This window comes from Nocardioides thalensis (assembly GCF_013410655.1).
GTDB lineage: Bacteria > Actinomycetota > Actinomycetes > Propionibacteriales > Nocardioidaceae > Nocardioides > Nocardioides thalensis.
The window spans coordinates 3,949,429-4,004,905 of sequence record NZ_JACCFP010000001.1 but is presented as its reverse complement, the minus strand read 5'-3'; the positions used below and the strand labels follow the sequence as shown (position 1 = coordinate 4,004,905).

The 55,477-nt window shown below is 72.4% G+C and carries 54 protein-coding genes (2 of these 54 running past the window's edge); 33 read left to right on the top strand and 21 right to left on the bottom strand.

Features of this window, described 5'->3' with window-relative positions; translation table 11 throughout:
* On the bottom strand, positions 1 to 662 hold the beginning of the coding sequence (locus HNR19_RS19510; RefSeq protein ID WP_179669457.1) for an APC family permease. 844 nt of this gene lie to the left of the window's left edge; the window shows 662 of its 1,506 coding nt (coding positions 1-662); its start codon is at positions 660 to 662; its stop codon lies off the left edge, out of view.
* A 187-nt stretch (positions 663 to 849) separates the two neighbouring features.
* On the opposite strand from HNR19_RS19510, the gene HNR19_RS19505 reads away from it, so the two are divergent.
* The 16 genes from HNR19_RS19505 (at position 850) to HNR19_RS19430 (ending at position 18,155) form a co-directional block, all read left to right on the top strand.
* On the top strand, positions 850 to 1,569 hold the full coding sequence (locus HNR19_RS19505) for a FadR/GntR family transcriptional regulator (protein ID WP_218910324.1): 720 nt from the start codon (positions 850 to 852) through the stop codon (positions 1,567 to 1,569).
* Positions 1,566 to 2,300, top strand: coding sequence for a cache domain-containing protein (locus HNR19_RS19500; RefSeq protein WP_179669456.1), 735 nt, complete (start codon positions 1,566 to 1,568; stop codon positions 2,298 to 2,300). The genes HNR19_RS19505 and HNR19_RS19500 overlap by 4 nt, the downstream gene beginning before the upstream one ends.
* Positions 2,301 to 2,393: 93 nt before the next feature.
* On the top strand, positions 2,394 to 3,596 hold the full coding sequence (locus HNR19_RS19495; protein ID WP_179669455.1) for a cytochrome P450: 1,203 nt from the start codon (positions 2,394 to 2,396) through the stop codon (positions 3,594 to 3,596).
* 26 nt (positions 3,597 to 3,622) lie between these two features.
* Complete coding sequence (locus tag HNR19_RS19490; protein ID WP_179669454.1) at positions 3,623 to 3,811, top strand: ferredoxin; 189 nt, start codon at positions 3,623 to 3,625, stop codon at positions 3,809 to 3,811.
* On the top strand, positions 3,811 to 5,043 hold the full coding sequence (locus HNR19_RS19485) for an NAD(P)/FAD-dependent oxidoreductase (protein WP_179669453.1): 1,233 nt from the start codon (positions 3,811 to 3,813) through the stop codon (positions 5,041 to 5,043). The genes HNR19_RS19490 and HNR19_RS19485 overlap by 1 nt, the downstream gene beginning before the upstream one ends.
* A 29-nt stretch (positions 5,044 to 5,072) precedes the next feature.
* Positions 5,073 to 6,455 (top strand): glutamine synthetase family protein, encoded by a 1,383-nt coding sequence (locus HNR19_RS19480; protein WP_179669452.1) that lies wholly within the window; start codon positions 5,073 to 5,075, stop codon positions 6,453 to 6,455.
* Positions 6,452 to 7,174 (top strand): transporter substrate-binding domain-containing protein, encoded by a 723-nt coding sequence (locus HNR19_RS19475; protein WP_179669451.1) that lies wholly within the window; start codon positions 6,452 to 6,454, stop codon positions 7,172 to 7,174. Before HNR19_RS19480 ends, HNR19_RS19475 begins: the two co-directional genes overlap by 4 nt.
* Positions 7,174 to 7,875: a gamma-glutamyl-gamma-aminobutyrate hydrolase family protein gene (locus HNR19_RS19470; protein ID WP_179669450.1), complete on the top strand. Its 702-nt coding sequence runs from the start codon at positions 7,174 to 7,176 to the stop codon at positions 7,873 to 7,875. The genes HNR19_RS19475 and HNR19_RS19470 overlap by 1 nt, the downstream gene beginning before the upstream one ends.
* 20 nt (positions 7,876 to 7,895) lie before the next feature.
* A complete protein-coding gene (locus HNR19_RS19465) occupies positions 7,896 to 9,260 on the top strand; it encodes an NAD-dependent succinate-semialdehyde dehydrogenase (RefSeq protein WP_179669449.1) in 1,365 nt (454 codons plus the stop codon).
* On the top strand, positions 9,257 to 10,084 hold the full coding sequence (locus HNR19_RS19460) for a gamma-glutamyl-gamma-aminobutyrate hydrolase family protein (protein WP_218910323.1): 828 nt from the start codon (positions 9,257 to 9,259) through the stop codon (positions 10,082 to 10,084). Before HNR19_RS19465 ends, HNR19_RS19460 begins: the two co-directional genes overlap by 4 nt.
* A gap of 48 nt (positions 10,085 to 10,132) precedes the next feature.
* Positions 10,133 to 11,587: a PucR family transcriptional regulator gene (locus HNR19_RS19455; protein WP_179669448.1), complete on the top strand. Its 1,455-nt coding sequence runs from the start codon at positions 10,133 to 10,135 to the stop codon at positions 11,585 to 11,587.
* A 110-nt stretch (positions 11,588 to 11,697) separates the two neighbouring features.
* Positions 11,698 to 13,032 carry a 4-aminobutyrate--2-oxoglutarate transaminase gene (gene gabT, locus HNR19_RS19450; RefSeq protein ID WP_179669447.1) on the top strand — a complete coding sequence of 445 codons (1,335 nt, stop codon included), beginning with the start codon at positions 11,698 to 11,700 and terminating at the stop codon, positions 13,030 to 13,032.
* Positions 13,029 to 14,534: an aldehyde dehydrogenase family protein gene (locus HNR19_RS19445; protein ID WP_179669446.1), complete on the top strand. Its 1,506-nt coding sequence runs from the start codon at positions 13,029 to 13,031 to the stop codon at positions 14,532 to 14,534. Before gabT ends, HNR19_RS19445 begins: the two co-directional genes overlap by 4 nt.
* The gene (locus HNR19_RS19440; protein WP_179669445.1) at positions 14,531 to 15,670 is read left to right on the top strand and encodes a CaiB/BaiF CoA transferase family protein; all 1,140 of its coding nucleotides are present in this window, start codon (positions 14,531 to 14,533) and stop codon (positions 15,668 to 15,670) included. The genes HNR19_RS19445 and HNR19_RS19440 overlap by 4 nt, the downstream gene beginning before the upstream one ends.
* Positions 15,667 to 16,857, top strand: coding sequence for an acyl-CoA dehydrogenase family protein (locus tag HNR19_RS19435; protein WP_179669444.1), 1,191 nt, complete (start codon positions 15,667 to 15,669; stop codon positions 16,855 to 16,857). The genes HNR19_RS19440 and HNR19_RS19435 overlap by 4 nt, the downstream gene beginning before the upstream one ends.
* Positions 16,854 to 18,155, top strand: coding sequence for a Glu/Leu/Phe/Val dehydrogenase dimerization domain-containing protein (locus HNR19_RS19430; RefSeq protein WP_218910322.1), 1,302 nt, complete (start codon positions 16,854 to 16,856; stop codon positions 18,153 to 18,155). The genes HNR19_RS19435 and HNR19_RS19430 overlap by 4 nt, the downstream gene beginning before the upstream one ends.
* Positions 18,156 to 18,159: 4 nt before the next feature.
* Here HNR19_RS19430 and HNR19_RS19425 read toward each other — a convergent pair whose 3' ends face one another.
* Positions 18,160 to 19,455, bottom strand: coding sequence for a cation:proton antiporter (locus HNR19_RS19425; RefSeq protein ID WP_179669443.1), 1,296 nt, complete (start codon positions 19,453 to 19,455; stop codon positions 18,160 to 18,162).
* A gap of 118 nt (positions 19,456 to 19,573) precedes the next feature.
* On the opposite strand from HNR19_RS19425, the gene HNR19_RS19420 reads away from it, so the two are divergent.
* The gene (locus HNR19_RS19420; RefSeq protein WP_218910321.1) at positions 19,574 to 21,049 is read left to right on the top strand and encodes an NAD(P)-binding protein; all 1,476 of its coding nucleotides are present in this window, start codon (positions 19,574 to 19,576) and stop codon (positions 21,047 to 21,049) included.
* Positions 21,050 to 21,174: 125 nt separating this feature from the next.
* On the opposite strand, the gene HNR19_RS19415 is transcribed toward HNR19_RS19420, so the two are convergent.
* From HNR19_RS19415 to HNR19_RS19405, 3 genes are all read right to left on the bottom strand, one after another.
* Entirely contained in the window at positions 21,175 to 21,639 is a 465-nt protein-coding gene (locus tag HNR19_RS19415) for a calcium-binding protein (protein ID WP_179669441.1), read from the bottom strand.
* Between the two features lie 158 nt (positions 21,640 to 21,797).
* Entirely contained in the window at positions 21,798 to 24,143 is a 2,346-nt protein-coding gene (locus tag HNR19_RS19410) for an ATP-binding cassette domain-containing protein (RefSeq protein ID WP_179669440.1), read from the bottom strand.
* A gap of 81 nt (positions 24,144 to 24,224) precedes the next feature.
* The gene (locus HNR19_RS19405; protein WP_179669439.1) at positions 24,225 to 24,554 is read right to left on the bottom strand and encodes a hypothetical protein; all 330 of its coding nucleotides are present in this window, start codon (positions 24,552 to 24,554) and stop codon (positions 24,225 to 24,227) included.
* A gap of 169 nt (positions 24,555 to 24,723) precedes the next feature.
* On the opposite strand from HNR19_RS19405, the gene HNR19_RS19400 reads away from it, so the two are divergent.
* Positions 24,724 to 25,599 (top strand): AAA family ATPase, encoded by an 876-nt coding sequence (locus tag HNR19_RS19400; RefSeq protein WP_179669438.1) that lies wholly within the window; start codon positions 24,724 to 24,726, stop codon positions 25,597 to 25,599.
* A 2-nt stretch (positions 25,600 to 25,601) separates the two neighbouring features.
* Positions 25,602 to 27,014 (top strand): VWA domain-containing protein, encoded by a 1,413-nt coding sequence (locus tag HNR19_RS19395; RefSeq protein ID WP_179669437.1) that lies wholly within the window; start codon positions 25,602 to 25,604, stop codon positions 27,012 to 27,014.
* A 31-nt stretch (positions 27,015 to 27,045) separates the two neighbouring features.
* Here HNR19_RS19395 and HNR19_RS19390 read toward each other — a convergent pair whose 3' ends face one another.
* Positions 27,046 to 27,516 carry a carboxymuconolactone decarboxylase family protein gene (locus HNR19_RS19390; protein ID WP_246303551.1) on the bottom strand — a complete coding sequence of 157 codons (471 nt, stop codon included), beginning with the start codon at positions 27,514 to 27,516 and terminating at the stop codon, positions 27,046 to 27,048.
* Between the two features lie 164 nt (positions 27,517 to 27,680).
* On the opposite strand from HNR19_RS19390, the gene HNR19_RS19385 reads away from it, so the two are divergent.
* Positions 27,681 to 28,571, top strand: coding sequence for a sigma-70 family RNA polymerase sigma factor (locus HNR19_RS19385; protein WP_179669436.1), 891 nt, complete (start codon positions 27,681 to 27,683; stop codon positions 28,569 to 28,571).
* 24 nt (positions 28,572 to 28,595) lie between these two features.
* Here the strand turns inward: HNR19_RS19385 and HNR19_RS19380 are convergent, their stop codons facing one another.
* Genes HNR19_RS19380 through HNR19_RS19365 form a run of 4 tightly spaced genes read right to left on the bottom strand, consistent with a single transcriptional unit; the run spans position 28,596 to position 32,512 of the window.
* On the bottom strand, positions 28,596 to 29,927 hold the full coding sequence (locus HNR19_RS19380) for a hypothetical protein (protein ID WP_179669435.1): 1,332 nt from the start codon (positions 29,925 to 29,927) through the stop codon (positions 28,596 to 28,598).
* The gene (locus tag HNR19_RS19375) at positions 29,924 to 30,847 is read right to left on the bottom strand and encodes a hypothetical protein (protein ID WP_179669434.1); all 924 of its coding nucleotides are present in this window, start codon (positions 30,845 to 30,847) and stop codon (positions 29,924 to 29,926) included. Before HNR19_RS19375 ends, HNR19_RS19380 begins: the two co-directional genes overlap by 4 nt.
* 40 nt (positions 30,848 to 30,887) lie before the next feature.
* Entirely contained in the window at positions 30,888 to 31,253 is a 366-nt protein-coding gene (locus HNR19_RS19370) for a hypothetical protein (RefSeq protein ID WP_179669433.1), read from the bottom strand.
* A gap of 50 nt (positions 31,254 to 31,303) precedes the next feature.
* Positions 31,304 to 32,512: a pyridoxal phosphate-dependent aminotransferase gene (locus tag HNR19_RS19365; protein WP_179669432.1), complete on the bottom strand. Its 1,209-nt coding sequence runs from the start codon at positions 32,510 to 32,512 to the stop codon at positions 31,304 to 31,306.
* A 119-nt stretch (positions 32,513 to 32,631) separates the two neighbouring features.
* Between HNR19_RS19365 and HNR19_RS19360 the strand changes: the two genes are divergently transcribed.
* Positions 32,632 to 33,045, top strand: coding sequence for a YciI family protein (locus tag HNR19_RS19360; protein WP_218910320.1), 414 nt, complete (start codon positions 32,632 to 32,634; stop codon positions 33,043 to 33,045).
* Positions 33,042 to 34,193, top strand: a complete 1,152-nt coding sequence (locus tag HNR19_RS19355; RefSeq protein ID WP_343047280.1) for an RNA polymerase sigma factor — start codon at positions 33,042 to 33,044, stop codon at positions 34,191 to 34,193. The genes HNR19_RS19360 and HNR19_RS19355 overlap by 4 nt, the downstream gene beginning before the upstream one ends.
* A 9-nt stretch (positions 34,194 to 34,202) precedes the next feature.
* Here HNR19_RS19355 and HNR19_RS19350 read toward each other — a convergent pair whose 3' ends face one another.
* Positions 34,203 to 35,696, bottom strand: coding sequence for an FAD-binding protein (locus HNR19_RS19350; protein ID WP_179669430.1), 1,494 nt, complete (start codon positions 35,694 to 35,696; stop codon positions 34,203 to 34,205).
* Positions 35,697 to 35,798: 102 nt separating this feature from the next.
* On the opposite strand from HNR19_RS19350, the gene HNR19_RS19345 reads away from it, so the two are divergent.
* Positions 35,799 to 37,307 (top strand): potassium/proton antiporter, encoded by a 1,509-nt coding sequence (locus HNR19_RS19345; RefSeq protein ID WP_179669429.1) that lies wholly within the window; start codon positions 35,799 to 35,801, stop codon positions 37,305 to 37,307.
* A gap of 2 nt (positions 37,308 to 37,309) precedes the next feature.
* On the opposite strand, the gene HNR19_RS22990 is transcribed toward HNR19_RS19345, so the two are convergent.
* Both HNR19_RS22990 and HNR19_RS19335 read right to left on the bottom strand, forming a co-directional pair.
* The gene (locus HNR19_RS22990) at positions 37,310 to 37,834 is read right to left on the bottom strand and encodes a LytR C-terminal domain-containing protein (RefSeq protein ID WP_179669428.1); all 525 of its coding nucleotides are present in this window, start codon (positions 37,832 to 37,834) and stop codon (positions 37,310 to 37,312) included.
* A gap of 6 nt (positions 37,835 to 37,840) precedes the next feature.
* Positions 37,841 to 38,137 (bottom strand): type II toxin-antitoxin system VapB family antitoxin, encoded by a 297-nt coding sequence (locus HNR19_RS19335; protein ID WP_179669427.1) that lies wholly within the window; start codon positions 38,135 to 38,137, stop codon positions 37,841 to 37,843.
* Between the two features lie 70 nt (positions 38,138 to 38,207).
* Here HNR19_RS19335 and HNR19_RS19330 point away from each other — a divergent pair, with 70 nt between their 5' ends.
* Positions 38,208 to 39,806 carry a helicase HerA-like domain-containing protein gene (locus HNR19_RS19330; RefSeq protein ID WP_179669426.1) on the top strand — a complete coding sequence of 533 codons (1,599 nt, stop codon included), beginning with the start codon at positions 38,208 to 38,210 and terminating at the stop codon, positions 39,804 to 39,806.
* Between the two features lie 4 nt (positions 39,807 to 39,810).
* Here HNR19_RS19330 and HNR19_RS19325 read toward each other — a convergent pair whose 3' ends face one another.
* Complete coding sequence (locus HNR19_RS19325) at positions 39,811 to 40,023, bottom strand: hypothetical protein (RefSeq protein ID WP_179665966.1); 213 nt, start codon at positions 40,021 to 40,023, stop codon at positions 39,811 to 39,813.
* A gap of 229 nt (positions 40,024 to 40,252) precedes the next feature.
* Between HNR19_RS19325 and HNR19_RS19320 the strand changes: the two genes are divergently transcribed.
* The 5 genes from HNR19_RS19320 to HNR19_RS19300 are packed head-to-tail and all read left to right on the top strand — an operon-like array spanning position 40,253 to position 45,924.
* Complete coding sequence (locus tag HNR19_RS19320; RefSeq protein ID WP_179669425.1) at positions 40,253 to 41,059, top strand: esterase/lipase family protein; 807 nt, start codon at positions 40,253 to 40,255, stop codon at positions 41,057 to 41,059.
* Positions 41,056 to 41,856 carry a lysophospholipid acyltransferase family protein gene (locus HNR19_RS19315; protein ID WP_179669424.1) on the top strand — a complete coding sequence of 267 codons (801 nt, stop codon included), beginning with the start codon at positions 41,056 to 41,058 and terminating at the stop codon, positions 41,854 to 41,856. Before HNR19_RS19320 ends, HNR19_RS19315 begins: the two co-directional genes overlap by 4 nt.
* On the top strand, positions 41,853 to 43,493 hold the full coding sequence (locus HNR19_RS19310; protein ID WP_179669423.1) for an AMP-binding protein: 1,641 nt from the start codon (positions 41,853 to 41,855) through the stop codon (positions 43,491 to 43,493). Before HNR19_RS19315 ends, HNR19_RS19310 begins: the two co-directional genes overlap by 4 nt.
* A complete protein-coding gene (locus HNR19_RS19305) occupies positions 43,490 to 44,956 on the top strand; it encodes a wax ester/triacylglycerol synthase family O-acyltransferase (RefSeq protein ID WP_179669422.1) in 1,467 nt (488 codons plus the stop codon). The genes HNR19_RS19310 and HNR19_RS19305 overlap by 4 nt, the downstream gene beginning before the upstream one ends.
* A complete protein-coding gene (locus HNR19_RS19300) occupies positions 44,953 to 45,924 on the top strand; it encodes an alpha/beta fold hydrolase (RefSeq protein ID WP_179669421.1) in 972 nt (323 codons plus the stop codon). The genes HNR19_RS19305 and HNR19_RS19300 overlap by 4 nt, the downstream gene beginning before the upstream one ends.
* A 67-nt stretch (positions 45,925 to 45,991) precedes the next feature.
* On the opposite strand, the gene HNR19_RS19295 is transcribed toward HNR19_RS19300, so the two are convergent.
* The 5 genes from HNR19_RS19295 to HNR19_RS19275 form a co-directional block, all read right to left on the bottom strand.
* Positions 45,992 to 46,159 carry a hypothetical protein gene (locus tag HNR19_RS19295; protein WP_179669420.1) on the bottom strand — a complete coding sequence of 56 codons (168 nt, stop codon included), beginning with the start codon at positions 46,157 to 46,159 and terminating at the stop codon, positions 45,992 to 45,994.
* Between the two features lie 333 nt (positions 46,160 to 46,492).
* Complete coding sequence (locus tag HNR19_RS19290; RefSeq protein ID WP_179669419.1) at positions 46,493 to 46,828, bottom strand: GIY-YIG nuclease family protein; 336 nt, start codon at positions 46,826 to 46,828, stop codon at positions 46,493 to 46,495.
* Positions 46,829 to 46,840: 12 nt separating this feature from the next.
* A complete protein-coding gene (locus tag HNR19_RS19285) occupies positions 46,841 to 47,272 on the bottom strand; it encodes a hypothetical protein (RefSeq protein WP_179669418.1) in 432 nt (143 codons plus the stop codon).
* Positions 47,273 to 47,680: 408 nt separating this feature from the next.
* The gene (locus HNR19_RS19280; RefSeq protein ID WP_179669417.1) at positions 47,681 to 47,962 is read right to left on the bottom strand and encodes a hypothetical protein; all 282 of its coding nucleotides are present in this window, start codon (positions 47,960 to 47,962) and stop codon (positions 47,681 to 47,683) included.
* Positions 47,963 to 47,966: 4 nt separating this feature from the next.
* Positions 47,967 to 49,181 (bottom strand): flavin monoamine oxidase family protein, encoded by a 1,215-nt coding sequence (locus HNR19_RS19275; RefSeq protein WP_281366484.1) that lies wholly within the window; start codon positions 49,179 to 49,181, stop codon positions 47,967 to 47,969.
* Between the two features lie 76 nt (positions 49,182 to 49,257).
* On the opposite strand from HNR19_RS19275, the gene HNR19_RS19270 reads away from it, so the two are divergent.
* Genes HNR19_RS19270 through HNR19_RS19255 form a run of 4 tightly spaced genes read left to right on the top strand, consistent with a single transcriptional unit; the run spans position 49,258 to position 52,142 of the window.
* A complete protein-coding gene (locus HNR19_RS19270; protein WP_179669415.1) occupies positions 49,258 to 50,052 on the top strand; it encodes a prolipoprotein diacylglyceryl transferase in 795 nt (264 codons plus the stop codon).
* On the top strand, positions 50,049 to 51,614 hold the full coding sequence (locus HNR19_RS19265; RefSeq protein WP_218910319.1) for a radical SAM protein: 1,566 nt from the start codon (positions 50,049 to 50,051) through the stop codon (positions 51,612 to 51,614). The genes HNR19_RS19270 and HNR19_RS19265 overlap by 4 nt, the downstream gene beginning before the upstream one ends.
* On the top strand, positions 51,611 to 51,775 hold the full coding sequence (locus HNR19_RS19260; RefSeq protein ID WP_179669414.1) for a hypothetical protein: 165 nt from the start codon (positions 51,611 to 51,613) through the stop codon (positions 51,773 to 51,775). Before HNR19_RS19265 ends, HNR19_RS19260 begins: the two co-directional genes overlap by 4 nt.
* A 10-nt stretch (positions 51,776 to 51,785) precedes the next feature.
* Positions 51,786 to 52,142, top strand: a complete 357-nt coding sequence (locus HNR19_RS19255) for a hypothetical protein (protein ID WP_179669413.1) — start codon at positions 51,786 to 51,788, stop codon at positions 52,140 to 52,142.
* Between the two features lie 10 nt (positions 52,143 to 52,152).
* Here the strand turns inward: HNR19_RS19255 and HNR19_RS19250 are convergent, their stop codons facing one another.
* The gene (locus tag HNR19_RS19250; RefSeq protein WP_179669412.1) at positions 52,153 to 52,896 is read right to left on the bottom strand and encodes a helical backbone metal receptor; all 744 of its coding nucleotides are present in this window, start codon (positions 52,894 to 52,896) and stop codon (positions 52,153 to 52,155) included.
* Positions 52,897 to 52,926: 30 nt separating this feature from the next.
* Positions 52,927 to 55,477: the 3' portion of a fused isobutyryl-CoA mutase/GTPase IcmF gene (gene icmF / locus HNR19_RS19245; protein WP_179669411.1), read on the bottom strand. The gene runs 647 nt beyond the window's last position; the window shows 2,551 of its 3,198 coding nt (coding positions 648-3,198); its start codon lies beyond the right edge, outside the window; the stop codon is at positions 52,927 to 52,929.

The following is a 55,477-nucleotide window of genomic DNA, read 5'->3' as shown; positions in this document are numbered from 1 at the left end:
ATGCCGATCAGGCTCGCCGCGAGGAACGCGGACACGTAGCTGCCCTCGCCGGCGGCGCCAAAGGAGTCGAACAGGACGTCGAGACCGTGCTCGCGGTGGGCGATCAGCAGCCAGCCGCCGACCGCCAGCGCGCCGAGGAGCTCCGCGGTGAAGCCGATGATCGCGGCCCACGCGAGGACCTTCGTGCCCATGAAGTTGATGACGGTCGCGAGCAGGATCGTGCCCAGGCCGCAGACGATCACCGTGTTGGTCGTCGCATCGATCCCGAGCGCGGGCGCGACGTAGAAGCCGGCCGTGTAGGTGACCGACGCGACCGTTGCCAACAGCGCGAGGAGGTAGACCCAGCCGGTCATCCACGCGTACTTCTTGCCCCAGAGCCGTCGTGCCCACGGGTAGACACCGCCGGCCACGGGGAACTGCGCCACGATCTCGCTGAAGACGAGCGCGACGAGGAGCTGGCCCACGCCCACGATGAGGAGGCTCCAGATCATCGGCGGGCCGGCGAGCGCGAGCGAGATCGCGAAGACGGTGTAGATGCCGACGACCGGCGAGAGGTAGGTGAACCCGAGCGAGAAGTTGGCCCATGGGCTCATGTCACGCCGGAACTCCGACGTGTAGCCCAGCGACGCGAGCTGCGCGTCGTCGTGGTCGGCGTGGTGCATGACGGGGTGCCTCCATGTGGCGTGGGTAACAGTCCCGCGGAAACCTACAGAGTTAGGGGTTTAAACCACAAGAGGGGAAACGAAGGATTTACAAGGGCCCGTCGGAGGCCCCACGATCCGCACTAGGCTGCCCCGGTCCCGCCGATCCCAGGAGCTCGTCATCGACACCGCCGCCATCATCGCCCCCTTGGCCGCCGTCGGCCGCGCGGGGGAGATCGCCGACCGGCTGACCGAGGCGATCCACCTGGGGCTCTTCCGCGATGGGCAGCAGCTCCCGCCCGAGTCGGAGTTCGCGCAACAGCTCGGCGTGGCGCCGATGACGCTCCGCGAGTCGATCTCGACGCTGCGAGAGCGCGGCCTGGTCGAGACGCGGCGCGGCCGCAACGGCGGGACGTTCATCAAGCGCTCGCTGGAGCCGCCGGCCGAGCCGGACCTCGCGCGGCTCACCGAGATCAGCGTCAGCACGCTCCGCGACCTCGCCGACGAGCAGCAGGCGATCTCCGGCATGGCCGCGCGGCTGGCGGCCGAGCGTGCCACGTCGCGCAGCGTCCGTCGCATCCTCGAGCTGGTCGACCAGTTGACCGTGGCGGCCTCGCGCGGCGCGCGGATGAAGGCCGACTCTCGCTTCCACGTGGAGGTCGCGATCGCGACCCGCTCCGACCGGCTGGTGCGGCGCGAGGTCGCGCTCCAGGCCGAGTCGGCGGGCATGCTGTGGCTGCCGCACCTGGGCGACGACGACGCCACGGCCATCGGCCGCGAGCACCACGACATCGCCACCGCGATCGCCTCGGAGGACGGCGAGTCCGCCCAGCGGGCCGCCGAACGACACGTGCGCCGCAACCTCCGCCGCCTGACGACGGCCCACCTCAAGCTGGCCGAAGACATCCCGAGGGAGGGTGCCCGATGAGCGCCGAGACCCACGAGCCCGCCGAGTTCCGCGCCGTCCTCGACGCGCTCAACGACTACCTCCACCGCGAGCTGGTCCCGCTGGGCGAGCTCGCCGAGGAGCTGGCCGGCACGATCGACCCGGAGGCGGTGGGCGCTCTCACCGACGCCGACCTCGCGCCGCTCGTCCCACGGATCCAGGGCGCGCTCGCCGACGCGCCGGACTTCGTCGGCTTCGGCTTCGCGGCCGCGGCTGGAGTGATGAGGGACAACGACCACTACCTGCTCTGGTACCAGCGCCGCGAGAGCGGGCTGCGCCGTCTCAACCTCAACCTCTCGGAGGGCGACCCGGAGCTCTACGAGTACTTCGACACCGAGTGGTTCGCCGGGGCGGAGCGGCTCCGGGCGCCGGCGATCCACGGTCCGTACGTCGACTACGCCGGCGCGGACTTCCTGGTATTGACCGCCGCCGTACCCGTGCTGGTCGACGAGCGCTTCGTCGGCGTGGCCGGTGCCGACATCGACCCGCACCGGGTCGAGCAGGCCCTGGTGCACATGCTCCGCGGGCTGCCCGGCGAGGCGGTCGTCGTCAACGACGACCGGTCCGTCCTCGCCGCCAACTCGGCACGGTGGATGCCGGGCGAGCGCGTGCGGGTCCACCCGATGAAGGACCGCGCGTCCTGGCAGGCGGTGGGCGCGATGACCACCTGGACCGGCTGGACCCTGGCGCTCGCGCCCTCGTCGCAGGCGTAGCCGGAAACATTTCCGGACGACTTCGGGCGGACCCCTTGACGATAAACCGCTAGAACTAGAGGATTAGGCACTCCCGACACCAAGGAGGGCCCGATGTCCACGACCGTCGCTGAGCAGGCACCCCGCCTCGCGGTCACCGCCCCGTCGTTCTCGATCACCTCGGACGAGGTGAAGCAGGCGCGCGAGCAGAGCTGGTACGCCCACACCGAGTACGGCATCGCGGTCCTGCGGTACGACGAGGTCAGCAGGCTGCTCAAGCACCCCAAGCTGCGGCAGGGGAGCGTCGCGTGGCCGGCCCACAACGGCGTCACCGAGGGGCCGTTCGCCGCCTGGTTCGACTCGTGGGTCCTCAACAAGGAGGGCGAGGAGCACCACCGCCTGCGCCGGCTGATGAACCCCGCGTTCTCGCCGAAGCTGATCGCCGGCCTCGTGCCGCGGTTCCAGGCGCTCGCGACCGAGCTGATCGACGCGTTCGCCGAGCGCGGCGAGTGCGACTTCACCGCCGAGTTCGCCGAGCCGTACGCCGCCCGGGTCATCGCGATCATGCTCGGCCTGCCGGAGTCGGAGTGGGAGATCATCGCCCGCGAGTCCGCGACCCTCGGGCTCTCCCTCGGCGTGACCATCAAGCAGGACCTGCCGAAGATCGAGTCAGCGCTCCAGCGCCTCTACGAGTACGCCGACGCGCTGATCGCCGACCGCCGGGCGAACCCGGGCGAAGACTTCATGTCGGTGCTGGTCAAGGCGCAGCGCGACGACGACCGGCTCAGCGCCACCGAGCTGCGCGACGCCATCGTGCTGCTGATCTTCGGCGGTTACGACACCACCCGCAACCAGCTCGGCCTGGCGATGCAGACGTTCATGCAGCACCCGGACCAGTGGGACGTCCTGGCGGCCGACCCGTCGCTCGGCGGCAAGGCCGTCGAGGAGGTCATGCGGGTCAACCCGACCGTGCGCTGGGTGACCCGGGAGGCCAAGGAGACGTTCGAGTTCGAGGGGCTCACGATCGAGGCCGGCACCACGGTGCACCTCTACAGCGAGTCCGCGGGCACCGACCCCCGTGTCTTCGGTGAGCCGTCCTTCGACATCACCGCCGAGCGCCGCCCGCACTACGGCTTCGGCGGCGGCGCCCACCACTGCCTGGGCCACTTCGTCGCCCGCAGCGACATGTCCGAGGCGCTCCCGCTGCTCGCGCGCCGGCTGCGCGACCCCAAGCCGCTGCCGGGCGACACCTGGCTCCCCGACTCCGGCAACACCGGGCCGATCACGCTGCCGATCAGCTTCACCCCGGCCCCCTGACCAGCACGACCGACCAGGAGAGACCCATGAAGATCACCGTGGACATGGCCAAGTGCGAGGACCACGGCCAGTGCGCCATCGCCGCCCCCGTCGCGTTCCGGATGAACGACGACGGCAAGCTCGAGCACGACGGCGAGGTGGACGACGCCTACCTCGACGAGGTCGAGGAGGCGGCCGACGTCTGCCCCGTCCAGGCGATCCTGATCGGCGCCTGATGAGCACGGGTCACGTGGTCGTCGTCGGTGGCTCCCTCGGTGGCCTCCGCGCCGCCGAGCAGCTCCGGGCGGCCGGCCACGACGGCCCGGTCACCGTGGTCGGCGAGGAGCCCTGGCTGCCGTACAACCGGCCGCCGCTGTCGAAGGAGGTGCTCGCCGACCCGGGCGACCACGACCCCGCCCGGCTGCACGCCGGCATCGCGTTCCGGCGCCGCGCCTCTGTCGAGGACGTCGAGTTCCGGGTCGGGCGCCGCGTCGTCTCCGCCGACCTGGCCCGACGGGCGCTCGCCCTCGACGACGGGACCGCACTGACCTATGACGGCCTGGTCGTCGCGACCGGTCTCCGCGCTCGCCGCCTGGCCGTACCCGGGCCGACCGAGGGTCGCCACGTCGTGCGCACCCTCGACGACGCCTGCGCCCTGCGGGCCGCGATCGCCGACGCCTCGCAGGTGGTCGTGGTCGGCGCCGGGTTCGTCGGCTGCGAGACGGCCGCCTCGCTCCACACGCTGGGTCTGCCGGTCACGGTGGTGCACCCCGAGGCGGTCGCCTTCGAGCCCGCTCTCGGTCGCGAGGTCGGCGCCGCGATCCAGCGCCACCTCGAGGCCGCCGGCATCACCTTCGTCAGCGGCGTGGGCGTCGCGGCGTACGCCGGCGTCGGCGCCGTCGCCGGGGTCCTGCTCGACGACGGGCGGACGCTCGAGGCGAGCCTCGTCGTCGAGGCCGTCGGCTCCGCCTGCAACACCGAGTGGCTCGAGGGCAACGGCCTGGACCTGTCCGACGGCGTCCTCACCGACAACGACCTGCGGGTCGTCGGCGCCCAGCGCGTCGTCGCCGTCGGCGACGTGTCGCGCTTCCCCAACCCGCTCTTCGGCCCGGACCTCGGCGCCCGACCGCGCCGCGTCGAGCACTGGTCGATGCCCACCGACACGGCCAAGCGGGCGGCGGCCACGCTGGTCGCCGACCTGGCCGGGACGCCCGGCCCGGACACGCCGTTCGCCCCGACGCCGTCGTTCTGGAGCGACCTGCTCGACCTGCGGCTCCAGGCCTACGGCTCGCCCGCCCTCGGCAGCGAGCTGCGGCTCGAGGAGGGCGACCTCGCCCGCCTCGGTGACGGCGCCGTCGTCACCTACCACCACGACGGGGCGCTCGTCGGCGTCCTCGCCGTCAACATCCCGCCCGCCCGGCTGCGCGCCCTCCGCGACCGCTTCGCGGCGCCGGTCGCCGTCCACTGACCCCGAGAAGACGCTCGAGAGGACCACCCATGCCCACCGCGCTCGACCTCCATCGCGAGCTCAACTCCCGACCGGGAGCGCTCGACGACATCACGCAGGCCATCGCCGCCAACGGCGTGGAGTACGTCTACTTCCAGGCCGTGACCATCACCGGCCGCGTCGTCGGCAAGGTGGTGCCCGCCGGGCACTTCGACCGGCTCGCCGTGCGGGGCGTCAACCAGCACCGCACCGCGATCGCCAACCTGCAGACGACCCGCGAGGGTGTGCTCCTCGGCGGCGGCACCGAGGCCGCGGAGTACACCGCAGTCCCCGACCTGGAGACGTTCGCCGTGCTGCCGTGGGACACCTCGGTCGCCCGCGTCTTCTGCCGCCTCTACGAGCCGGACCACCGCGGCGACGAGGCCGGCGCGGCCCTCGCCACCGACTCCCGCGGCCTGCTGCACCGGCTGCACGCCGAGTTCACGGCTCGCACCGGCCTGGAGCTGCGCACCGGCACCGAGCCGGAGATGACCTGGGAGGGCCCCGGCTTCGAGACGACGTTCCGCCCCGACTCCTCGCCGGCGTACCACATCGAGCACCTGGAGCGGTTCCGCCCGGTCTACCAGAAGGTCATCAGCTATGCCCGCGCGCTCGGCCTCGACATGATCGAGGGCGACTTCGAGGACGAGGGCCAGGTCGAGCTCAACTGGATGTTCGACCACGCCAACCTCACGGCCGACCGCCTGGTCACCTACCGGCAGGTGTGCAAGCAGGTCGCCCGCGAGCTCGGGATCGAGTGCAGCTTCATGCCCAAGCCCGGCACGGGCTACATGGGCAACGGCTGCCACCACAACTTCAGCCTGTGGCGCGACGGCGTCAACGTGCTCGAGGACGCCGGCCGCCCGGAGCTGCACCTCACCGACGAGGGCCGGCACGCCCTCGGCGGCCTGCTCGCCCACACCCCCGGCGCGATGCTGGTCATGGGCTCGACGGTCAACTCCTACAAGCGCTACTGGGACGCCGGTCAGTTCGCGCCGTCGCGGATCGACTGGGGCATGGACAACAAGACGTGCACCGTGCGGCTGTCGGCCAACGGCCGGCTCGAGTACAAGCTGCCCGACGCCGCGGTCAACCCCTACCTCTCCCACGCGGTGCTCGTCGCGGCGCTCGAGGACGGGCTCAAGAACCAGATCGACCCGGGCGACCCGACCGTCGGGTCGTCGTACCTCTCCACCGCACCGGAGCTGTTCGGCAAGCTGCCGCTCAGCCTCGGCGAGGCGATCTCTGCCTTCGAGGCCGACAGCTTCCTCCGTGACGCCCTGGGCACCGAGCTCTCCGACCTGCTCGTCGCGTTCAAGACCGACGAGTGGGCGCGCTTCAACAGCACCGTCACCAGCTGGGAGCGCGCGACGTACTGGGACGACCTGCCGTGAGCGCCGCGACCGCGACCCCGGGCCGGCTCCGGCTCCGGCTCGCCTGCCTCGACGCCGACGCCCCGCCGCTGTTCGGCCTGGCCTCGGCCCCCGGCGGCCGGCAGGGGTTCGAGCCCGCCGTCGCCGCGCTGCTCGCCGACGAGATGGGTCTCGACCTGGAGTGGGCCCTGATGCCGTGGGGCGACATGCTGCCCGCGGCCCAGCGCCACGAGGTCGACGCCGTCCTCTGCGGCCAGGGGATCATCCCGGCCCGCCTCGAGCAGGTCGACTTCACCCGGCCGTACGGCGTCTTCCACGAGGGCGTGCTGTGCCGCCGGGGCGAGGCGGTGCGCGACCCCTCCGGCCTGGTCGGACGACGGGTGGCAGCGATCGCGGGCTCCGCCAACGAGCGGCTCGCCAACACCTTCGAGGGCGCGGTCGTCGTGCCGTTCTCCGGCGACTCCGACGACGTGTACGCCGACATGCTCGCGGCGCTTCGCTCCGGCGACGTGTTCGCCGTGGTCGACGACGACGTCGTGTTCGTCCCGCTCGGCGAGAGCGACCCGACGTTCGAGCTCGGTTTCGTCGTCAAGACCCACAACCCGTGGGGGATCGGCGTGGCCAAGGACCTGCCGGACCTGCGCACGGAGATCGACGACGCGCTGGCCGCGATCATCGCCGACGGCCGGCACCGCGCCGCGTGGGAGCAGTGGCTGCCGACGCTGGAGTACCCGTTCTGATGCGGCCGCTGATCGCGATCCCCGGGCGGCGCAGCCCGCAGGTCCAGGTCCTCCGGTTCTCGGGCACGATCATGTCCGAGGCGATGTGCGAGGCCGTCTGGGCCGCCGGCGGAGAACCGCTGGTCCTGCACGGTCCCGACGCCGATCCCGCCGGCGGCATCGCCGACCGGCTCGCGCGGTTCGACGGCGTGCTGCTGCCGGGCGGGGGAGACCTCGACCCCCGCCGCTACGGCCAGGAACCGCTGCCCGAGACCGAGCCGCCGATGCCCCACGACGACGACCTCGACCTCGGCGTCGTCGCCGCTGTGCTCGATCTCGGCCTGCCCACCCTTGCGATCTGCCGTGGCATGCAGGTGCTCAACGTGGCGCTCGGAGGAACCCTCGTGCAGCACCTCGAGCCCGGTCCGGTCCAGCACCGCAGCGCCGAGCACGACGTGACCACGAGCGGGCGGCTGCGCGACGTCACCGGCCGCGACGTGGTGCGGGTCTCGTCGTACCACCACCAGGCGGTGGACCGCCTCGGCGCCGGCCTGACCGTCGTCGGCCGGGCCGCCGACGACTGCGTCGAGGGGGTCGAGCACGAGGCCGGCCACGTCCTCGCGGTGCAGTGGCACCCGGAGGACCTGCACGCCACCAACCCCACCGACCACGCGCTGTTCACCGACCTGGTGGAGCGCGCCGCGAAGTACGCCGTCCGCTGATCGGCGAGGAAGGACCACCCATGACCCAGACCCCGCCCTACCAGGTCACCAACCCCGCCACCGGAGCGGTGTTGGAGACGTTCCCGTTCGCGACCGACGCCGAGGTCGAGAGCGCGCTCGCACGCGCCGCCGCGGCGTACGAGACGTGGCGGGCGACGCCCATCGACGAGCGCGTCTCCGTGGTGAAGCGGGTCGCGGCCCTGTTCTCCGAGCGCTCCGCGGAGCTCGGCGAGCTGATCACCACCGAGATGGGCAAGAGCCCCGCGGACGCCGCCGGAGAGGCGGGCTTCTGCGCCGAGATCTTCGGCTACTACGCCGACCAGGGCCCGGGGCTCCTCGCCGACCAGCCGCTCCCCGGTCACCCCGGCGGCCGGATCGAGCACCTGCCGATCGGCCCGCTGCTCGGCGTGATGCCCTGGAACTACCCCTACTACCAGGTCGCGCGCTTCGCGGCCCCCAACCTGGTCGCCGGCAACACGATCATCCTCAAGCACGCGGAGAACTGCCCGACCTCCGCCCGCGCGATCGCGCAGCTGATGGCCGACGCGGGGGTGCCCGACGGTGTCTACGTCAACCTCTTCGCCACCCACGAGCAGGTGGCGACCATGATCGCCGACCCGCGGGTCCGCGGGGTCTCCCTCACGGGCTCGGAGCGCGCCGGCACCGCCGTCGCGGAGGCGGCCGGTCGCCACCTGAAGAAGGTGGTCCTCGAGCTCGGCGGCTCCGACCCCTACATCGTGCTCGACACCGACGACGTCGACGCCACCGCCGAGACCGCCTGGCAGACCCGGATCGCCAACATGGGCCAGGCCTGCAACTCCAACAAGCGGATGATCGTCATGGACGAGGTGTACGACGACTTCGTGGCCGGTCTCGTGGAGCGCGCCTCGGCGATGACGCCCCGCACCGACGCCGACGGCTACTCGCCGATGGTCTCGCGCAAGGCGGCCGAGGGCCTGCTCGCCCAGGTGCGGGACGCCGTCGACAAGGGCGCGACCCTGCACGTGGGTGGCGAGCTCGGCGACCACGCGTGGTTCAGCCCGGCCGTGCTGACCGGAGTCACCCCCGAGATGCGCGCGTGGCACGAGGAGCTGTTCGGCCCGGTCGCCGTGGTCTACAAGGTCAGCACCGACGACGAGGCCGTCGAGCTGGCGAACGCCGTGGACTTCGGCCTCGGGGGAGCGGTCTGGTCGACCGACGAGGAGCGCGCGACCCGGGTCGCGCAGCGGCTCGACGTCGGCATGGCCAACGTCAACCTGCCGGCCGCCGATGGCTTCGCCGACGTGCCGTTCGGCGGCACCAAGCGCTCCGGCTTCGGGCGCGAGCTCGGGCCGCTCGGCATCGGCGAGTTCGTCAACCAGCGCGTCTTCTACGTCCAGCGATGAGCACGATGCCCTCCTCCGTGCCCGTCGTCACCCGCGCCGAGGTCGAGGCGCCCGGCGCGCACCCGCGTGAGCCCGGCCGGCCGCACGTCGCCGTCCTCGTCTCGCTCAACTTCCCGGACCTCACCGAGCCGGTGGCCGAGCTCGTCCGCCGGTTCACTCGCAGTGCGCTGGTCGCCACGACGGAGGCCGGGGCGTCGTACACGCTCGTCGACTCCTCCGACCCGCGCGAGCTCGAGGCCGCGCTGGTCTGGGGGCGCGACGCCGACGCGCTGTTCGTGCTCGGCGGCGGCGACATCGCCGCGGCGTGCTACGGCGGGCCGGAGGGCGAGGTCCCCAACTCGTACGGCGTCGACGAGGCCGCCGACCGCGCCAGCCTCGCCATGATCCGGCAGTACGCCGACGCGGACCGCCCCGTGCTCGGCATCTGCCGCGGCTCCCAGCTGATCAACGTCGCGTACGGCGGGACGATCGTCCCCGACATCGAGGACTACCACCTGCACCGCGGCGGTCCGGGCGAGCCGATGTTCCTCGACGAGAAGGTCGAGGTCCTCGCGGGCAGCCGGCTCGCCGAGATCGTCGGCGCCGGTCCGCTCGTCGTCCGGTCCGGCCACCACCAGGCCGTCGACCGCGTCGCCGACGAGCTCGTGGTCGCCGCGCGGGCGCTCGACGGGGTGGTCGAGGGCGTCGAGCACCCGACTCGCTGGGTGCTCGGGGTGCAGTTCCACCCCGAGGACGACGACGGCAGCGACCGCGAGCTCGCACTCCTGCTGAAGGCGATGCTCGTCGCCGCGCGCGGCCGCTCGGCCGGCGACGATCTGGGATGATCCGACCAACCTCGCCCGAGGTTCGTCGTACAGCCCGAGGATTGCCGCATGGCCGCGCCCACCGTCGCGTCGCTCTGCTCGGCCCTGGGACACCACCTGTCCCCGGCCGAGGGCTTCGCGGCCCCCGAGCGCGAGATCACCGGCGTCCACATCAGCGAGCTGCCCGACCCCAACAGCTACCTCACCGGCGGTGAGCTGCTCCTCACCACCGGCATCGCGCTTCCGACCAACAAGATCGGCTGCCGGCGGTACGTCGCGCGACTGCGCGAGGCGGACATCAGCGCGCTCGCATTCGGGGTGGGGCCCGTCCACGACGCGATCCCGGACGCGCTCGCCGACGCATGCCGCGACCAGGGCCTCCCGCTGCTCGTGGTGCCGGCCCCGACGCCGTTCCTCACCATCTCCCGCGCCTACTGGTCGGCCCAGGCCCGGTCCACCGAGCAGCAGCTGACCGACGCGGTCGCGGCGCACCGGGCGCTGGTCGACGCGGCCGCAGCACCCGACGCGGCGGCGGCGATCCTGCGCCGGCTCGCGCGGATCGTCGAGGGCTGGGCCGCCCTGCTGACCGCGGACGGCGCCGTCGACCAGATCTATCCGGTCGGCCTCGCCGACGAGGCCGAGGTGCTCGAGGCCGAGGTCGCCCGGCTCGAGGTCGCGGGCCACCGGTCGTCGGCGTCGTTCACCACCGACCGACACGTCGTCGTCGTGTTCCCGCTCGCGGTCGAGAGCCGGATCGTCGGCTTTCTCGCAGCCGCCTCGCCGCGGCGGCTCGAGCCCGCGCAGCGCCGGGTGGTGCTGACCGCGGCGGCGCTGCTGAGCCTCGACGCGCTGCGCGACCAGCGCGCAGAGTCGGCCCGGGAGGCGGTACGGCGCTGCGTCGCCGTGCTGGTCGACAACGGCCACGTCGCTGCCGCGCGGAGCCTCGCGGCCGAGACCGGCGCGCCCCGGCCGCGGCGCGAGGTCGCCGTCGCAGCCCTGCGCGGCCGCGACAGCGAGGACCTGGTCCGCGTCGTCGAGCAGTGGTGCCCCGACACCCTCGCCGTCATGGTCGACCGCACCACGGCGTGGGCCCTCCTGCCCGACACGCACCCCGCCACCGTGGAGCTCGCGCGGCGGCTGGTCGACGCGGACCCGTCGGCGACCGCGATCGTCTCCGAGCTCGTGTCGGCCGAGTCGGCCGGCGCCGTCCGGGCGCGGCTGCTCGGCCGGCTCGGCTCGCTGGCCGCGGGCACCGTCGAGCTGCCTCGGTCGACCGCGCCGGGCGCGACGGCCCGCGCGCTCGAGGAGTTCGCCGCGGCCGCCGGTGCCGACCTGGTCGACGCGCTGGTCGCGTTCCTGCGCCACCGCGGCCACTGGGAGCAGGCCGCGGCCGCGCTCGGGGTGCACCGCAACACCCTGCGCTACCGGGTCGGCAAGGCCCGTGCGCTGCTCGGTCTCGACGTCGACGACCCCGACGTCGCCGCGGAGACGTGGCTCGCGCTGCGGGCTCGGGGACTCGCCTGACCGGGACTGGGCGAACCGCCCGAGCCGATCACGTACTCGTCGGAATGCACGAAGCGCAGGGGGCCGGCGTCTCTCTAGCGTCGTCCTCACCACGACCCGACGGAGGAACGATGTCGCAGCCCGAACAGCGCCGCATTCTCGCCACGGCCATCCCCGGACCCACGTCCGTCAAGCTCCAGGAGCAGCGCGCCCGCGAGCTGTCCGACGGCCTCGGCGTCACGATGCCCGTGTTCGTCGAGCGCGCGGGCGGCGGGATCATCGTCGACGTCGACGGCAACCACATCATCGACCTCGCCTCCGGCATCGCCGTCACCAGCGTGGGCGCGTCCGACCCCGCCGTCGTACGACGGATCAGCGAGCAGGCGGAGCGGTTCACCCACACCTGCTTCCTCGTCACCGAGTACGACGGCTTCGTCGACGTCGCGGCGGCGCTCAACCGGCTGACCCCGGGCGACCACCGGAAGAAGACCGCCCTGTTCACGACGGGTGCCGAGGCGGTCGAGAACGCGATCAAGATCGCGCGCACGGCCACGGGCCGGCCGGCCGTCGTCGTCCTCGGTCACGCGTATCACGGGCGCACGCTGCTGACGATGTCGATGACCGCCAAGAACGTGCCGTACAAGCAGGGCTTCGGCCCGTTCGCCCCCGAGGTCTACCGCGTGCCGTCGCCGTATCCCTACCGCTGGCCCTCCGGGCCGGAGAACGCGGCGGCCGAGGCGCTCGCGGCGCTGAAGGACGTCGTGCTCACGCAGGTCGGCGCGACCAACGTGGCGGCGATCGTGGCCGAGCCCATCCAGGGAGAGGGCGGGTTCATCGTCCCGCCACCGGGCTACCTGAAGGCGGTCCAGGACTTCGCCGCCGAGCACGGCATCGTCTTCGTCGCCGACGAGATCCAGACCGGGCTCGCGCGCACCGGCGCGATGTTCGCGTGCGACCACGAGGGCGTCGTGCCGGACCTGATCACCACGGCGAAGGCCCTCGCCGGCGGCATGCCCCTCGCCGCGGTGACCGGCCGCGCGGAGCTGATGGACGCCGTGCCGCCCGGCGGGCTCGGAGGCACGTACGCCGGAAACCCCGTCGCCTGCGCGGCGGCGCTCGGCGCCCTGGAGACCATCGAGCGCGAAAATCTCGTCGCCCGTGCCGCGCAGATCGAGGAGCGCGTCCTCCCCCGGCTGCGAGCGCTCGCCGGGCCCGGCTCGGTCGTGGGAGACGCGCGCGGCCGTGGGGCGATGCTGGCCGTGGAGCTCGTCCGGCCCGGCACCACCGAGCCCGCGCCGGAGATCGCGAAGGCGGTCGCCGCCGCGTGCCACGCGGAGGGAGTGCTGACTCTCGTGTGCGGCACGTTCGGCAACGTCATCCGGCTCCTGCCTCCGCTGGTCATCCCGTTCGACCTGCTCGACGAGGCCGTCGGCGTGCTCGAGAGCGCCGTGCGGGACGCGTCGTGAGCATCACGTCGTACGACCCCCGCACCGGCGCGGCCGGCGGCGCCGTCGAGGAGACCTCACCCGCCGACCTGGCCGCCGCGGTCCACCGGGCCCAGGGCGCGGCGGCAGCAGTCGCTGCGGCGCCTCCCGCAGAGCGGCGCGGCTGGCTGCACGCGGTCGCCGACGCGCTCGAGGCCCACGCCGACGAGCTCGCCGCGCTCGCCGACCGGGAGACCGCGCTCGGGCTGCCCCGCCTGACCGGCGAGGTCGCGCGCGCCGCCGCACAGCTGCGGTTCTACGGCGACGTGGCCGCGGAGGGCTCCTTCCTCGGCGTGACCATCGACGAGGCGACGGACACGACGCCCCGGCTGGTGCGGGTCAACCGCCCGATCGGCCCGGTCGCGGTGTTCGGCGCGAGCAACTTCCCGTTCGCGTTCAGCGTGCTCGGCAACGACACCGGAGCCGCGCTGGCAGCCGGCTGCCCGGTCGTCGCGAAGGCCCACCCCGCGCACCCGGAGCTGTCGGCGCGGCAGGTCGCGATCGCCCGCGCCGCCCTGGACGGCGCGGGTGCGCCCGGCGGCGCGTTCGACGTCGTGGTCGGCCACCAAGCCGGCGTCGACCTCGTGCAGGCACCCGAGATCGCCGCCGTCGCGTTCACCGGCTCCCAGGCGGGCGGACTCGCTCTGTGGCAGCTCGCCAACCAGCGCGACGTGGTCATCCCGGTCTTCGCGGAGATGGGCACGGTGAACCCGGTCGTGGTCACCCGCGACCGCGTGCCCGACATCGCGGCGATCGCCGAGGGCTTCGTCGGCTCCTTCACCCTGGGCCACGGCCAGTTCTGCACCAAGCCCGGCCTGCTGCTCGCGCCGTCCGGCAGCGGCGCCGCCGAGGCGGTCGCGAGCGCGCTGCGGTCGCAGGCGCCCGCGCCGGTGATGCTCACCGAGCCGATCGCGGACTCGGTGCGAGCCGGGATCGACGAGCTCACGGCGGCGGGCGCCGAGGTGGTCGCCGGCGTCGGCGGCGACGGCACCGGCTGGACGGCGCCCGCCGCCGTCCTCGCCGCGGACGTCACCGCGCTGAAGCCCGGGAGCCGGCTGCTGGAGGAGTGCTTCGGCGCGGTCGTCCTCGTCGTGGAGTACGCGACGGATGACGAGCTCCGCCACGCGATCGCCGCCCTCCAGGGCTCGCTCGCCGCCACCGTGGTCGCCGACGACGCGCAGGACCCGCAGGCGGCCTGGGTGCTCGACGCCCTCAGCCACAAGGCCGGCCGGGTCACCGTCAACGACTGGCCGACCGGGGTGGCGTTCACCTGGGCCCAGCAGCACGGCGGCCCCTGGCCCTCGACGACCGCGCCGGCGGCGACGTCGGTCGGCGCCCACGGCCTCGACCGGTTCGTCCGGCCGGTGACGTTCCAGTCCGCCGAGGACTCCTGGCTGCCGGCCGAGGCGCGCGCCGACAACCCGTGGCGGCTGCCGCGCCGCGTCGACGGACGCCTCCGCACGGCCGAGGGAGGCCTGGCATGAGCCGGCCACTGGAGGGCGTCCTCGTCGCGGACTTCAGCCGTGTGCTCGCCGGTCCGCTCGCCACGGCGACCCTCGCCGACCTCGGCGCCGACGTCGTCAAGGTCGAGCGACCCGGCATGGGCGACGACACCCGCAGCTGGGGGCCGCCGTGGACCGACAACTCGAGCTCGTACTTCGAGTGCGCGAACCGGTCCAAGCGGTCCGTCGAGCTCGACCTCGGCGAGCCGTCGGACCTGGCGCTCGCGCGCGAGCTCGCGCGCCGGGCCGACGTGGTCGTCGAGAACTTCAAGGCCGGCACCCTCGACCGCCGCGGTCTCGGCTACCGCGAGGTCAGCGCCACCAACCCCGGTGTCGTCTACTGCTCGATCACCGGCTTCGGCTCGGCCGGCGGGGCCGACCTGCCCGGCTACGACTTCCTCGTCCAGGCCGTGGGCGGCCTGATGAGCATCACGGGTCCGCCGGGCGAGCCCACGAAGGCGGGCGTCGCCCTCGTCGACGTGCTCACGTCCAAGGACGCCGTGGCCGCGATCCTCGCCGCGCTCCACGCGCGGCGCCGCGACGGCCACGGGCAGCGCATCGAGGTCAACCTGCTCTCCAGCCTCCTCGGGTCGCTGGCCAACCAGGCCTCGGCCTTCCTCGCGACCGGCAGTGCCCCCGGCGGGATGGGCAACCGGCACCCGTCCATCGCGCCGTACGAGACGCTCGCCGCGAAGGACGGACAGCTCGCGCTGTGCTGCGGCAACGACCGCCAGTTCCGCGACCTCGCCCGCGTGGTCGGGCGGCCCGGGCTCGCCACCGACGCGCGCTTCGCCACCAACGGCGACCGGGTCCGGCACCGGGACGCGCTGGTCGCGGCCCTCGAGGACGCGCTCGGGGCCGACACCGTCGACGCCTGGACGCAACGTCTGACCGCGGCCGGCGTACCGGCGGGCAAGGTCGGCGACATCGCCGACGCGTTCGACCTCGCCGAGCGGCTCGGTCTCGAGCCGACCGTCGACGTCGGTGACGCCCCCGCCCAGGTGCGCAGCCCGCTCGCCTTCTCGAGCACCCCGATCGACACCTACGCCCCGCCGCCGCGGCTGGGCGAGCACAACGACGAGATCCGCCACTGGCTGACCAAGGAGAACCACCGATGAGCACGAACGACGCCCTGCCCCCCTTCGAGCCGCTCGACCCCGCGGGCATCGACGACCTGCTCTCCGCCGACGAGAAGGCCGTGCGCGACTCCGTCCGCCAGCTGTGCAACGAGCGCATCGACCCGTACGTCGCCGACTGGTTCGAGCGTGGCGCGATCGAGGACGTCCGCGGTCTCGCCAAGGAGCTCGGCGCGCTGGGCGTGCTCGGCATGCACCTGGAGGGCTACGGCTGTGCCGGCATGTCGGCGACCGAGTACGGCCTCGCCTGTCTCGAGCTGGAGGCGACCGACTCGGGCATCCGCTCGCTCGTCTCGGTGCAGGGATCCCTGGCCATGTTCGCGATCTGGCGCTGGGGCTCGGAGCAGCAGAAGCAGGAGTGGCTGCCGCGGATGGCGGTGGGGACGGCCATCGGCTGCTTCGGCCTGACCGAGCCCGACGTCGGGTCCGACCCGGGCAACATGCGCACCCGCGCCCGCCGCGACGGCAGCGACTGGATCCTCGACGGCCGCAAGATGTGGATCACCAACTCCTCGGTCGCCGACGTCGCGGTCGTGTGGGCCCAGACCGACGAGGGCGTGCGCGGGTTCGTCGTACCGACCGACACCCCCGGCTTCTCCGCCCCCGAGATCAAGCACAAGCTGTCCCTGCGCGCGTCGGTGACCGGCGAGATCGTGCTCGACGGCGTCCGGCTCCCGGACTCCGCGGCGTTCCCGGAGGTCCGGGGCCTCAAGGGCCCGCTCAGCTGCCTCAACGAGGCGCGCTACGGCATCGTCTGGGGTGCCATGGGCGCGGCGCGGTCCTCCCTCGCGGCGGCGCTGTCCTACGCGAACGAGCGCACCCAGTTCGGCAAGCCGATCTCGGGCTTCCAGCTCACCCAGCAGAAGCTCGTCGACATGAACCTCGAGTACACCAAGGGCGTGCTGCTCGCGCTCCACCTCGGGCGACGCAAGGACGCCGGCACGCTGCGGCCCGAGCAGGTCAGCCTCGGCAAGCTCAACAACGTGCGCGAGGCACTCGAGATCTGCCGCACGGCGCGCACGATCCTCGGCGCCAACGGGATCTCGCTGGAGTACCCGGTGATCCGGCACATGAACAACCTCGAGTCGGTGCTGACCTACGAGGGCACCGTCGAGATGCACACCCTCGTCGTCGGCCAGGCCATGACCGGACAGGCGGCGTTCCGGTGACCTCGACCGACCTCCGTCCCGCCGCCCCCGCCCCCGCGCCCGGAACGGCGCCGGCCGCCGACCCGCTCGCCGACGCGCGCGCCCAGCTGCGCGAGGCGATCGACATCCTCGGCTACGACGAGAGCGTCTACGCCATGCTCGCCGTACCCCGCCGGGAGGTCACGGTCAGCGTGCCGCTGCGTCGCGACGACGGCCGGATCGAGGTGCTCACCGGCCACCGGGTGCAGCACAACCTGTCCCGCGGCCCCGCCAAGGGCGGCCTTCGCTTCAGCCCGGACGTCAACCTCGACGAGGTGCGGGCGCTCGCGATGTGGATGACGTGGAAGTGCGCCCTGCTCGACGTGCCGTACGGCGGTGCGAAGGGTGGCGTGGCGGTCGACCCGCGTGGCTACAGCACCGCGGAGCTCGAGCGGATCACGCGGCGCTACACCAGCGAGATCTCCCCGGTGATCGGCCCCGAGAGCGACATCCCCGCGCCCGACATCGGCACCGACGAGCAGACCATGGCCTGGCTGATGGACACCTACTCCGTCAGCCACGGGCGCACCGTGCTCGGCGTCGTCACCGGCAAGCCCATCGCCCTGGGCGGCTCCCTGGGCCGGGCGGGCGCCACCTCGCGGGGCGTCGTGCACACGGCCGTGGCCGCGCTGCGCGAGCACGGCCTGGAGCCGAGCCAGGCGACCGCAGCCGTCCAGGGGTTCGGCAAGGTCGGCCGGGGAGCGGCGGAGTTCCTCCACGAGCTCGGCGTCACCGTGACGGCCGTGAGCGACCAGTACGGCGCCGTCCACGCCGCGGCGGGCCTGGACATCGAAGCGCTCGGGCGGCACGTCGACAGCACCGGGACCGTCGTCGGGTTCTCCGGTGGTGAGGAGCTGCCCGCGGCCGACGACCTGCTCTACCTCGACGTCACCGTCCTCGTGCCCGCGGCGATCGAGAGCGTCATCCACGAGGGCAACGCCCACGACGTCCGGGCCCGGTTCGTCGTCGAGGGCGCCAACGGCCCGACCACCGCGGCCGCCGACGCCATCCTCGCCCGCCGGGGCACCGTCGTCGTGCCCGACATCCTCGCCAACGCGGGCGGTGTCGTCGTCTCCTACTTCGAGTGGGTGCAGGCCAACCAGGCGTACTGGTGGTCGGTGCAGGAGGTCGAGGAGCGGCTGGCAGAGCGGATGCGGCTGGCGTGGGAGCGGGTCTCGTCGCACGCGCGCCGCCACGACCTGACGCTGCGGGCCGCTGCCACCTCGCTCGCTGTGAAGACGGTCGCCGAGGCGCACCGCTCGCGCGGTCTCTACCCGTGATGCTTCAGCCGTCCTGCGCGCTGCCCGTACGGCGGTCGGGGTCGACATGCCGCATCACCGGCGTCGCGAGGATCCCGTGCAGGAACACCGACGCCACGATGGTGAACGTCACCGTCGCCCACAGCCAGTCGGAGACCTCGACCTTGCCGGCGGCGTACGCCAGGTAGTAGAGCGAGCCGACGCCGCGGACCCCGAAGAACGCGGCGGCCCATCGCTGGCCGGTCGTGAGCCGGGCGTGGTCGGGGTCCGGCGAGCCCAGGCCGGCCAGGGACACGAACCCGGCCAGCGGCCGGATCACCAGCAGCAGCGCGAGCCCGATCGCGACCCCGCGCCAGTCCAGCTCGGCGAGCAGCCCGCGGGTGAGCGCGATCCCGAGAGCGAGCAGCACGAAGAGCGTCAGCAGCCGCTCGAGCCGCTCGGCCACCTCGTGCATCGCGGCGTGGTAGTCGTGAGAGCGCTCGGCGTCGCGGAACGTCATCGCGCAGACAAAGACGGCGAGGAACCCGTAGCCCTGGGCCACCTCGGCGACGCCGTACGCCGTGACTAACGCGGCCAGCGCCATCAGCGACTCCCCGCGCTCGGCCACCCGGAGCGCCCGGCTCTGTGAGCGGAACGCGATGTGCGCGAGCAGCTGCCCGACCGCGATCCCGGTCGCGACCCCGATGAGCACCTTCGCGACGAGGTGGAAGCCCAGCCACTCCAGGGCCCAGTCGCCGACCGTCGCCTCGGTGGCCATGAGGATCGCCAGGGCGACGAAGGGGAACGCAAGCCCGTCGTTGAGGCCCGCCTCGGAGGTGAGCGTGAACCGCAGCTCGTCGCTCTCGTCGACCTCGTGGTCGCCGGTCTGCGGCCCCGCCACCTGCACGTCGGAGGCCAGCACCGGGTCGGTGGGCGCCAGCACGGCCCCGAGCAGCACCGCGGCCGCGGGCGCGAGACCCGCCCACCACCCGAGCAGCGCGATCCCGGCGATGCACAGCGGCATCGCGACCAGCAGCAGCCGCCAGGTCGCCGTCCACGTCCACCAGGTGCTCGGCCTCCGGATCCACAGGGGCCGGTCGAGCGCCAGGCCGACGCCCATCAGCGCGACGATCACGCACAGCTCGGTCGTGTGCTCGATCAGTGCCCGGTTCTCGTGCACGTCCACGGGCAGGCCGTCGGTGATCGGCAGCGCGCCGATCAGCATCCCGACCGCGACCAGCACCATCGGTGCCGAGATCGCCCACCGGCGCAGCAGGTCCGGCAGCAGGACGGCGAGGAGGAGGCTGGCGCCGGCGATCAGGTAGGCCAGGTCAGCGGTCATGCCGGGCCGGTACCCGCCACCCGATTCGGGCAGAAGGGGCGACAAAGAGGCAATCGCGGGTGCATGGTGGAGGGACCGTCTCGGGATCACACCGCTCATGGGGTCGGAGGTCACCGTGATGGACGAGCCGGAGACGACGTACGACGTCTGCATCCTGGGGGCCGGGATCTCCGGCCTGAACGCCGCCTTCGTGGCGAGCGAGTACCTCCCGCGCACCGGCCGGATCCTGCTGCTCGACCGGCATGACGGCCCGGGCGGCATGTGGAACGACGCCTATCCGTACGTGCGGCTCCACCAGCCGCACCCGGTGTTCACCGCAGGCAACATCCCGTGGACCCTCGGGCGGGAGCCGAGCTACCTCCCGACCCGGGACGAGGTGCTGACGCACCTGCGGCACTGCTACGACGTGATCGCGTCACGGATCGACGTCGACGCGCGCTGGGGGTGGGACTTCCTCTCCCACGAGGAGGACGCGAGCGGGGTGACGGTCGTGGCGCGCGGCCCCGACGGCACGTCGCACCGCTTCCGCGCCGACCGGTTCATCCACGCGGTCGGCTTCGACGTCGAGGTCATCGATCCGCTGCCCCTGACCAGCCGACAGGTCCGCTCCGTCGCGCCCCAGCACCTCGAAGTAGAGGGGCCGCTCGGCGTCGGAGACGACGCGCCCGTGTGGATCATCGGCAGCGGCAAGACCGCGATCGACACCGCGCACACGATCATCACGCGGCAGCCCGGCCGGGAGGTCGGCCTGGTGACGGGCTCGGGGACTTACTTCTTCAACCGCGACCTGGTGTACGTCGAGGGCGCGCGCCGTTGGTTCGGCGGCACCCGGCCCAACCTGATGTTCACCCGGATCGCCAATCGCTTCGACGGCACCAACGTGGACGAGGTCGTCGGCGTCTGCCGCGACGAGTACGGCGTGACGCCGCTGGACTCGGCGGCGCACAACGCGTTCGGCATCCTGTCCGCCGCCGAGGCCGACACGGTGCGTGCCGGACTGAGCCACGTCGTCGGCGACCACCTCGTCGACGTCGTGGACCGCGACGCCCGGCCGGAGATGGTGCTGCGCAGCGGTGAGCGGCGCCCGGTGCCGGCGGGGAGCTGGGTGGTCAACTGCACCGGCTACCTCAACCCGCGCGACGTCGACCACGAGCCCTACACCTCGGCCTCCGGGCGCGTCCTGTCGATCAACTCCTCGTCGATGACGCTCGGGTTCAGCAGCGTCGCCGGCTACTACATGACCCATCTGATGTTCCTCGGCAAGCTGGCCGATGCCCCGCTCTACGCCCTCGACTTCCACGCGTCCCGCACCCGCACGCCCTCGGCGGCGCCGCCGATCGTCTCGGCGCTCATCCTCCACAACCTGAGCCTCGTGATCGAGCGGGTGCCGACCAAGGTGCTCCAGGACTGCGGTCTCGACTTCGACCGCTGGTACCCGGCCCCGCGGCGGCTCGCCGGCCAGCTGCGGTTCCTGGCGACTCACAAGCGCGACCGCGCGCGCTACCGCGCCGCCCTCGACGCCTACAGCGCCCGCACCGGCGTGCGCTGCGGGCCGCTCGCGCCCGTCCGGACGGCCCGGACGACGGCGCCTTAGAGCGCACACCGCGGGTTCCGCATCCACCTGGACGCGAGACAGCCCCTGGTCCGCGGGCGGACCAGGGGCTGTTCGTTGTCGCTGCGAGAGGTTCTCGGGGTGCCCCTCAGGCGACGTTGGGCGACTCAGACCTGGACGAAGTTCTCGCAGCCGTAGAACACGTCGTTGTAGTCCCAGTCGTAGTACTCGACCGTGTCGTAGCCGGCACCGCAGTAGATGTAGTCGGTGTAGCCGTCGTTCCAGAGGTAGACGCGGTCGTGGCCCTTGGCGAGGTTGACGGTGTCGTAGCCGGAGCCCGGCTCGACGTAGTCGTAGCCGGCACCGCCGTGGGCGTAGTCGTCGCCGTAGCCGGCGTAGATCTGGTCGCGGTGGCCCATGCCGTGGAGGTCGTCGTGGCCGTCGTTGCCCCAGATCTCGTCGTTGCCGTTGTAACCCTTGATCAGGTCGTTGTAGTTGGTGCCGTTGAGGAAGTCGGCGTAGTCGGTGCCGTGGAGCGTCGCGGCCTGGGCGCCGGTGCCGGTGGCGGCGACGAGCGCGATGGCCGCAGCGGTGGTGCCGAAGCCGGTGAGGGCGATCTTCTTGATGTTCATGGTCGTTCTCCTTGTGTCGGGTGTCCCGCCGGCTTGCTGCCGGCTGTATGCCAGGTGTGATGGCGGCTGGACCCGATTGGTTCTGGAGAACTGCGGATTTCTTTTTTCCCGGTGGTTGAGGTGCGAGGCCGGCCGCGGCCGAGCCTCGAAACCGCTGGCTACTTCCCGACGTACTCGGCGAGGTGCTCGCCGGTCAGCGTGGACCGCTGCGCGACCAGGTCGGCGGGGGTGCCCTCGAAGACGACCTTGCCGCCGTCGTGACCGGCGCCCGGCCCGAGGTCGATGATCCAGTCGGCGTGGGCCATGACGGCCTGGTGGTGCTCGATCACGATGACCGACTTGCCGGCGTCGACCAGCCGGTCGAGGAGCCGGAGCAGGTTGTCGACGTCGGCGAGGTGCAGGCCGGTGGTGGGCTCGTCGAGGATGAAGACGCCGCCCTGGTCCTTCATGTTCATGGCGAGCTTGACGCGCTGCCGCTCGCCGCCGGACAGGGTGTTGAGGGGCTGACCGAGCCGGAGGTAGCCGAGGCCGACGTCGTCGAGCCGCTCCAGGATCGAGGAGGCCGCCGGGGTCTTCGCCTCCCCGTCGGCGAAGAACGCGCGGGCCTCCGCGACCGGCAGGTCGAGCACCTCGGCGATGTTGAGCCCGCCGAGCCGGAGCTCGAGCACCGCTGCCTGGAAGCGCTTGCCGCCGCAGTCCTCGCACGGTGTGGAGACGGTGTCCATGAAGCCGAGCTCGGTGACGATCACGCCCGCGCCCTTGCAGGTCGGGCAGGCGCCCTCGGAGTTGGCGCTGAAGAGCGCCGGCTTGACCCCGTTGGCCTTGGCGAAGGCCTTGCGGATCGGCTCGAGCAGGCCGGTGTAGGTCGCCGGGTTGCTCCGTCGGGAGCCCTTGATCGCGCTCTGGTCGACCGTCACGACGCCGTCGCGACCCGCGACGGAGCCGTGGATGAGCGAGCTCTTGCCGGAGCCGGCGACACCGGTGACGACGGTGAGCACGCCGAGCGGGATGTCGACGTCGACGTCCTGCAGGTTGTGGGTGTCGGCGCCGCGCACCTCGATCGTCCCGGTGCGCTCGCGCACCTGGTCCTTCAGCTGCGCCCGATAGCTCAGGTGCTCGCCGGTGAGGGTGCCGCTCTTGCGCAGCCCCTCGACGGTGCCCTCGAAGACGACCTCGCCGCCGCCGGACCCGGCGCCCGGTCCCATGTCGACGACGTGGTCGGCGATCGCGATCGTCTCGGGCTTGTGCTCGACGACCAGCACCGTGTTGCCCTTGTCGCGCAGCTCCAGCAGCAGCTTGTTCATGCGCTCGATGTCGTGGGGATGCAGGCCGATGGTCGGCTCGTCGAAGACGTAGGTGACGTCGGTGAGCGCGGAGCCGAGGTGGCGCACCATCTTGGTGCGCTGCGCCTCACCGCCGGACAGCGTGCCCGACGGACGGTCGAGGGAGAGGTAGCCGAGGCCGATCTCGACGAACGAGTCGAGCAGGTGCAGCAGGGTGGCGACGAGCGGCGCCACGCCGGGCTCGTCGATGCCGCGCAGCCACTCGGCCAGGTCGGTGACCTGCATGGCCGATACCTGGCCGATGTCGAGGCCGCGAACCTTGGAGGAGCGGGCCGAGTCGTTGAGCCGGGTGCCGTCGCAGGTGCCGCAGGTCGTGAAGACGGCTGCCCGGTCGACGAACGCCTTGATGTGCGGCTGGAGCGAGTCGGGGTCCTTGCTGAACATCGACTTGCGGATCTTGGGGATCAGGCCCTCGTAGGTGATGTTGATCTTCTCGACCTTCACCTTGCGGGGCTCGGCGTAGAGGAGGTCCTCGCGCTGGGCCTTGGTGAGCTTGGAGATCGGCTTGTCGGACGGCACGACCTCCTTGTAGGGCGCCACCATCCAGCCGTCGGCGGTGTAGCCCGGCACCAGGATCGCGCCCTCCTCCAGCGACTTCGACTCGTCGATGATCGCGGCGAGGTCGAGGTCGGAGACGGTGCCGCGTCCCTCGCACGTCGGGCACATGCCGCCGAGGTAGACCTGCTGCTTGATCACGTTCTTCTTGCCGGACTCGGTGACCGAGGCGCCACCGACGGTCGTGGTGGGGATGTTGAACGAGAACGCCGTGGGGCCGCCGATGTAGGGCTCGCCGATCCGGCTGAACAGAGACCGCAGCATCGCGTTGGCGTCGGTGACGGTGCCGAGCGTCGAGCGCGGGTTGGCGCCCATCCGCTCCTGGTCGACGAGGATGGCGGTCGTCAGGCCCTCGAGCACGTCCACGTCGGGGCGCGGCAGGTTGGGCATGAACCCCTGGACGAACGTCGAGTAGGTCTCGTCGATCAGCCGCCGCGACTCCGCGGCGATCGTCGCGAACACCAGCGAGCTCTTGCCGGAGCCGGACACGCCGGTGAAGACCGACAGCCGGCGCTTCGGCAGCTCGACGCTGACGTCCTTGAGGTTGTTCTCCCGCGCGCCCTGCACACGGATCAGGTCATGGCTGTCGGCCGATGTCGTGTTCATCGGCACCCGACTCTAGTGCCGCCCGCCGACGGCGTCAGCCGGGTTGTCGAGTCGCCCGGCGGCGACGTACGGGCGCCTCCGTCAGCCGGCGGCGACGGGCTTGCGGCCCAGGCACACGGCGACGAGCTCGCCGGGCTTCCTGCCCTCGAAGACCTTCCAGCCGTAGTCGAACGAGACCAGCTGGGTGACCCCGCCGGGGCTGGTCACGATGGCCTTGCTCGGGATGACCTCCGGGCCGAAGCCGGTGGTGGAGCAGTTGTTGCGCTCGAGCATCTTGTCGAGGCCGGACGCCAGGCCCAGCTGCTGGGTCGGCGCCGCCTCCGGCGGTGCGCCGATGACGCTGATGGCGGCCAGGCACACGAGGATCGTGAGGCCGGCGGCGGTCAGCGCCGTACGAACGGTCAGGACCATTGACTCCACCCGAGAAGGAGAGATTGCGGTAGCCATCTCTCACCCCCTGGATCCATGGCCGACCAGTTGTTGCGTCTGCCCGTGACAACGAGCGCACCCCGGCGGGGTCACGACGTTCCCGATGTGACCCACGCCCCTGTCAGATGCCATCACCCGGCAGGATGGGGCCATGACCTGGTTCGCGTCCCCGGCCGATGCGGCCTCCCGCCTGTCGTCCGTCGGCTACCTGACCGACGCCGCGACGGCCACGACGTCGTTCCTCGCGGGCGCGCTGGAGAAGCCGCTGCTGCTCGAGGGGCCGGCCGGCGTGGGCAAGACCGAGCTGGCCAAGGCGGTCTCGCGAGCGACGGGGGCGGAGCTGGTGCGCCTCCAGTGCTACGAGGGGCTCGACGAGGCGCGCGCGCTCTACGAGTGGAACTACAAGAAGCAGCTGCTCCGCATCCAGGCGGCGAACGCCGGCAACGGCGCCTTCGACTGGGACGAGGCGCACGACGACATCTTCAGCGAGGAGTTCCTGCTCACCCGCCCGCTGCTGACGGCGATCCGCCGGGAGGAGCCCACCGTGCTCCTCATCGACGAGGTCGACAAGACCGACATCGAGGTCGAGGGCCTGCTGCTCGAGGTGCTCTCCGACTTCCAGGTCACGATCCCCGAGCTCGGCACGGTCGCGGCCGCGCGCCGCCCGTACGTCGTGCTGACGTCCAACGCGAGCCGTGAGCTGTCCGAGGCGGTGAAGCGCCGCTGTCTCTACCTCCACCTCGACTATCCCGATGCCGCGCGCGAGCGCGAGATCCTCGCCACGCAGGTGCCCGACATCGACGACCGGATCGCCGAGCAGCTGGTCGCCACGGTCGGCAGGCTCCGGGACCTCGAGCTGAAGAAGGCCCCGTCGATCGCCGAGTCGGTCGACTGGGCCCGCACCCTGATCGCGCTGGAGATCAAGGACCTCGACGAGAAGGCGGTCGCCGACACCCTCGGCGTGGTGCTCAAGCACGCCTCCGACCACGAGAAGGCGATCCGCGAGCTCCGGCTCGGGAAGAAGTAGGGATGTCCTCCGGCCTGCTCGACCGGCACCTCGCGTTCGTCGAGGCGCTGCGCGGCGCCGGCCTGTCGGTGTCGCTCGCCGAGGACCTCGACGCCGTGGCGGCCCTCGGCGTGGTCGGGTGGGGCGACCGGGAGCAGGTCCGCGACGTCTTCGCGGCGACCCTGGTGAAGAAGCAGTCGCAGCGCACGACGTTCGACACCCTCTTCGACGTGTACTTCCCGCGCCTGGTCGGCGACGGCGTCGGTCGCCTCGACGGCGACGCGGCGGTGGAGGCCGACGACCAGGACGGACCGGCGGTCCGCGACAACGCCGAGGCGCTGGCGGCGTTCCGCGACGAGCTCGCCGACGCGCTCGCGACCGGTGACGAGCAGGTCCTGCAACAGCTCGCCGCGCAGATGGTCGCGCAGTTCGGCGCCATGCCCGGCCGGGGCCCGGGCATGTCGTCCTGGTCGGCGTACACCGCACTGCAGCGGGTGGCGCCCCAGGAGCTGGTCGACCGGATCGTCGCCGGCCTGATGACCGACGGCGCCGACGAGTCCGCGGCGGCCGACGCGCGGCGTACGGCGGACCGCCGGGTGGGGTCGTTCACGTCCATGGTCGAGGGCGATGCCCGGCGCCGGATCGCCGAGGAGAAGGGGCCCGACCACATCGCCGACGTGGCCGTGCGGCCGAGCATCGACCGGCTCGCCTTCATGGCTGCCCGCCGCACCGACCTCGAGGAGATGCGCCGCGAGATCTACCCGCTCGCGCGGCGGCTGGCGACCCGGCTCACCAAGGAGCACCACAAGCGCACCGCGCGGACGGCGCCGCTGGACTTCCGTCGCACCGTCCGCGCCTCCGTCGCGACGGGTGGCGTGCCGCTCACGACGTACCACCGGCCGAAGCGACCGCACCGCACCGACCTCGTGGTGCTGTGCGACGTCAGCGGGTCGGTCGCCAACTTCGCGCAGTTCACGCTGCTGTTCGTGTTCGCGCTGCGCGAGGTGTTCCAGAGCATGCGTGCGTTCACGTTCATCGACCACGTGCACGAGGTGACCGAGCACTTCCGCCCCGGCGCCGACCCGGCGGACGTGCTGGCCGACCTCGCCGCGGCGACCAGCCACGCCGCGCTCTGGGGCCGCACCAACTACGGTCGCGCGTTCGGCAAGTTCGAGGAGACCTACGGCGACGCGCTCGGGCCGAAGACGACGCTGCTGATCCTCGGCGACGCGCGCTCCAACTACAGCGACCTCAACGAGGACGTGCTGGGCCGGCTCGCCGGCTCGGTCCGCCGCTCGTTCTGGCTCAACCCCGAGCACGAGCGCAACTGGGGCACCGGCGACTCGGCCGCGCCCACCTACCGCGACGTGGTGCAGATGATCGAGTGCCGCAACCTGACCCAGCTCGACGAGTTCGTGCACGGGCTGGTGCTCTGAACCGAGCCGGGCCAGGTGCGGCCGCGACCTGCTACTGCTTCCAGCTGGGCCGGTCGGCCTGCTCGCGCACGGTCACGTTGATGCGGTTGAACATGTTCATCACCGCGATGTGCAGGATCAGCGCGGCGACCTGCCGCTCGTCGTAGTGCTTGGTGACCTCGCGCCAGAGCTCGTCCGGCACGGCGTCCTCGGCGTCGGCCATCCGCGTCAGCGCGTCGGTGAGCGCCAGCGCGGCGCGCTCCGGGTCGGTGAAGTACGGCGACTCGCGCCACGCGGAGACGCCGACCAGCCGCTCGACCGTCTCGCCGGCGGCCTGGGCGCCCTCGAGGTGCTGCTGGACGCAGGCGGCGCAGCCGTTGACCTGGCTGGCGCGGATGCCCACGAGCTCGAGCGTCTTCACGTCGAGGCCGCCCTCGTTGATCGCCGCCAGGAGGCTGCCGATCCCCTTGAACGCCTGCGGGAGGATCTGGGCGGGGTTGGCCATGCGGGGCTGGTTGTTCATCTCGACTCCTTGGTCGTCGTGTCGGTTGGCATGTGCTTGCGTCCTCCCTGACCCGCCCGGTGGCGCCGATGTGACCGCCCGGACGAGAATTTCCGGCGACGGTCACATCGACCGGCGCCCGCGGGTCAGGGAGGTCGACCACGCGTGCGAGGAGAGGAAGACCTGTGAGCGACACCGACCGGCTGGCCGAGCAGTTCGAGCAGCACCGCGCCCACCTGACCCAGGTGGCCTACCGCGTGCTGGGCTCGGTGAGCGAGGCCGAGGACGCAGTCCAGGAGGCCTGGCTGCGGCTGAGCCGCAGCGACGCCGACGAGATCGACAACCTCGGCGGCTGGCTGACCACGGTGGTCTCGCGGATCTCGCTCAACGTCCTGCGCGCCCGGGCGACCCGGCGGGAGAGCTCGCTCGAGGACCGGCTCGCCCGGCTGCCCGACCCGCTGGTGGTGCGCGACGACCCGACGGACCCCGAGCACGCTGCGCTCCTAGCCGACTCGGTGGGGATCGCGCTGCTCGTGGTGCTCGACCAGCTCGCCCCGGCCGAGCGGCTGGCGTTCGTGCTGCACGACATGTTCGGCGTGCCGTTCGACGAGATCGCGCCGATCGTCGACCGGTCGCTCGACGCCACCCGTCAGCTCGCCAGCCGTGCCCGGCGGCGCGTGCGGGGCGCGGGCCCGGCGCCCGAGACCGACCCGGCTCTCCAGCGCAAGGTCGTCGACGCGTTCTTCGCCGCGGCCGACGACGGGGACTTCGAGCGCCTCGTCGGCGTGCTCGACCCCGACGTCGTCCTGCTCTCCGACCTCGGCCCGGCGCGCGGCGGGGTGGTCGAGTACCGCGGAGCCGAGACCGTCGCGGGCAACGCGATCATGTTCGCGAGCCCCGACCGGCTCACCCACCCGGCGGTCGTCAACGGTCAGGCCGGCGTCGTCATCACCATGGACGGCGACCTGTTCAGCGTCATGGCGTTCACGGTCGCCGGCGACCGGGTCGTGGAGATCGAGGTGTTCGCCGATCCCGACGTGTTGGCGCGGGTGAGCGCCTCGATCGGCCTCTCCTGACGCCGACCACCGGCCGAGCGACGGTCAGGCGAGGTAGCCGAGCTCCCGCAGTGCGTCGATCTCGGCCACCAGGTCGGGGTGGGCCGACGCGTCGGCGGCGCGGGCACCCCCGACGTACGCCGGCGAGGTGTCGGAGCCGACCGTCGCCGAGTCGTAGACCACGGTCGTGCGGTTGGCCGCGCTGGCGTTGACGAGCGAGCCGAGCAGCGCCACCGGGTCGGACCGGTCCTCGAGCGCCAGCACCCGCACCGAGTCGGGGAGCCGCACCATCTGGGTGGCGGGTGCGTCGGCAGCGACCACCCGGTCGACGACGAACCCCGGCAGGTCGGCGCGGGCCGCGATGGTCACCGCCGCGACGCCACCGGTGCCGCAGCCGACGAGCAGCACGTGGACCGGGTCGTCGGGGTTGCCGATCTCGGCCGCGATGGTGCGCACCGCGTCGTCGACGTACGGCGCCACGTCGCCTGCCACGAGCCGGGCACCACCCGAGGGCGCGCCCGAGAGGTAGACGATGTGGCGCGCGCCGGTGGCGGGCACGATCCGGACCGGGTCGCGGGTGCCGGCGAGCCGGACGAAAAGCTCCTCGAGGCCGCGCGGCAGGGCCGCCGCGCCCGACGCGGGCGCGGCCGACGTCAGCACGGCCTCCGGGGCGTCGAGGCCGACCGCGGTGTCGCGAAGAGCGGCGCCGAAGCCGGTGTCGAGGCGCTCGACGCCCGCGGCGCGGAGGCCGCCCTCGCGGGTGAGGCCGCCGCCGTCGCCCGCCAGCACTCCTGCGGTCAGCAGCGAACGCATCTGGAGGCTGTCGACCAGGCCGCCGCCGGTGGTGATGTGCTCCATCAGGTCGGGGTTGGCCTCGGCGAGCTCGCTCAGGTAGGCGGCGATCCCCTCACGGTCGAGCGCGTCGGTCTCGATCAGCCCGGCCGACACGATCGCGCCGCCGAGGGCGACCTCCGGGGCGAGGTAGCCGATCGCCTTGCCCGCGATCGAGCCGAGCGTGAGGTAGGCGGCGGCCCGCAGGTCGTCGATCCACTGGTAGGTGAGCACGGTCGCGCGCAGCACCAGCGCGTCGGCGTCGAGCTCGATCGAGCGGCTGAGCAGGCCGTTGCGGCCGGTGGTCGCCGCGCGGAGCTCCTCCTCCGCCTCGGCGTACGTCGCCGGCGAGAGCGCGGCGGACGCACCGACGTCGGGGTCGGCGAGCACGTCGGCGCCGGCCTTGGCCCACGTGCGCATCTGCTCGCCCGCGTCGTCGAACAGGTCGGCGAGGCGCAGCATCTGGTCGTAGCGCTCGGCGCGGAGCGCCTGCTGGGCGTCGGGGCGGACCTGGTCCGCAGGCGTCGTCGGCCGGGGCCTGCTCATCGCGAGGCCTCCGTCAGCGCCGGGGCGAGAGTGGCGGCGAGGTCGCGTGGCTCCACCCGCCGGATCTCCACGCGCTGCTCCCCGGCCGCGCGGTGCGGTCGGAGGGCGTGCCAGCCGTCGGCCAGCAGGGTCCACGCGACGACGCCGACCGCCTGCATCAACCCGACCTCCGCGACGATCGCGCGCAGCCGGCCCTGTGCCTCGCCGGACAGCGCCGTGAGGAGCTGGGCCGCCTCGGCCTGTGCGAGCGGGCCGTCGGGGCCGCGGACCGCGCCCTCGTGTCGCGCCGCGAGCACCTGCACCAGGTCGCCGCGACCGTTGGCGATCGCCTCGCTGGCGGCGTCGACGAGCTCGAACGGCAGGTCCACGAGCGGGGGTACGGCGGACTCGCCGAGCGCGACCTCCTCGGAGACGGCGGCGACCCGTGCGAGCTCCTCGGGCCAGGCGGCGACCGGGAACCACGCAAGCTCGAACACGATGCCGTCGACGGTCGAGAGCGACGCCACCGCGCCCGCCGCTGCGCGGTGCCAGGTCTTCGCCTGGACGCCGCCGCACGCGACGTCGACGTCGAGGGCGAGCTCCGGCGTCGCCAGCAGGCCCACGGCGCCGGCGACGGCCGGGTCGAGCCGGTCGTCGACGACCAGCCCGCGACGGGCGAGCGACTGCTCGGGGTCGGGGAGCGCGGCCACCGCGGACCGGTAGGCCTGGTCGGCCGTCGTGGCCCGGGACCGGCCGAGCCGGTCCTCGAGGCCGTCGGTGTCGGCGGGCGGAGCGAGCTCGAAGGGGAGCGGGGCGCCGCCGGCGGCCGCCGCGGCGTGCTGGAGCTCGGGGAGGGTCAGGCCGACCCGGCGCGGTGCGGCGTCGAGCGGTGTCGTCGCGACCGCCTCGGTGGGGGTGGGGGTGAGATCGATGGTCGGCACGCGTCTCCTCGGGGATGGACGGGTGAGACAGGTCAGTCGGTCAGGGCAGCTCGAACGTCAGCCAGTCCTTGTGGCCCGGTGGTGGTGGTTCGGCATCGGTGACCAGCTCGCCGCTCGCCCGGAGGTCGTGGAAGCGCTCCTCGGCCTCGGCGATCCGGTCCTGGAGCTCCGCGACCTCCTGGGCGTGGCGGACGAGGAGGTCGGCCGCCGTCACGTGGCTCGCGGCGGCGGCGCGGAGGTGGGCGGCCCGCTCGGTGACCCGGGTGTGCAGGTCGCGCGCCGCGCGGCCGGTCCAGCCGAGGGCCTCGGTCGTCGCGACCAGCTGGTCGGCGAGGGCCCGGACGTCCGCGCCCTGGTCTCGCACCTGGCCTGCGCGCTTCCGGATGACGCTGCTGTCGCCGTACACGTGGGTCCTCCCGATAGATCCGTGCAGCGTGTTCCCCGATGACGGGACGCTCAAACCACCTTTTCCAGGCGGCTCAGTCCTTGCTCGATCTCGGCGGCCGTCCCGGCGAAGCTGAAGCGCAGGTAGCGGTGCCCGTCGACGGTGTCGAAGTCGATGCCGCTGGCGATCGCGACGCCGGTGGTGGCGAGGAGCTCGCGGGCGAACGCCATCGAGTCGTCGGTGAGGTGGCCGACGTCGGCGTACGCGTAGAACGCGCCGTCCGCCGGTGCCAGCCCGGTGATGCCGAGCGAGGCGAGCCCGTCGAGCAGCAGCGCGCGGTTGCCGGCGTAGCGGCGCACGTGCCCGTCGAGCTCGTCGTACGACGCCGCGTCGAACGCTGCGAGCGCGGCGCGCTGGGCGAGCACCGGAGGGCAGATGCTGAAGTTGCCGGTCAGCACGTCGACCGACCGCACCAGCCGCTGCGGCGCGAGCATCCAGCCCAGCCGCCAGCCGGTCATCGAGAAGTACTTGGAGAAGGAGCCGAAGACGACCGCCTCGCGGCTGGTCTCCCACGCGCACCGCGCCAGCTTGGTGGTCGAGGAGGTCGCCAGGCGTCCGTCACGAGACCCGTACTCGATGCCGTGGTAGATCTCGTCGGAGATCAGCTGCACGCCCTGCTCCTCGCACCACTGGGCGATCGCGGCCAGCTCCTCGGGCAGCAGCATCGTGCCGGTCGGGTTGGCGGGGCTGGCGACCACCAGCCCGCGCAGGCCACCGGGCCCGGCCGCAGCGTGCGCCTCGGCGAGCTGCGCGACGGTCGGCTGGAACCGGGTGTCCGGACCGGTCGGGACCTCGACCACCTCGCAGCCGAGCGCGGCGAGCACGTTGCGGTAGCAGGGATAGCCGGGCCGCGCGATGGCCACCTTGTCGCCCACCTCGAACGCCGCCAGGAACGCCAGCAGGAACCCGCCGCTCGAGCCGGTCGTCACCACCACGTCCTCGGCCGAGACGTCGACTCCGTGCGCCCTGCGGTGGTGGTCGGCGATGGCCGCGCGCAGCTCCACGATGCCGGTCGCGGGGGTGTAGCCCAGCGGGTCGCCGGACTGCAGCAGTCGCACCGCCTCCGCCGTGACCGGCGCCGGCGCGCCGGTGCTGGGCTGGCCCGCGAGCAGGTTCACCACGTCGCCGTGGGTCCGCTGGCGCTCCGCCGACAGCGCGAGCAGGTCCATGACGTGGAACGGCGGCACGTTGGCCCGCTGGGCTGCGGCGAGGCGGTTCATGGGGGACAGTCTCCAAGAAGTGCGAAAAACGTCGACCAAGGATGTCGAAGTCGGCGGGACGGCTCCGTCCCAGGGGTGAAGGCGGCAAGATGGCCGTCTCGGAACCGAGGAGAAGCATCATGACGAAGTACCTCCTGCTGAAGCACTACCGCGGCGACCACGACATCGCGTACGGCGACCTGGCCCCGATGAACGAGTGGACGCCCGAGGAGGTCGACGCCCACATCGCGTTCATGGGGAAGGTCGTCGACGACCTCAAGGCCCGTGGCGAGTTCGTCGACGAGCAGGCGCTCGCCCCCGAGGGCACGTTCGTGCGGTACGACGGCGAGGGCCGCCCGCCGGTCACCGACGGCCCGTTCGCGGAGACCAAGGACCTGATCGCCGGCTGGATGATCATCGACGTCGAGTCCGAGCAGCGGGCCCACGAGGCGGCGGCCTTTCTCTCCTCGGCCCCCGGCCCCGGCGGGAAGCCGATCCACGAGTGGATCGAGGTGCGCCCGTTCCTCGGGCAGCTGCCCACCGTCACGGAGTGACGGTGCCGACCGACCTGGAGCCGCTCCTGCGGGACCTCTCCCCGCAGGTGCTCGGCATCCTCGTCCGCCGCGGAGCCGACTTCGCGGCGGCCGAGGATGCCGTCCAGGAGGCCCTCGTCGAGGCCTGGCGGCACTGGGGCGACGACCCGCCGCGGGAGCCGCGGAGCTGGCTGGTCAAGGTCGCCGGCCGCAAGCTGATCGACGAGCAGCGCTCCGCGAGCGCCCGCGCGCGGCGTGAGGAGCGGGTGCACCGCGAGCCCGAGCAGGGGCCGACCGAGCAGGCCGACGACACGCTGCTGCTGCTCAGCCGCTGCTGCCACCCGGCGCTCAGCCCGGCGTCGGCGATCGCGCTCACCCTGCGTGCCGTGGGCGGCCTGACCACCGCGCAGATCGCCGAGGCCTTCATGGTGCCGGAGGCGACGATGGGGCAGCGCATCTCGCGCGCCAAGCGCACGTTGTCGGGGGAGCGGTTCGAGCGACCGGGCGACGTGACGGCGGTGCTGCGCGTGCTCTACCTGATCTTCAACGAGGGCTTCACCGGGGAGGTCGACCTCGCCGAGGAGGCCATCCGCCTCACCCGGCAGCTCTCCGCGGCGACGGACGACCCGGAGGTCGAGGGGCTGCTGGCGCTGATGCTGCTGCACCACGCGCGGCGCCGGGCGCGCCGTACCTCCTCCGGCGACGTGGTGCCCCTGGCCGAGCAGGACCGCAGCCTGTGGGACACCGCGATGATCGCCGAGGGCGTGCGCATCCTCCAGGCCGCGCTGGCGAAGGACCAGCTGGGGGAGTACCAGGCCCAGGCCGCGATCGCCGCGCTGCACGACGACGCCGCGACGGCCGCGGAGACCGACTGGCCGCAGGTCCTCGAGTGGTACGACGAGCTGCTCCGGCTCGCGCCGAGCCCCCTCGTCGCGCTCAACCGGGCCGTCGCCGTCGGCGAGGTCGACGGGCCGTTGGCGGGGCTGCGGGTGGTCGAGGGACTCGACCCCGCACTGCCGCGGCGCGACGCCGTCGCGGCCTGGCTGCACGAGCGCGCCGGCAACCTCGCCGAGGCGCGGCGGCTGTACGGCGTCGCGGCCGACCGGGCGACGAACGCCGCGGAGCTCGCCCACCTCACCCGGCAGGCCGCGCGCCTCCGGCACGCGTAGGACGGTCGGTCAGCCGGCGACGGCGGCACTCGCCACCCGGGCGGCGTGCCGGCCGGCGCGGCGACCGAAGAACGAGCCCTCGCCGAGCTGGGTGCCGGAGCAGTAGCCGGCCCCGTCCTGCGCGATGTTGGACGCGCACGCCCCGGCGGCGTACAGGCCCTTGATCGCCGAGCCGTCCTCGCGCAGCACCTCGCCGTCCACGCTCGTGCGCATCCCGCCGATGGTGAAGCCGGCGTAGAGGGCCACGCCGAGCGAGAGGTCGAGGACCGCCCAGGGGCCCTGGTCCTGCGGCGCCAGCCAGTCGGGATGCTTGTGGAAGTCGGGGTCCTCGCCCTTCGCCGCGTGCTCGTTGTAGCGGGCGACGGTCTGCACGAGCGAGCCGGCGGGCATCCCGAGCCCCGCCTCCATCTCCTCGATCGTCTCGAAGCCGTCCTTGAGGGGGACCAGCGGCATGTGGTCCTCGCCGAGGTGCTCGCTGTCGACGATCAGGTAGGCGACGGAGTCCGGCTGCTTCAGCACGTGGTAGGACGTGCGCGCGTGGTAGCTGTCCTCGGCGACGAAGCGCTGGCCGAGCTTGTTGACGATCAGGCCCTTGACGCGCGACGACGGCGGATAGAACGGCGCGGTGATGAACGGCTCCTCCATGTGCTCGAGCGCCGCGCCGACCGACTCGCCGAGCCGGATGCCCAGCCCGTCGTCGTACGTCGACCCGAGCGTGAAGAGCTTGGAGCCGAGCGCGGGGGTGTAGCGCTCGACCATGTCGGGGTTCATGACGAAGCCGCCGGCAGCGATCACCACGGCCGACGCCAGGACCACGCCGTGTCGGTCGAACGAGCGCCACCCGACGCCGGCCACGTCACCGGCCTCGTCGACGACGAGGTTCGCCGCCCCGGTCTCGAACCGGACCTCGACCCCGGCCTCCTCGACGCGCTTGCGGAGCAGGTCCATCACGAGGCGGGTGCCCTCGGTGTCGCCGGGCACCGGCACCTTGTGGCCGCGCGGAGCGGGCGCGATCCGGTCGCGGAACGGCCAGACCTTCTCGTTGCCGGTGAACATCAGGCCCTCGGTGCCGGGCTGGATGACGGCCTTGCCGGGGAAGTAGGAGCGCTCGAACTCGAAGCCCAGGCTCTCCAGCCATTCGAAGTGCTGAGGCGAGCCCTCGCAGTAGGCGCGGATCTTCTGCTCGTCGGGGTCCTTGGAGGTCGCCACCAGGTAGCGCGCCATCTCCTCGGCCGAGTCGTCGTGCCCGGTGGCCCGCTGCACGGCGGTGCCGCCCCCCAGGTAGAAGTGGCCGCCCGACATCGACGACGTACCGCCGTGGACCGCCGCCCGCTCCAGCAGCAGCACCCGGCCGTTGTCGCCGAGCGCGCGCGCCGCCTCGAGCGCTGCGCAGCCGCCGGCGATGCCGAAGCCGACCACGACGACGTCGTAGGACTCCGCGGCGGAGCGGACGGCGGCGACCGGGATCGGGTCGGGCAGCGCGAGGCCGGAGGGCGTGCTCATGGGGTCGATACTAGAACACGTTCTAGGTCGGACTGTCGATAGACTAGGAACCCGGTCGCCGTCAGCGCCGGGACGCCGCGCCCCGACGAACGCCGAGGTGACATGAGTTTCGACGTCCACCAGCTCGACACGTTCGTGCTGGTCGGCGCCGCAGTCACCTTCCTCGCGGTCCTCGCGGTGCGCGTCTCCTCCCGCGCCGGGCTGCCGAGCCTCCTGCTCTACCTGCTGATGGGCGTGCTCCTCGGCGAGGCGTTCATCGGCATCCCGTTCGAGAACGCCGAGGCCGCGCACGCGATCGGGTTCGGGGCGCTGGCGATCATCCTGGCCGAGGGTGGTCTCACGACCAGCTGGCGCTCGCTGCGGCCGTCGATGAACATGGGGCTCGCGCTCGCGACGCTCGGCGTCGCGCTGTCGGTCGCGGTCGTGGCGGTCGGCGCCCACTTCGTGCTCGGCCTGTCGTGGGAGCTCGCGGTCCTGCTCGGGGCCGTCACCTCGCCGACCGACGCGGCCGCGGTCTTCTCGGTGCTGCGCGTCGTGCCGTTGCCCAAGCGGCTCACCGGCGCGCTCGAGGCGGAGTCCGGCCTCAACGACGCCCCGACCGTCGTCCTGGTCACCCTCATCTCGACGGGAGCCGCCGACGAGCACGGACCGCTGGCCCTCGGCGGGATCATCGTCTTCGAGCTCGCCGCCGGTGTCCTCGTCGGGCTCGCCGCCGGGTTCGGCGGCGCCTGGATCATGCGCCGGGTGGCCCTGCCCGCCTCGGGTCTCTACCCGATCGCGGTGCTCTGCCTCGCGTTCATCGCGTACGGCGGGGCCGCGGCCCTGCATGCGAGCGGCTTCGCGGCCGTCTACGTCGCGGCGCTCGTGCTGGGCAACACCGAGCTGCCCCACCGCGGCGCCACCCGGTCGTTCGCCGAGGGGCTGGCGTGGCTGGCGCAGATCGGGCTGTTCGTCATGCTCGGCCTGCTGCTGTCGCCGAGCCGCATCGACGTGGAGACGGTCGCCATGGCGATCGGCGCCGGCATGATCCTCACGCTGGTGGCGCGCCCGGTGTCGGTGCTGGCGAGCTCGGTGGTCCAGCGGATGACCCTGCCCGAGCTCGCGTTCCTGTCGTGGGCCGGCCTGCGCGGCGCCGTACCGATCGTGCTCGCGACGATCCCGCTCGCCGAGGGCGTCCCCCAGGCCGACCTGCTCTTCGACATCGTGTTCGTGCTGGTCATCATCGACACGCTGCTCACCGGGCCGACGCTGCCGTGGGTGGCCAAGGTGCTGCGGGTGACGCGGCGCTCGGAGCCGCGCGGCATCGAGCTCGAGGCCGCTCCGCTCGAGCGGGTCGCGGCCGACCTGCTCCAGGTGAGCATCAGCCCGCGGTCGCGCCTCCACGGCGTCGAGGTCGGCGAGCTGCGCCTGCCGGAGGGCGCCCTGGTGTCGATGATCGTGCGTGACGGCCAGCCGTTGGTGCCGGAGCGCCGTACCGCCCTGCGGCACGGCGACGACGTGCTGGTGGTGACGCCGCGCAAGCTGCGCGAGGCCACCGAGGAGCGCCTGCGCCAGGTCAGCGCGGGCGGCCGGCTGGCGCAGTGGCTCAAGGAGGAGCCGGGCGAGGAGTAGTCCTACTCCGACGTGTCTGGGTCCTGCTCAGGAGGGCTGCAGACGTAGGTGTCCTCGCCGGCCGTCTCGGCGCGCGAGCCCTTGCTGACGCCGGGGAACTTCTCGCCGACCACCACCGTGACGCCGGGAGCGGGTGAGCCCTGGTCGACGACCTTCACGCCGTCGCCGAGGTAGGACGCGAGCAGCCGCGCGACTGCGCCGTCGGGCTCGCCGGTCCAGATCTGCGCCGAGCCGTTGATCTTGGGGGCGTCCCCGAGCTCGCCCTCGCCGAACCCGAAGCGGACGAGCCGGTCGAGGGTCTCGCCCGCCAGACCGTCGCGCCCGCCCGCGTTGTAGACGCTGACCAGCACGTCCTCGGGAGTGATGTCCTCGCCCGTCGCGAACAGGACGTCGTAGCAGTCGGGGTCGTCGATCGCCTCGGGGAACGGCTCGGTCACCTGCGACCACGCCCACGCCACGCTGATGACGAAGACCAGGGCGAGGACGACGAGGGTCGCCGCCGACCGGGCGCTGGCTTGGATGTCCACGGCGCCTCAGCCTTCCATCCGGATGACCCGCGCGTGCAGCACGTTGCGCTGCTGGAGCGCCGCGCGCAGGGCGCGGTGGAGGCCGTCCTCGAGGTAGTACTCGCCCTGCCACAGGACGACGTGGGCGAACAGGTCGCCGAAGAACGTCGAGTCCTCGTCGAGCAGGGCGGCCAGCTGCAGCGTGTCCTTGGTGGTGACCAGGTCGTCGAGCCGCACCTGGCGCGGCGGCACCGCTGCCCACCCCTTGGCATCGAGCCCGTGGTCGGGATACGGGCGCCCGTCACCCACGCGCTTGAAGATCACGGCCCCGGAGTCTACGGCCCTCGCCCGAGACGCCCTGTCCCCGTGGGGCCCGGCTCCCTAGGATCCCGTCATGACCGAGGCGTCGACGTCCGCAGAGCCCACCCCTCCGCCCGCGCACCCGATCGAGCAGGAGATCGCCCCCGGCTACCAGTTCCAGGGCGCCGCTCTCGAGCTCGGCGGGCTGATGGCCGACGCCTCGACGCTGACCGGCACCCGCATCCGGATCCCGCTGGCGATGCTCAACCGTCACGGCCTCGTCGCCGGCGCGACCGGCACGGGCAAGACGAAGACGCTCCAGCTGATGGCGGAGCAGCTGTCCGCGGCCGGCGTACCGGTCTTCGCCGCCGACATCAAGGGCGACCTGTCCGGCCTGGCGGTGCCGGGAGAGGGTGGTGAGCAGGTCACCGCGCGAGCCGCGTCGGTCGGGCAGCAGTGGACCGCGCAGGGATTTCCTGTCGAGCTGTTCGCCATCGGCGGCGTCGGCACCGGCGTGCCGGTGCGGGTGACGATGGCGGCGTTCGGCCCGGTGCTGCTGGCGAAGGTGCTCGGCCTCAACGCGACGCAGGAGTCCTCGCTCGAGCTGGTCTTCCACTACGCCAAGCAGAAGGAGCTGCCGCTCGTCAGCCTGGCCGACCTGCGCGCGATCGTGAAGTTCCTCGCGTCGCCCGAGGGCAAGGCCGACCTGAAGGAGCTCGGCGGGCTGTCGAGCGCGACGGCCGGTGTCATCCTCCGTGAGCTGATCGGGTTCTCCGACCAGGGCGCGGACGCGTTCTTCGGCCAGCCCGAGCTCGACACCGCCGACTTCCTGCGGGTGGTCGACGGGAAGGGCGTGATCTCGCTGCTCGAGCTGCCGAACCTCCAGGACCGCCCCGCGCTCTTCTCGACCTTCCTGATGTGGCTGCTCGGCGACCTGTTCCGCGACCTGCCGGAGGAGGGCGACCTCGACCAGCCGAAGCTGGTGTTCTTCTTCGACGAGGCGCACCTGCTGTTCGACGACGCGTCCGAGGCGTTCCTCGACCAGATCGCCCAGACCGTGCGGCTGATCCGCTCCAAGGGCGTCGGCGTCTTCTTCGTGACCCAGTCGCCGACCGACGTCCCCGACGAGGTGCTGGCCCAGCTCGGGTCGCGGATCCAGCACCAGCTGCGGGCGCACACGCCCAACGACGCGAAGGCGCTCAAGGCGACTGTGTCGACCTATCCGCACAGCGCGTACGACGACCTCGGGCAGGTGCTCACCTCGCTCGGCATCGGCGAGGCGGTCGTGACCGTGATGAGCGAGAAGGGCGCACCCACGCCCGTCGCCTGGACGCGGCTGCGCGCCCCCGAGTCGCTGATGGACCCGGCGCCGGCCGCGACCGCCGACGGCATCGTCGCCGCCTCGCCGCTGGCGTCGAAGTACGCCGCGGCGCCGCCCACCGAGTCCGCCGAGGACCTGCTCGCGCAGCGTCAGGCCGACGCGGCCGAGAAGGCCGAGGCCGAGAAGTCAGCGAAGGCCGGGCCCGAGGCCGGCTCGAAGAAGGAGCCGCAGAAGAAGTCCGACCGCGGCGGGGCGATCAGGGACGCGGTCCTCGACAACGTCGACGACGTCGCGGCAGCGATCGCCCCGCACGGCAAGAAGCAGATGGCGCGGTCGATCACCAACGCCTTGAAGAAGGTCTTCCGGCGCTAGCCGGTCAGGCCGTCCAGCGGACCGCGTCGTCCACGAAGTCGGCGAGGGCGTGCACGCCACGCAGGTCGGTGCGCTCCTCCATGAGCCGGGTCAGGCTCTGGGCGTGGCGGGTGCGGAGCGCGTGGCGGCGCTCGAGGCGGCGGTCGACGCCGTCGGACTCGTGGGTGGAGTCGACGGGACGGCCGGTCTGGGTCTCAGGAGAGGTCGTCTGGTCCATGGCTCCAGCCTGCCGCCACCAGGTCGCCGGGAGATTGATGATCGGTTACAACGTGGTTGCTCGGGCCGTGATTGCGGTTACATTCGCGGCCGCGACCGATCACGGTGAGAGGCAACACCCCACAGCTTGGGCTCCTTGGCGAGATCGAGGTCACTTCCGGCCCGACTGGCGATCCGGGCGCACGTTCCGCATACTCGATGAAAAGTAGAACGTGTTCTAGGAGTGATCGGTGTACGACTTCGAGGCGGAGCGCGCTGCGGCCGACGGCCGCACGAGCGCGGCCACGGGCGGCCCCGCGCGCGCCCTGATGTACCTGGAGCTCCCGCGCTGGCTCGGCGAGTACGCCGCGTCGCGGACCCTCGACCTGGTCACGCCGGCCCGCGACGTGGGCCACGGCCGCCCGGTCCTGGTGGTCCCCGGGTTCTCGGCCAACGACGCGATGACCGGCCGGCTGCGTGGCCACCTGCGCCGGCACGGGTTCCGCGTCCACGGATGGAAGCTCGGCCGCAACCACGGGCTCACCGATCGCCTGGTCGACGGCCTGTCCCAGCGGTTCTCCGAGCTCGTCGAGGACTACGACGAGCCGGTCAGCATCGTCGGCTGGAGCTTCGGCGGCCTGCTCGCCCGCTGGCTCGCGCACGAGCACGCGGCCGACGTACGCCAGATCGTGTGCCTCGGCTCCCCGTGGCGCGCCGAGGGCGAGCGCACCCGCGCCACCGCGATGTTCGAGCGCTCCCGTGAGCGCTATGGGATCTCCGACCGGGCGCAGGAGATCGTCGACATCGCCCGCCGTCCGGTGCCCGTGCCGACGACTGCGGTCTGGTCCAAGACCGACGGCATCGTGCCCTGGCACGGTTGCCGGGTCGACGACGCCACCGACCCCGCGCCGGCCGAGAACATCGAGGTGCTCAGCTCCCACGTCGGCATGGTCGCCAGCCCGCTGGTGCTCGCCGCGGTGGTCGACCGGCTCGCGCAGGACCCGGCCGACTGGCACCCGTTCAGCTGGCGCGCTCTCGTCCCCGGGCTGACCTCATGAGCGCTCTCGCCGACCGCGACCCGTCGTACGTCGCCGCCGTCCTGCCCCTGCTCAGGCTCGCGATGCGCGGCTACTTCCGCTCCGAGGTGCGCGACATGGAGCGCGTGCCGGAGGGTGGCGCGCTGATGGTCGGCAACCACTCCGGCGGCTTCCTGGCGATGGACGTGCCGATCATCGCGGTGGCGTTCGCGGAGACCTTCGGCCCGGACCGCCCGCTCTACTGCCTCGCGCACGACATGCTCTTCACCGGCGTCGCCGGGCCGTTCATGCGGAAGTTCGGCTTCGTCAGCGCCGACCGGGAGAGCGCCCACGAGGTGCTCAGCTCGGGCGCCGTCACGATCGTGTTCCCGGGCGGCGACTACGACGCCTACCGGCCGACGCTGACGGCCAACAAGATCGACTTCGACGGGCGCACGGGCTACGTGCGCACCGCGCTCCGCGCCGGGGTGCCGATCGTTCCGGTCGTCTCGATCGGCGGCCAGGAGGCCCAGTTCCACCTGACCCGTGGCCGGTGGATCGGGCGGCACTCGCCCCTGAAGAAGCTGATGCGCAGCGACCTCTTCCCGCTGACGTTCGGGTTTCCGTTCGGGCTGACGCCCGCCGGCCTCAACGTGCCGCTGCCGACGAAGATCGTGACCCAGGTGCTCGATGCGGTCGACCCGGCCGAGGTGGCCTCGGACCTCGGGACCGACGCGGAGCCGGAGGTCGTCGCCGCGGTCGACGCCCTGGTCCGCGCGCGCATGCAGGAAGCCCTCGACGAGCTGGCGCGCCAGCGGAAGCTGCCGGTGCTCGGATGAACGCCGTGCTCGCGACGATCGGCACCGTCCGCCGACAGCTGTGGGCGTTCCGGCTGCTGGTGAGCAGCGGGATGCTCACCCTGATGCGCCCCGACAAGTACGTCGGCATGATGCGCGTGCTGCGCCGCTACGGCACCAGCGCCACGACCGGATTCGCACTCGCTGCCGTGCGGCGGCCCGACGGCACCGCCATCGTCGACGAGCGCGGGACCATCACCTGGGCGGAGCTCCAGGACACCTCGGCGGCTCTTGCCGTCGGGCTGGCCGACCTCCCTGGACGCCCCGTCACCTCGGTCGCAGTGCTGGCGCGCAACCACCGCGGCCTGGTGCAGGCGCTGATCGCGAGCGCGCGGCTCGGCGTACCGACGCTCCTGCTCAACACCGGGTTCTCCGGTCCGCAGCTCGCCGACGTGATGGAGCGCGAGGGTGCGGACCTGATCATCTACGACGAGGAGTTCGCCGGGCTCCTGGGTGACGTGCGGGCGCGGGTCGACGGCCTGCGCGAGGTCGTCGCGTGGACCGACACCGACGTCCCCGGGGCCGCGACCGTCGACGGCCTCATCGCGCAGTACGGCGGCCAGCACCCGCCCCCGCCGGCCGGACCGGGCCGGGTCGTGCTGCTGACCTCCGGCACGACGGGCACGCCGAAGGGCGCCCGCCGCAGCGGCGGCGGCGCCGACGAGCTGGCCGCGATGCTGGAGCGCATCCCGTGGCGCGCGGAGGAGACCGTGGTCGTGGCCGCTCCGATCTTCCATGCCTGGGGCTTCGGCCAGGCCGTGGTCGCGGCGACGATGACGTGCACGATCGTGATGCGCCGGAGGTTCGATCCCGAGGCGACACTGCGCCTCGTCGAGGAGCACTCCGCGAGCGGACTCGCGGTCGTGCCCGTCATGCTGGACCGGATCGTCGACCTGCCGCCGGAGACGCTTGACCGCCACCGGCTCCCCAGCCTGAGGTTCGTGACCGCGAGCGGCTCGCGGATGCGGCCGGACGCGGTGATCGCGTTCATGGACCGGTTCGGGGACGTGGTCCACAACAGCTACAACGCCACCGAGGCGGGACAGATCAGCGTCGCGCTGCCCTCCGACCTGCGGGTGGCTCCGGACACAGCCGGCCGGCCGGTCGTCGGCACCGAGGTGCGGCTGTTCGACGACAACGGGCGCCCGGTCCCCGTGGGAGAGGTCGGCCGGATCGCGGTCCGCGGGGCGTCGCCGTTCGAGGGCTACACCCACGGCGGCGACAAGGAGCAGGTCGAGGGCTACATGGTCTCCGGTGACGTCGGCCGGTTCGACCCTGAGGGCCGGCTCTACGTGGTCGGTCGGGACGACGACATGATCGTCTCGGGCGGGGAGAACGTCTATCCGGTCGAGGTCGAGAAGACGATCGGAGCGCTGCCCGAGGTCCGCGAGGTCGCGGTCGTGGGCGTGGACGACGACCAGTTCGGGCAGCGGCTGGCCGCGTACGTCGTACCGGCTCCTGGCGCCGGCCTGGAGGCCGACGCGGTGCGCAGCCACGTCAAGGAGCAGCTCGCCGGCTACAAGGTGCCGCGGGACGTGGTATTCCTTGAGGAGCTGCCGCGCAACGCGGCGGGGAAGGTCGTCGCCCGCGATCTGCCGACGGCGGGAAGCGCCTCATGACGCACACGCGGATGACCGGCGCCGACGCCAGCTTCCTCTACCTCGAGACGCCATCGGTGCACATGCACACGCTCAAGATCGCCGTGGTCGAGCCCAACGCCGACATGACGTTCGACAACCTCGTCGCGGGCACCCTCGCGCGGCTGCGGCAGATGCCGGCGCTGCGCCGGCGCGTCGTGCCGGTGCCGTTCCACCTCAACCACCCGGTCGTGGTCACGCAACGGCGCATCGAGCCGACCCGTCACTTCTTCCGCCACCACCTCGGCGGCGCCGCCACCTGGCGTGACGTCGAGGAGGCGATCGGCCGGATCGCCGGCCAGCAGCTGGCACGCGACGTGCCGCTGTGGCAGATCCACCTGCTGGAGGGCCTCGCGGACGGCAGCACGGTCATCGTCGGCAAGATCCACCACTCGCTCGCCGACGGCAACGCCGCCAACGCGATGCTCGGCAACCTCACCGACATCCGCACCGCCGACGGGTTCGAGACGCCATGGCGCGACCCGGCCGACGCGACCCCGCTGCCGTCGAGGGCACGGCTCGCGCTGGAGGCGCTCCGCGACGCGGTGCTCCAGGTCGGCCTCCTGCCGCGGCTGCTCGCGGCGACCGCGCGCGGCGTGGTGGGGATGCTCCGCTACCGACGGCGTACCGACACCGGCGTGCCCGTGCCGGTCGCCCACGCACCGAGGGTCTCCTTCAACGGGCCGCTCACGCCGCTTCGCTCGTTCGCCACGGTGACGCTGCCGCTCGCCGACCTGAAGGCGGTCCGCAAGGAGCACGGGGTCACCCTCAACGACGTCGTCCTCGGCGTCGTCTCCGGCGCGCTGCGTCGCTGGATGGCGGAGCACGGCGAGCGGCCCGCGATGTCGCTGACCGCCGGCGTACCGGTCGGGCTCGACCACGGCGGCAGCGGGCCCCGGCTGGTGGGCAACGCCGTGTCCAACCTGTTCACCACCCTCGCCACCGACGTCGACGACCCCGCCGAACGGTTGCGACGGATCTCCCGCACCGCCGCGCACGCCAAGGAGATCAACAAGCGGCTCGGCAGCACGATGTTGACGGAGTGGAGCCAGTTCACGCCGCCGGCGCCGTTCAGCTACGCGGTGCGGCTCTACAGCAGGTTCCGCGCGGCGCGCCTGCACCCGGCGGCGTTCTCGGCGATCGTGTCCAACGTGCCCGGCCCGCGCGAGCGGATCAGCATCGGCGGCGCGCGTCTCTCCGACATCTTCAGCGTCGGCCCGCTGGTGGACGGCATCGGCCTCAACGTCACGGTCTGGTCGTACGTCGACCGGATGAACTTCTCGCTACTGGCCTGCCCGGATCTCCTGCCCGACGTCGAGGCGCTGGCGGCGTACCTCCCTGCGGCGCTCGACGAGCTCCGTCCGGACCGCGAGGCCGAGAAGCAGCGGTCGTCCGGAGGCGCGGGGGCGTCTGCACGTCCCGAGCAGCGGCGGGAGACGGCATGACCTTTCGCGCCGTCGGCCGGGCAACGGCCCGGGCCGGTCGCGCGGCACTGCGCGCCAGCGGGCCGCTCGTCGTGCGCGGACTTCGCGGACTCACCGACGGCGTGGTCCCCGACGTGGCCGTGCCGCCCGCCGGTCGGGCCGTCGACCTGCCGGGTCGCGGCAGCACCCATGTCGTCGACCTTCCCGGGCCCGGTGCCGATGCGCCGGTCGTGCTGCTGATGCACGGCATCGCGACCACGGGGAGCCTGACCTGGTTCTCCGTGCTCGAGGAGCTGTCGCGCACCTATCGGGTGGTCACGTTCGACCAGCGATGGCACGGCCGGGGGATCCGCTCCGACCGGTTCGCCCTCGACGACTGCGCGGACGACGCGGCCGCGGTGCTCGACGCGCTGGGCATCGAGCGCGCCGTGGTCGTCGGCTACTCCATGGGCGGGGCGAGCGCCCAGGTGATGTGGCACCGTCACCCGCAGCGGGTCGCGGGCCTCGTCCTCTGCTCGACCGCCGCCCGTTGGCAGGGACACCTGGGAGAGCGGGTCTTCTTCCTCGGCCTGCGTGCCGCGAACCTGGGACTGCTCTCCGTGGCGGCGAGCAAGGTGCGCGCCCACGCCGAGATGCTCCCCGAGGACGTCGCCGAGGAGGCCGAACTGCGCGCTTGGTGCATGGCGGAGCTCAAGTCGACCAGTCCGTGGGCGCTTCCCGTCGTCCTCGGCGAGCTGGGCCGGTTCGACTCCGCCGACTGGATCGGCGACGTGTCCGTGCCCACCGGCGTGGTGATCACCGCAAGGGACCGGGCGATCCCGACCGCGCGACAGCGCGAGCTGGCGATGCTGGTCCCCCAGGCGACCGTCCGGGAGGCGCCGGGCGGGCACGCGTCGCTGGTGTTCGACCTCGGCAACTGGAAACCGGTGTTCCTCGAGGTGCTCGGCGAGGTCGCGGACGAGGCGGCGAAGACGGCGGCCGCGGGTTAGCTGAGAGATCAAGCAGCACGATGTCCCCGCCGATGGTGGGGTTCGGCGGGGGTGCGGGGCGTGGTGGCTACTCGTCGGGCGGGTCGGTCGGCTTGGCAGGCCCGGGGCAGGGTTGGGTGTCGAGGGCGTAGGTGCCGCCGGGGGTGACCAGCCACTGTTCGCCGGTGCGGCCGCGCCAGTAGTAGACGCCTGGGGCGAGGACCCGATACGCCCAGCCGGCCCGGTGTGTCTTCAATCGGTGGTGTCCGCGGCAGACCGGGGCGAGATTGCAGGGACACGTGACACCGCCCTTGGCGTTCGGGATGGCGTGGTCGAGGTCGCAGGCCTCGGCGGGACGATTGCAGTGCGGGTAGATGCAGGTCTGGTCGCGCAGCAGGACCTGTCGGGCTTGGCGTTCGGCGATCTCATAAGCGTCGGTGGGTTCGTAGCCGGCGACGTCGAGGACGGGCCGGACGATGATGGTCCCCGCGGTCTCGCACCATTCGCGGATCTGCTCCGCGGTGACCGGGGGTTGCCGGTGGTTGAGGTGCGAGGCCGCCCGCGGCCGAGCCTCGAAACCTCCGGCGCCTCAGCGGGCTGGCGGGTGGGGGAGGTCGGCCTCGGCCTCGCGGCGTTGTACAGCGGAGCGGCGGGAGAGGGCTGGGAGCTGGTGCCACTCGTTGTTGATCAGGGCTTGTCGTTTGCGACGGTTCCAGCCCTGGATCTGTTTCTCGAACGCGTAAGCATCGTCGATGCGGTCGAACCAGCCGCCGCTCCACACCAACACCACCGGGCGTCGCGATCGCGTGTAGGCCGCGCCGAGGTCGTCGTCGTGGTTGTGCTGCCATATCCGTGCGTCGAGGTCGACGGTGCTGCCGGCGTAGTAGGTGCGGTCAGCGCACTCGAGCAGATAGGCCCAGGGCATCGACCTGTGGCCTCAGTGGGGGCCGGAGGTTTCGAGGCTCGGCCGCGGGCGGCCTCGCACCTCAACCACCGGCCCGTCGGCGAACCGAGCCTGGTCCACGAACCCCACGGCGTCGCGGACTGAGTCGATGCCGCGGGCGAGGATGGCGCCGAGCTCGAGGACGGCGAAGTCGGAGATCAACGGTGCGCCCTCACCCGCCAACGGGAGCCCGGTGTCCAGGCCGCGTTCGGTGAGGGTGGAGGCGTCCTCCGGGACGGCGACGGTGTGTTCGAGGGCCCATTCGGCGATCATCTTGACCTCGCCGAGCATCCGTTCGTTGATGCCGGCGCGGTTGTCCTTGATGTCTCGAAGGAGCTGGTCGGCGCGGGAGATCGGGGTCTCGGTCAACGGCACGTCGACCGTGCCGGCCGCGGGTGCGGCCGGGAGGTCGAAGAGGGGTGCCATCCCGAGATCCATACGAGAATTCAAGCACTCGGTTCCGACATCGCGAAACGTCGGAAACCCGCCTGTGGACAGGGAATTCTCGATCACTGCCTGTGGACGGGAAGTGGGTCTCGATACGCCCGCGCGCTAGCGCGCACGGGCTACACGACCACCCTGAACACGGCTCCTCGACCACCCTGGATCGGTGGTTTCGAGGCTCGGCCGTGGCCGGCCTCGCACCTCAACCACCGACCGCCGTGTCCCTCATAACCGCAACCACAGAACGACGACCGCAGACGGCCTGGAACCGTCGCAGTAGGGCAACCAAGCACCGCGACCGAAGCGGCGAGCGACCACGTAAATCTGAAATCGACCAGAAGGGTCTCGTGACGCCCGTGGACGGCCTATTCGACGCCCTGGGCCCCGCGATCAGGCGCCGTCGAAGCCGTTCAGCAGCAGGAAGAACACGACCACGCCGACGACGAGGCCGAGCACCCCGAGGCCGACGCCGATGAGGGCGCGCTTCCCGGCCGGCATGTCCGGCTCGAGGACGGGCACCGCGAGCACCGCGCCGATGACGCAGCTGACGACCAGCGCGACGGGGATGATCAGGTTCTCTCCCGTGTCAGAACCGTCAAGGAACAGGGCGCTGAGCGGGAGCGTGAACGCGCCCAGCACGATCATCAGCAGGGCGAGGACGAGGATGCGCATTCCGTCAGGGTGGACCATCTCCGGCGGCAAGGAGGTGAAATGTTCGGAAGCCGCTGGCCAGTGCACCATCCATCGTCCCGGAGGCCGGGCCGGCGGTGTACTCCCCGGCGAGCAGCAGCGGGCCGACCGGCTGGCCGAGGGTGTCGTTCGCGGCCGGGTGGCGACCGGTCATCACGTAGGAGTAACCGCCGCGGCACCACGGGTCCTCGTGCCAGTCCGTGAGCAGCGCGTCGTGCGTGCGCAGCTCGAGCTCGGGACGGAGCTCGGCGAGCGCCCGGGTCCAGGTGTGCGGGCCGGCGCCGACCGCCAGTCCGTTGCGCGCGTCGTCGCCACCCGCGAAGCAGGACACCGCCGCCACGCCGTCGTCGCCGGCCGGGTCGAGGGAGTTCCACGCCCACCACGCCGCGTGCGGGTGCTGTACGCCGTCCGGCCGGCCGGTCGAGGTGGTCGGCACGGACAGCTTGCTCGCGCTGCCGGTCAGCACGCCCCTCAGCCCGGCCCGCCACAGGTCGGGGAACCCGGGCTCCCACTCGATCTCGTCCAGCAGCGCCAGTGGTACGGCGACCACCACCTTGTCGGCCACCAGCTCCTCGCCCGACGCGGTCGTCACCGCGGCGCCGTCGTCCGTCGCGCTGACGGCGACCACCGGCGTCCGCAGCCGCACCCGGTCGCCGAGGGCCCCGGCCATGAGGGTGCAGATGCGCTGGTTGCCGCCGACCACCCGCGCCGCGCCGTCGATCCGCGCCGCCTCGGCGCGGGCGACGTGGAACCGGGCGGATGCGCGTGAGGGGTCTCCGGCGGTCGACGTCGCGATCCGCAGGAAGGCGGGGTTCGCGGCGTACTCGTCCCCCAACGCGCGCTCGAACGCGTCCGCGAGCGAGCAGTCCTCGGGCGGGATCTCGGCGCTGACCCGGGTCAGCGTCTCCTCCAGCTGCGCCAGGGTCGGTACGGCGCCGCCGACCCGCCGGCGGTGGAACCTCACGCCGTGCGGCGCCAGCGGCAGCCCGAGCACGGCGCACACGCGACGGATCGTGTGCTGGTCGGCGTCGATCCACTCGCCGCCGCGCTCGACGACGACGCCGTTCGGGAGGGTGGTCGACCAGGTGCGCCCGCCGACACGGTCGCGGGCCTCGAGCACGACCACGTCGTGGCCGGTCTGGCTCAGCATCCACGCACACGACAACCCCGACAGGCCGGCACCGACGACCGCGACGCGCATGTGCCCAGCATTGCGCACGCACGTCGGGTACGCATGCTCCTGCCGCGAGCGTCCTCGGCGTGCCACGATGTCGCGCATGCCCGACCTGCCGCTGGAGCGGCTCGGCCCCGTGCCCGCCCACGAGCTGTTCGTGGGACTGGGCGTGCTGGTGGCCGCGGCGGTGTTCGTCGTCGAGGCGCGGCGCCGCGAACAGACCGACGAGCGACTCGTCTACGTCGTGGCCGGCGCGCTCGTGGGCGGCGCGCTCTTCATGCGGCTCGGCACCTGGCTCCAGCACGTCGACCTGCGGGAGAACGCGACACTCGCGGAGCAGTGGGCCTACGGCAACCGCTCGGTCCTCGGGGGCATCGTCGGCGCCTGGCTCGGCGTCCACGTCGCCAAGCGGCTCGCCGGCTACCGCCTCCGCACCGGCGACCTGTTCGCACCCGCCGTCGCCCTGGGCATGGCGGTCGGCCGGATCGGCTGCTTCCTCACCGAGCTGCCCGGCACGCCCACCGACCTGCCGTGGGCCGTCCACGCCGACGGCGTCGCCCGGCACCCGTCGTTCCTCTACGAGATCGCCTTCCACCTCGCCGCCTTCGCGGCGATCTGGTGGTGGCTGCGCCACCGCGAGCTGCCACCCGGCACCACGTTCGTCTGGTACGTCGCCGCGTACGGGACGTTCCGGTACCTCGTCGAATTCGTGCGCGGCAACGAGGTGGTGTGGGCGGGGATGACGCGTCCTCAGCTGTTCCTGCTCTGCACGATCCCGCTGGTGCTGGCTCGGATCGGGTGGCAGTGGCGGCGGGGCGTGTACGGCGCTCCGGTGGTTGAGGTGCGAGGCCGCCCGCGGCCGAGCCTCGAAACCTCCGGAGCTGGAGATCCGTCATGAGCCGGGGGCCCGGGATGCCGCTGCGGGACGCCCGCATCCACCGCTACGTCAACGCTTTCTGCCCGCTCTGCCACGAGGAGCAGCCCGACCGCCCGCTCGCGGAGGTGCCACGGCTCAGCGGCTGGCTGACCGTGCGCGACGACAAGGTCTGGCTCGAGCGCGGGTGCGCGACCCACGGCATGGTGCGGACGCTGTACGACGAGTCGCCGGAGATCCTGTCCTACCTGGAGCAGTGGACCGCGCCCACCAAGGTCCACACGCCCGACCTGCTCGGCAACTTCGCGCCGGTGCCGGCGGCGTACGCGGACGGGCTGCCCGAGATGCAGACCCAGCACACCTGCATCCTGCTCGAGGACCTGCTCGACCACTGCAACCTCAAGTGCCCGACCTGCTTCGCGGAGTCGTCGCCGGCGCTGGCGAGCGTGGCCCCGCTGGAGGCGGTCCTCGCCAACATCGACGCCCGGCTGTCGCGCGAGAACGGCCGGATCGACGTAATGATGTTGTCGGGTGGCGAGCCGACGCTCTACCCGCATCTTTCCGAGCTGCTCGACGAGGTCGCGGCCCGACCGATCGTGCGGATCCTCATCAACACCAACGGCCTGCTCGTCGCCCGCGACGACGCGCTCCTCGACCTGTTGACGAAGCACCGGGAGCGGCTCGAGGTCTACCTCCAGTACGACGGCGCGTCCGCCGAGGCGTCGACCCACCACCGCGGCGCGGACATCCGCCGGTTCAAGGAGGACGCGATCGCGCGGCTCTCCTCGCGTGGCATCTTCACCACGCTGACGATGACCGCGGCGCTCGGTGTCAACGACGACGAGATCGGGTTCGTGGTGAAGCGCGCGCTGGACACGCCGTACGTCGGCGGTGTGACGATCCAGCCCGTCTTCGAGAGCGGCCGCAGCGGCGGCATCGACCCGGTCGACCGACTGACCCACACCGGCGTGCTCGCGCGGCTCGACGAGCAGACCGCGGGCGTGGTGACCTGGCGCGACCTGACGGCGCTGCCGTGCAGCCACCCGCACTGCTGCTCGGTGGGCTACCTCCTCAAGGACGACGCCGGCAGCTGGCGCTCGCTGGTGTCGCTGATCGGGCACGACCGCCTCAAGCAGTGGCTCGACCTGGAGCCCGACCTGCTGGCCAACCGGATCGCCGACGACACCATCCCCGCCGCGATGCGGGGGGTCGTGCGCGACTCGCTGCTCGACCTGCTGTCGGAGCAGTCGAGCCTCAGCCACCCGTCGATGACGTCGATCTGGAAGGACATCTGCCAGCACTGCGACCTCGGCATCGGGACGCTGGCGACGCTCGCGTCGTCGAGGCTGCCCGGGCAGCACCAGCGGCTGCGCAGGCTGCTGGGGGAGCGCGTGCTGCGCGTGACCGTGAAGCCCTTCATGGACATGAACACGATGATCGAGGAGCGGCTGACGCAGTGCTGCGTGCACGTCGGCAGCGTCAACGCAGAGAGCGGCGCCCACCAGTGCGTGCCGTTCTGTGCCCTCCAGGCCTGGCAGCCGCTGGCCGCGACCCGGCTCTCCACGGCGACCGGCGGTGACGGATGACCGACCCGCGGATCGTCGAGCCCCAGCGCGTCGTACCTCCGACCTCGGACGGTGGCTGCGGCGACCACGTCTTCTGGTGCTGGAAGCGGATCACGGGCACCGTCCTGCTCACGCTGCTGGTGCTCGCGGGCGTCGTCGCCCTTGTGTGGTGGCTGCGATGAAGGAGCGTCCATGAGCCAGTTCCCGGACCCGCCGTACGGCGCGCCGTACCGGCCGCCCGACCAGGGCGTCTCGCCGTGGCTGGGCTACCTGATCGGCTCGCTCGTCGTCGGCCCGATCCTCGCGATCGGCATTCCGTTCCTGTCCTTGGCGGTGTTCGCGTCGACGGCGTACGACGACGACAGCGCGTTCACCGTCGCCGCGATCGTCGGTCTCGTGCTGCCGTTCCTGCTGCCGATCCCGCTGCTGTTCAAGAAGGCCACGCGCCCGTGGGGCGTCGGGATCCTGATCGGCGTCGCCGTCACGCTGATCGTGCTCGGCGGGCTGTGCGCCGGGTTCATCTACCTGCTCAGCCAGGAGAGCTATTAGGGCGCGTCGTCTAGCCCCCGAGCACCTCGTGCGCCTCGACCATCGCGGGGCCGTACCAGGTGAGCAGCCGCCCCGACACGAGCCGCGTGGGAGCGATCGCGAACGCCTCGGGCCCATCGGTCTCGGTGAACACGTAGGGCTCGTCGGGCAGCAGGACCAGGTCGATGTCGGCGCGGTCGAGGTCCCGGAGCTCCACCTTCGGGTAGCGCTCCTCGTGCCCGGCGAAGGCGTTCTCCCAGCCGAGCCGGCGCAGCAGGTCGTTGGCGTAGGTCCGGGGTCCGACGACCATCCACGGGTCGCGCCAGATGGGCACGGCGACGCGGCCGCGCGTCACGGGGAGCGGCCCGTTCCAGCACCGGTCGGCCTCCGCCAGCCACGTCGGGAGCGGCCAGCCGAGCGCGACCTCGTAGAGCCTCGTCAGCGACGCGAGGGCCTGGGGAACGGTCTCGATGTCGGTCACCCAGACCGGCACCCCGGCGTCGCGCAGACGCCGTACGTCGAGCTCGCGGTTCTCCTCGCGGTTGGCGATCACCAGGTCGGGCGCGAGCGCGCGGACGGCCGCGAGGTCGGGGTTCTTCGTCCCGCGCACGCGAGGCACGTCGAGGTCCGCCGGGTGGGTGCACCAGTCGGTCGCGCCCACCAGCGCCTCCCGGCGGTCGGTCGCGATCGCCTCGGTGATCGACGGCACCAATGACACGACCCGCTCGGCCACGGGCGGGCCGTCGTAGGCATGACCAAGGTCGTCGGCTCGCACGTGCCCCACGCTACGCGTCAGGCTGGTGCGTCAGACGTTGCGTCTGTACTGCCCGCCCACCTCGAAGAACGCCTCCGTCACCTGGCCCAGCGTGCACACCCGCGCCGCGTCCATCAGCACCGCGAAGATGTTCTCGCCGCTCGTCGCGGCCTCCTTGAGGCGCGCGATCGCGCGCGGCGCGTCGTGGGCGTGGCGCTCCTGGAAGTCGCGCAGCCGGGTGAGCTGGGACTGCTTCTCGTCCTCGGTGGCGCGGGCGAGCTCGACGTGGTCGGGGGTGCCGTCGTCGCCGCCGGGCTTGCGGAACGTGTTGACGCCGATGATCGGGAGCGAGCCGTCGTGCTTCCTGTGCTCGTAGAGCATCGACTCGTCCTGGATGCGGCCGCGCTGGTAGCCGGTCTCCATCGCGCCCAGCACGCCGCCGCGCTCGGAGATCCGCTCGAACTCGTGGAGCACGGCCTCCTCGACGAGGTCGGTGAGCTGGTCGATGACGTAGGAGCCCTGGAGCGGGTTCTCGTTCATCGCCAGGCCCCACTCGCGGTTGATGATCATCTGGATCGCCATCGCCCGGCGCACGGAGTCCTCGGTGGGCGTAGTCACGGCCTCGTCGAACGCGTTGGTGTGCAGGCTGTTGGCGTTGTCGTAGATCGCGATCAGCGCCTGCAGCGTCGTACGGATGTCGTTGAACGCCATCTCCTGCGCGTGCAGCGAGCGGCCCGAGGTCTGCACGTGGTACTTCAGCTTCTGCGAGCGCTCGCCCGCGCCGTAGCGCTCCTTCATCGCCACGGCCCAGATGCGGCGGGCGACGCGGCCGATCACGGAGTACTCCGGGTCCATGCCGTTGCTGAAGAAGAACGACAGGTTGGGCGCGAAGTCGTCGATGTCCATGCCGCGCGCGAGGTAGGACTCGACGTAGGTGAACCCGTTGGCGAGGGTGAACGCGAGCTGGCTGATGGGGTTCGCCCCGGCCTCGGCGATGTGGTAGCCCGAGATCGACACCGAGTAGAAGTTGCGCACCTGGTGGTCGATGAACCACTCCTGGATGTCGGCCATGCAGCGCAGCGCGAACTCGGTGGAGAACAGGCAGGTGTTCTGGCCCTGGTCCTCCTTGAGGATGTCGGCCTGGACCGTGCCGCGCACCCGGCGCAACGCCTCCTCCGGGTCGATGCCGCGCTCCTTCGCCTGGTCGATGACCGTGTTGAGGAAGAAGGCCAGGACGGTCGGCGCGGGACCGTTGATCGTCATCGACACCGACGTCGTCGGCGCGAGCAGGTCGAACCCGTCGTAGAGCGCCTTCATGTCCTCGAGCGTCGCGACCGAGACGCCGGAGGTGCCGATCTTGCCGTAGATGTCCGGTCGCTCGTCGGGGTCGCGCCCGTAGAGGGTCACCGAGTCGAACGCGGTCGACAGCCGCGTCGCCGACTGGCCCTCGGACAGGAGCTTGAACCGCCGGTTGGTGCGGAACGGGTCGCCCTCGCCGGCGAACATCCGGGCCGGGTCCTCGTCCATCCGCTTGAACGGGAAGACGCCGGCGGTGAACGGGAAGGAGCCGGGCAGGTTCTCGCGTCGCCAGTAGCGCACCAGCTCGCCGTGGTCCTCGTACGCCGGCAGCGCCACCCGCGGGATCCGGGTGCCGGAGAGCGACGTCCGGCCGGCGTCCTCGTCGTACGACGCGACGACGTCGGCCCAGCCGGCCAGCTGCTCGCGCAGCTCGCGCGGGAGGTCGGCCTCGGCCTGGGTCGCGAGCTGACGAACGGTGTCGGAGGTTTCGAGGCTCGGCGCTGGGGCGCCTCGCACCTCAACCACCGACTCGAGCTCCGCCGCGACAGCGGCGAACCGCTGCGACCGCCGGGCCTTGGTGACGAGCGCCTCCGTGGCCGCGTGGTAGTCGCGGACCGTGCTGGCGATCTCGGCGAGGTAGCCGGTGCGCTCCGGCGGCAGCACCTGCTGGATGCGGGTGGACTTCTTGCCGGCGACGGCGGCGAGCCGGCCCTCACTGACGGCGAGGCCGTGCTCGGAGAGCAGTCCGCGGAGGTGCTGGTAGAGCGCGGTGACGCCGTCGTCGTCGAACGTCGCGGCCGACGTGCCGAAGACGGGCATGTCGTCGGGGCCGGAGCCGAACGCCTCGCGGTTGCGGACCAGCTGGCGGCCGACGTCGCGCATCGCGTCCTCGGCACCGCGGCGCTCGAACTTGTTGATCGCGACGGCGTCGGCGAAGTCGAGCATGTCGATCTTCTCCAGCTGCGACGCGGCGCCGAACTCGGGCGTCATCACGTAGAGCGAGACGTCGCAGAACGGCACGATCGCCGCATCGCCCTGGCCGATGCCGGGCGTCTCGACGATCACCAGGTCGAAGCCGGCGGCCTTGACCGTCGCGATCACGTCGTCGAGGTGCTCGGGCACCTCGTGGGCACCACGGGTCGCCAGCGAGCGGAAGAACACCCGGTCGCGGTCCATGCCCTCGGAGTGCAGGTCGAGGCTGTTCATCCGGATCCGGTCGCCGAGCAGCGCGCCGCCGCCCTTGCGCCGCGTGGGGTCGACAGCGACGACCGCGACGCGCAGCTTGTCCTGCTGGTCCACCCGC

Excerpts from the sequence above, each read along its gene's own strand:
- HNR19_RS19350 (WP_179669430.1), bottom strand. The coding sequence starts at position 35,696 with ATGAGCACGCCCTCCGGCCTCGCGCTGCCCGACCCGATCCCGGTCGCC.
- HNR19_RS19305 (WP_179669422.1), top strand. The coding sequence starts at position 43,490 with ATGACGCACACGCGGATGACCGGCGCCGACGCCAGCTTCCTCTACCTC.
- HNR19_RS19420 (WP_218910321.1), top strand. The coding sequence starts at position 19,574 with ATGGACGAGCCGGAGACGACGTACGACGTCTGCATCCTGGGGGCCGGG.
- HNR19_RS19325 (WP_179665966.1), bottom strand. The coding sequence starts at position 40,023 with ATGGACCAGACGACCTCTCCTGAGACCCAGACCGGCCGTCCCGTCGAC.
- HNR19_RS19495 (WP_179669455.1), top strand. The coding sequence starts at position 2,394 with ATGTCCACGACCGTCGCTGAGCAGGCACCCCGCCTCGCGGTCACCGCC.
- HNR19_RS19265 (WP_218910319.1), top strand. The coding sequence starts at position 50,049 with ATGAGCCGGGGGCCCGGGATGCCGCTGCGGGACGCCCGCATCCACCGC.
- HNR19_RS19345 (WP_179669429.1), top strand. The coding sequence starts at position 35,799 with ATGAGTTTCGACGTCCACCAGCTCGACACGTTCGTGCTGGTCGGCGCC.
- HNR19_RS19285 (WP_179669418.1), bottom strand. The coding sequence starts at position 47,272 with ATGGCACCCCTCTTCGACCTCCCGGCCGCACCCGCGGCCGGCACGGTC.
- HNR19_RS19360 (WP_218910320.1), top strand. The coding sequence starts at position 32,632 with ATGACGAAGTACCTCCTGCTGAAGCACTACCGCGGCGACCACGACATC.
- HNR19_RS19290 (WP_179669419.1), bottom strand. The coding sequence starts at position 46,828 with ATGCCCTGGGCCTATCTGCTCGAGTGCGCTGACCGCACCTACTACGCC.
- HNR19_RS19365 (WP_179669432.1), bottom strand. The coding sequence starts at position 32,512 with ATGAACCGCCTCGCCGCAGCCCAGCGGGCCAACGTGCCGCCGTTCCAC.
- HNR19_RS19400 (WP_179669438.1), top strand. The coding sequence starts at position 24,724 with ATGACCTGGTTCGCGTCCCCGGCCGATGCGGCCTCCCGCCTGTCGTCC.
- HNR19_RS19395 (WP_179669437.1), top strand. The coding sequence starts at position 25,602 with ATGTCCTCCGGCCTGCTCGACCGGCACCTCGCGTTCGTCGAGGCGCTG.
- HNR19_RS19315 (WP_179669424.1), top strand. The coding sequence starts at position 41,056 with ATGAGCGCTCTCGCCGACCGCGACCCGTCGTACGTCGCCGCCGTCCTG.
- HNR19_RS19470 (WP_179669450.1), top strand. The coding sequence starts at position 7,174 with ATGCGGCCGCTGATCGCGATCCCCGGGCGGCGCAGCCCGCAGGTCCAG.
- HNR19_RS19275 (WP_281366484.1), bottom strand. The coding sequence starts at position 49,181 with ATGCGCGTCGCGGTCGTCGGTGCCGGCCTGTCGGGGTTGTCGTGTGCG.
- HNR19_RS19310 (WP_179669423.1), top strand. The coding sequence starts at position 41,853 with ATGAACGCCGTGCTCGCGACGATCGGCACCGTCCGCCGACAGCTGTGG.
- HNR19_RS19465 (WP_179669449.1), top strand. The coding sequence starts at position 7,896 with ATGACCCAGACCCCGCCCTACCAGGTCACCAACCCCGCCACCGGAGCG.
- HNR19_RS19455 (WP_179669448.1), top strand. The coding sequence starts at position 10,133 with ATGGCCGCGCCCACCGTCGCGTCGCTCTGCTCGGCCCTGGGACACCAC.
- HNR19_RS19440 (WP_179669445.1), top strand. The coding sequence starts at position 14,531 with ATGAGCCGGCCACTGGAGGGCGTCCTCGTCGCGGACTTCAGCCGTGTG.
- HNR19_RS19435 (WP_179669444.1), top strand. The coding sequence starts at position 15,667 with ATGAGCACGAACGACGCCCTGCCCCCCTTCGAGCCGCTCGACCCCGCG.
- HNR19_RS19380 (WP_179669435.1), bottom strand. The coding sequence starts at position 29,927 with ATGAGCAGGCCCCGGCCGACGACGCCTGCGGACCAGGTCCGCCCCGAC.
- HNR19_RS19490 (WP_179669454.1), top strand. The coding sequence starts at position 3,623 with ATGAAGATCACCGTGGACATGGCCAAGTGCGAGGACCACGGCCAGTGC.
- HNR19_RS19270 (WP_179669415.1), top strand. The coding sequence starts at position 49,258 with ATGCCCGACCTGCCGCTGGAGCGGCTCGGCCCCGTGCCCGCCCACGAG.
- HNR19_RS19280 (WP_179669417.1), bottom strand. The coding sequence starts at position 47,962 with ATGCGCATCCTCGTCCTCGCCCTGCTGATGATCGTGCTGGGCGCGTTC.
- HNR19_RS19405 (WP_179669439.1), bottom strand. The coding sequence starts at position 24,554 with ATGGTCCTGACCGTTCGTACGGCGCTGACCGCCGCCGGCCTCACGATC.
- HNR19_RS19410 (WP_179669440.1), bottom strand. The coding sequence starts at position 24,143 with ATGAACACGACATCGGCCGACAGCCATGACCTGATCCGTGTGCAGGGC.
- HNR19_RS19255 (WP_179669413.1), top strand. The coding sequence starts at position 51,786 with ATGAGCCAGTTCCCGGACCCGCCGTACGGCGCGCCGTACCGGCCGCCC.
- HNR19_RS19330 (WP_179669426.1), top strand. The coding sequence starts at position 38,208 with ATGACCGAGGCGTCGACGTCCGCAGAGCCCACCCCTCCGCCCGCGCAC.
- HNR19_RS19480 (WP_179669452.1), top strand. The coding sequence starts at position 5,073 with ATGCCCACCGCGCTCGACCTCCATCGCGAGCTCAACTCCCGACCGGGA.
- HNR19_RS19500 (WP_179669456.1), top strand. The coding sequence starts at position 1,566 with ATGAGCGCCGAGACCCACGAGCCCGCCGAGTTCCGCGCCGTCCTCGAC.
- HNR19_RS19425 (WP_179669443.1), bottom strand. The coding sequence starts at position 19,455 with ATGACCGCTGACCTGGCCTACCTGATCGCCGGCGCCAGCCTCCTCCTC.
- HNR19_RS19390 (WP_246303551.1), bottom strand. The coding sequence starts at position 27,516 with ATGAACAACCAGCCCCGCATGGCCAACCCCGCCCAGATCCTCCCGCAG.
- HNR19_RS19460 (WP_218910323.1), top strand. The coding sequence starts at position 9,257 with ATGAGCACGATGCCCTCCTCCGTGCCCGTCGTCACCCGCGCCGAGGTC.
- HNR19_RS19300 (WP_179669421.1), top strand. The coding sequence starts at position 44,953 with ATGACCTTTCGCGCCGTCGGCCGGGCAACGGCCCGGGCCGGTCGCGCG.
- gabT (WP_179669447.1), top strand. The coding sequence starts at position 11,698 with ATGTCGCAGCCCGAACAGCGCCGCATTCTCGCCACGGCCATCCCCGGA.
- HNR19_RS19415 (WP_179669441.1), bottom strand. The coding sequence starts at position 21,639 with ATGAACATCAAGAAGATCGCCCTCACCGGCTTCGGCACCACCGCTGCG.
- HNR19_RS19260 (WP_179669414.1), top strand. The coding sequence starts at position 51,611 with ATGACCGACCCGCGGATCGTCGAGCCCCAGCGCGTCGTACCTCCGACC.
- HNR19_RS19485 (WP_179669453.1), top strand. The coding sequence starts at position 3,811 with ATGAGCACGGGTCACGTGGTCGTCGTCGGTGGCTCCCTCGGTGGCCTC.